This is a genomic window from Bradyrhizobium sp. MOS001 (assembly GCF_004634465.1).
Classification (GTDB): domain Bacteria; phylum Pseudomonadota; class Alphaproteobacteria; order Rhizobiales; family Xanthobacteraceae; genus Bradyrhizobium; species Bradyrhizobium barranii.
On the sequence record NZ_SPVJ01000043.1, the window covers coordinates 1 to 57,671 of the forward strand.

The following is a 57,671-nucleotide window of genomic DNA, read 5'->3' on the forward strand; positions in this document are numbered from 1 at the left end:
GCGCCGCAATCGGCCACGCACTCGATGCCTTCACCCCCGAGGAATGCGCCAATTACCTGAAAAATTCAGGCTATCGAACTTAATGCCATCACGCTTTAGATCACGGTCTCGCGCATCACGCGGCGACAATCCATCTCGTATTCGAGATCGACCACTGGCGGACGGGCAAAATGCCAGGTCAGGCCGGAGCGCAACGCGCCGCGGCGGACCAGTTCGTCGACCAGCGCGTGGTGGAAATCGTGCACGGAATAGGCCTGCACGCCGGTGGTGTCCTTCCAGCCGAAGCCGAAGGCCGTCATCCGGTTTTCCATCTGCGACGTGGTGGTGAAGCGCACCTTTTCGCGCAGCCCCTCCGGACTGAGGTCGCGGTAGCGCACGGTGCGCTCGACATAGGTCCCGCCGCCCTCGCGCGTCTCGGCGCCACCGGCGATCACGAAACTTGGCGCCTTCGATGTCGTCGGACGCGTGAAGGAGAAGGCATAGAACGACGGCTCGGACGGCGGATCGATCTCCGGACAGACATTGCTGCGCGCCACCGGATTGGTGGTGCCGTCGAAGATGCCCCATTCGGACAGCGTCTTCACATAGTGCAGGTTGAATGCGCGAAAGCCGTCCTCGCTGAAGGCCGCCGGTGAGCGCAACTCGCAGGCACAGAACGCCGTCAGCGGCCGGCCTGCTTCCTGGATATACTTCGCCGCGAGCGCAAATCCCTCGGCCAGCGGCACCAGGCGGTCGAACCGAACCCGCTCGATCTCGTAGCCGTCGTCAGCGGCGGCACCCGCCGAATACTGGAACACGGACGGAATGAAACGATAGTTGCCGGCGGAGAAATCACCAATCATGTCGAACTCCTATTCCAGTTTCATGCGGACACCCTTGGCGCCGTTGAGCAGGCGCTTCAGGTGAAAGCCGGCCAGGGAATCGTCGGCGTGGATCCCGACCAGCGCGGCAAAGGCCGGCATCGCCGCGACGTCGCCGGCTTCCATCTTGGCAAAAGCCTCGGAATATTGCGCCGTCCTTGGCGCTTCGAATTTTTCCTGCAGCAACGGTTCGAACGCGCGCAGCGGTTCGCTGCGTCCGCGCAGCATCAGATCACCCACGGGACGGCCTTGAAAATGCTCGGCCGCCTTGGCGACGCTGGCACTGGCGCAGATGCGTGTTCCCAGATGCTTGTTGGCGGCCTCCAGTCGCGCCGCGATGTTGATGGTGTCTCCATACGCGGTGTAGTCGAAGAAGCGGTTGCCTCCGAAATTGCCGACCAGAGCCGGCCCGGCGTGAATGCCGATGCGGGTGGTGCCGAAGTTCACGCCCACGGCCCTCTGGCGCGCGCAGAAATCCTGCGCCCAGGCATCGAGGTCATGGGCGCAGGCGACCGCACGCGTCGCATAGTCCGGCTGATCGCCGGGCGCATTGAAGAGCACCTGGATCGCATCGCCGATGATTTTTGCGACCGTCCCCTCATGCGCGAAGATGGTTTCGGTCATCCCGCCAACATATTCGTTGAGGAGCGCGCCCAGCGTCTCGGGCGGCGCGCTCTCGACCAGGGAGGTGAACCCGGTGATATCGGTGAAGATGGTGGCGACATCGCGCCACTGCACCTCGATCCCCTCACCCTCGCCGCCAGCCACCAGACGCTTGGCGAGCTCGGGCGAGAAATGGCGCGATAGCGCGGCATGGGCCCGCTCCGCCTCCATCTGACGGCGCCGTACCTCGCGCAGCATCTCGATATGGCGAATGGTCTTCTCGATCGTGGCTTCCAGGTCGGCGAAGTCGATCGGTTTGGTGAGGAAGTCGAACGCGCCGCGGTTCATGGCGGTGCGGATGTTGCTCATGTCGCCATAGGCCGAGACGATGATGGTCGACTTCTTGTCCTCGGCCTCCTGGAGCTTCGCCAGCAGCGACAGCCCATCCATCCGCGGCATGTTGATGTCGGAGACCACCATGTCGACATGCGGGTTCTGCTCGAGGGATTCCAGCGCCTCGACGCCGTCGCGTGCAAACATGATGTCGACGAGCCCGTCGCGGATCTGCCTGCGAAACTTTTGCAGGATCAGCGCCTCGAGGTCTGGCTCGTCATCGACGAAGAGGATGGTCGAAGTCATGCGGCTTGCTCGAGCCTCGTGTCGATCTCCTGCCGCAGCAGCGCAAAATCGATCGGCTTGGTGAGGAGCCCGATGGCGCCACGCTCGATCGCCTTCCGGCGCGTCTCGGCGTCACCATAGGCCGTGATCATGATGACGGGAACGTCCGGATGCTCGGCGCGCACCTTGGGCAGCATGTCGAGCCCGCTCATGCCGGGCATGTTGATGTCGGACAGGATCAGGATCAACGAGGGGTCGCGCACCTCGGAGGCGAGCCTGAGCGCATCGGACGCGGACGGCGCGAATTCCATCTGGAAGCGTCCGGCGCGCAGGTCACGCCGGAACTGCTGCCGGAACAGCGCCTCGACGTCGGGCTCGTCATCGACGACCAGGATGTAAACGTTCAATTCTTGCCTCCGGGAGTATCGTCCGCCGCCATCTGGCGCGGCAACGTGATGATGAATTCGGTGAATACACCGGGTGTGGTGTTCACGTCGATCGTGCCGCCGTGCTGTTTCACGACGATGTCATGACTCATGGACAGGCCAAGCCCGGTGCCCTCGCCGGCCGGCTTGGTGGTGAAGAACGGATTGAACAGTTTCGCCTTCACCTCGGGCGGAATCCCTGTGCCGTTGTCGCGGATCCGGATCTCGACCTTGTCGCCGAGGTTTTTGGTGGCCGCGTTCAAGGTGGGCTCGAAGCCGTCCGTCGCGCTCTCCTTGCGCTTGGCCGCAGCATAGAAGCCGTTCGAGATCAAATTGAGCAAGACGCGCGCGATCTCCTGCGGATAGACATCGACCATCCCGGCCCCGGGATCGAACTCGCGCTCGAGCGTGACGTTGAAGGCGGGCCGTTCCGCGCGCGCGCCGTGATAGGCGAGATTGAGGCTTTCCTCGACGATGGCATTGATATCGCTGGGACGATGCTCGCCGGAACCCGCGCGCGAATGCAGCAGCATGTTCCTGACGATGGAATCGGCGCGCTTGCCGTGCTGCACCACCTTCTCGAGATTGCTCTTGAGCATGCCGGTCAGCTCGTCGACCTCCTCCTTCGTCTTGCCGTCGAGCGAAGCCGATTGCAGGGCCTGGTTGAGTTCATCGATCAGCTCGGTCGAGACCGAGGAGAAATTGTTGACGAAATTGAGCGGGTTCTTGATCTCGTGGGCGATCCCCGCCGTGAGCTGGCCGAGGGAGGCGAGCTTCTCGGTCTGTATCAGGCGATCCTGCGCGGTACGCAGATTGTCGAGCGACTGCGACAGCTCCGTGGTACGCTCACGAAGCTGCTTGAGCAGTCGAGCGTTCTCGATCGCAATCACAGCCTGTTTGGTGAAATTCTCAACCAGTGCGATCTGCTTGTCGGCGAACGGACGGACCTCCTTGCGATAGACCGCGATCGTGCCAATCAGCTCGTTCTCCTTCAGCATCGGCACGATGACGATCGTACGGGCGCCGGCGACGTCTGAGATCGCGCGAACGGCAGGCCCACCAGCAAGATAGGCAGGTGTGTTTCGCACATCGTGAACGTGGACGACCTCACGTGTCCTGACGACCTCGGCGAGCGCGCTGTTCGGACGAGGTCGGATTTCCACATCTTTTCGCGAAGCAGCGAACGCAGCCGGCACATTGTAATCCGCCGCAATCGTGAAGCTTTCACCGTCCCAGAGATTCATGACGCCGAAACTTGCGCCACAGACCCGCGTCGCATTTTCGAGCATTTTGTAGAACACGGGAGCGAGTTCGCCCGGAGAGGAACTGATGACCTCCAGCACCTCAGAAGTCGCCGTCTGTTGCTCGAGCGTTTCGGACAATTCAGCCGTCCGCCGCTCGACCTTGTTTTCCAAATCCGCATAGGATTCCTGCAATCGCGCGCCCATGTCGTTGAACTGGTCGGCGAGGCCTTCGAGCTCGTCGCCGGTCTTGATCGAGATGCGCTGCGAGAAATCGCCGCCGCCGATCCGCTCGGCGCCGCTGCGCAGGGCCTGGATCGGTCCGACCATGCGGCGTGCGAGAAAAATCCCGGCGAGCACCGCGAAGATCGACGCTGCGAGCAACACGATCGCCAGCCGCTGCAGCGAAGCATAGAGCGCCGCATAGGCCTCCTCGACCGGCAGCTCGACGAGCATGGTCCAATGCAGCGGCTCGATCGGGGCCGATGTGGTCAGCACCTTCTGCCCCTGGATATTGCGCGCTTCGGGGAGCGCGTCGGACAGGGTGCCGCCTCCAGCCTGCGCGGCGCGCACCTGCGCGAGGCCCGACATGTCGGTGTTGCGCAGCACCAGGCTGATGTCGGGATGCGCGATCAGGCGTCCCTCCGGGCCGACCACATAGGCGTGCCCGTGTTCGCCGACCTTGATCTGGGACACGACGTCCCAGATCAGCTTGAGATTGACCTCCGCGATGCTGACGCCGGCATCCTTGCGCGCGCCGGCCAGCGCGAGCGTCATGTAGGGCTCGGACTCCCTGCGGAAATAGACCGGGCCGTAATAGACCTTGTGCGCGACCGCCTCGGTGAACTTCGGGTCGGCCGACAGGTCGATCCCGCTGTCGATCGCGTCCATGGCCAGCCGCGAGACCCGCAAGCGCTCCTTGCCGGTCGCATCCACCTGGGCGAGCTCTGTGACCGCGGGCACCTGGCGCAGCAGCCGTTGTGCGTCGAACCGGCGCTGCTCGATCGAGCCCGCCGACCAGGGCAGCTGCGTGGTCCAGCCTAGCTGGCTCTCGATCTCCTTGACGAACTGGCCGATCTTGGCCGCCGCCGCCTCCGCCTGCTCATGCTGGACCCGGATCAGCGCGGCCTTGTGCTCGCGATAATAGAAGAAGACCTCGAACAGCCCGTTGGCCAGCAGCGCAATGGCGACGACGGCCACGAAGAGCGCGACATATTTGGTGAAAAGCCGGGTCCTGATCCCGCGCCCCGCCGCCTCGCCGGGCACGACGCCAGCCGCGGCCGCGCTCGCCGCCGTCCTGGCTTGCGGGGTGTCGGGGTGGAGGGAGATGCTCATCCCGGCGAATCTAGCAAGAAGGCCGGAACTTGTCTCTCGCCAACGCGGAAAGGGCTCCCCCTAAGCCTGACGGCGTCCGCAGGCTGCGGGGCAAATGAAAAGGGCGGCAACGGATGCCGCTGCCGCCCTCTGGTTCGCTGACCTGCGGCTCAGGTCGGTCGCAGCGCCTTGGAATTGAGGTCGAGATCGTTGACCTCCTTGTTCCGCTCGGACTCGGCCGCCGCGCGGTGGTCGGTTGCCAGCACGACGTAGACTGCGGGCAGCACGAACAGCGTGAACAGCGTACCGATCGACATGCCGGCGACCACCACGAGGCCGATCGAAAAGCGGCTGGCCGCGCCCGCGCCGGACGCAGTCAGGAGCGGGATCAGGCCGGTCACCATCGCGGCCGTGGTCATCAGGATCGGCCGCAGACGAATGCGGGCCGACATCTCGATGGCCGAGCGGCGGTCGAGCCGCTCGTTGACCTGGAGCTCGTTGGCGAACTCCACCATCAGGATGCCGTGCTTGGTGATCAGGCCGACCAGGGTCAGCAGACCGACCTGGGTGTAGATGTTCATGGTCGCCATGCCAAAGAACAGCGGGATCAGCGCACCCACGATCGCCATCGGCACCGAGATCATGATCACGAACGGGTCACGCAGGCTCTCGAACTGCGCCGCCAGCACCAGGAAGATGATGATCAGCGCAAAACCGAAGGTGATCGCAAGCTGGTTGCCCTCCTGCACGTATTGCCTGGAGTCCGCGAGATAATCGTGGCTGAAGCCGGCCGGCAGCTTCTTGGCCTCGCCTTCGAGGAAGTCGACCGCCGATCCGACCGTCACGCCGGGCATCGGCACAGCCGAGAACGTCGCCGAATTGAGCTGATTGTAATGCGTCAGCGAATTCGGATCAGTCTTGGTCCTGACCGAGACCACGGTCGACAGCGGGAGCTGCTGGCCCGTGTTGGTCGTCACATAATAGCCGCCGAGCGATTCCGGCGAGAGCCGGCTGCTGCGCGGCACCTGTGGGATCACCTGGTAGGACCGGCCCTCCAGATTGAAGCGGTTGATGTAGTTGCCACCGAGCAGCACCGCGAGCGTAGAGCCGAGGTTCTGCATGTTAACGCCGAGATCCTGCGCCTTGGTGCGGTCGATCGTGACCTCCACGTTCGGCTGGTTGTAGGCGAGGTCGCTGTCGGAGACGATGAACATGCCGCTCTTGCGCGCGGCGTCCTTCAGCTTCTCCATCTGCTCATAGACCGTCTGGAAGCCCGCGGTGGAATTGATCACCATCTGAACCGGCAGACCGCCGGGGCCACCCGGCAACGGCGGCAGGTTGAACGCGAAAGCCTGCACGCCCTCGATCTTGGAAAGCTCGGCCTGCACCAGCGGCTTCAACTGGATCGACGAGCGCTTGCGCTCGTCCCACGACTTCAGCAGCATGCCGGCGATGCCGCCCTGCGGGCCGTTGATGCCGTTCAGCACGAAGCGCAGATCGGTTTCGGGGAACTTCTGGAATTTCTCGTCGAGCTTCTCGCCGTAGAAATCGACATAGTCGATGTTGGCGTATTTCGGCGCCTTGGTCACCGCGAACACGATGCCCTGGTCCTCCTCAGGCGCCAGCTCTTTCGAGGTGTGCATGTAGAGGAAGCCGACCAGCCCGAGGATCGTCACCGCGAACAGACCGGTGATCGCCTTGTAATCGAGCGAGCGGTCGAGCCTGCGCCCATACCAGCGCGTCAAAGCGCCGAACACCTTGTTGACCAGCTTGGCGAAGCGGCCCTCTTCGGTATTCTTGAGCAGAATAGAGCACATCATCGGCGACAGCGTCAGCGCGATCACACCTGACACGATCACCGAGCCCGCGAGCGTAAAGGCGAATTCGCGGAACAGCGAACCGGTCAGGCCGCCGAGGAAGCCGATCGGCGCGTACACCGCCGCGAGCGTGATGGTCATGGAGATGACCGGCCCAACGATTTCGCGCGCGCCTTCCAGCGCCGACTGAACCGGCGTCTTCCCCTCCTCCAGATGGCGATGGATGTTCTCCACCACGACAATGGCGTCGTCGACCACGAGGCCGATCGCGAGCACCATCGCGAGCAGGGTCAGAAGGTTGAAGCTGAAACCCAACGCCAGCATCAAGGTGCAGACGCCGATCATCGACAGCGGAATGGTGACGACGGGAATGATGACCGAACGGAGCGAGGCCAGGAACAGGAAGATGACCACGATCACGATGATCACGGCTTCACCCAGCGTCTTCTCCACCTCGTCGATCGAAGACTGGATGAACTTGGTCGAGTCGTAGGCGACCTTCATCTTCATCGACGGCGGAAGATTGCGCTCGAGTTCGGGGAACAGTGCGCGCACGCCCTTGACCAGCGTCAGCGGGTTGCCCTGCGGCGTCGCGTTCACGCCAATGAAGATCGCATGCTCGCCATTGAAGGCGACGCTGGCATCCGTGCTTTGGGCGGCGAGTTCGACTGTGGCGATGTCCTCCATCCGCACAAAGCCGCCGTCCTTGGCCTTGACGATCATCTTCCTGAACTGGTTGACGTCAGTCAGGCTGGTGTTCGTCGAGATGTTGGAAACGATCAGATAGCCCTTGGTCTGCCCCGCTGCGGACTGGAAGTTGTTGGCGGCGATCGCGGCGGCGACATCGGCCGGCGACACGTTGCGGCCGGCCATCTTCATGGGATCGAGCCACAGCCGCATCGCAAAGGTCTGGCCGCCCAGAATGTCGGCCGAGGCCACGCCGTCGACCGTCGACAGCACCGGCTGCACCACACGCGTCAGATAGTCTGATATCGCCGAGCCCGACAGCTCTTCGGAGGAGAAGCCGAGATACATCACGGCCGTGGTCTGGCCGGTGGTCTTGGTGACGATCGGGTCGTTGGATTCCTTTGGAATCAGGTACTTGACCGAGTTGGTCTTGGCGAGCACCTCGGTGAGCGCCTGGTTCGGATCGAAGTTCAGCTTGATGTAGACCTGGATCGTCGAGGTGCCGAGCACCGAGGACGAGGTCATGTAGTCGACGCCTTCGGCCGAGGCGACCGCCTGCTCGATCGGCGTCGTGATGAAGCCCTGGATCAGGTCTGCGGACGCGCCGGGATAGACGGTCGTGATGTTGATGACCGTGTTCGACAGCTTCGGATATTGCCGGATCGGCAGCACCATCGCCGCGCGCAGGCCGATCAGCAGGATCAGCAGACTGACGACGACCGACAGGACCGGTCGCTTGATGAAAATATCGGTAAAGCGCATCGCGGCGATCTCGATTTCTTTGTCTCAAGAAAAGTGACCCGGCGAGGCCGGATCACCTGGATGTATTGGATCAGTAGCGCGGCGGCTGCGCCGGGATCTGCGGCGCCGGATCGGTCGAGATCGCAACTGGGGCGCCCGATTGCAGCTTGAGCTGGCCGACAGCGACGACCTTGTCGCCCACCTTCACGCCCTTGATGATTTCGACGCGACCGTCGACCCGGCTGCCGGTCTGCACGAACGTGCGCACTGCGGAGAGGCTGGTCTTGCCGTCCTCTTCCTTCTTCTCGGTGATCACGAACACGGAGTCGCCGTACAGCGTGTAATCGACCGCCGTTTCCGGCACGGTGATCACGGCCGGCTTCGCCGGCAGCACCACCGTCGTGGTCACGAACATGCCCGGCTTCAGGATCTTCTCCGGATTGGCGACCGTCGCCTGCACGCGGATGTTGCGGGTGTCGGCCGCGACCTGCGGCTCGATCGTGGTGATCTTGGCATCGAAGGTGCGGCCGGGGTAGGCGTCGACCTTGAGCCGGACCGGCTGGCCGACCTTGAGGTTGCCCGAGTCCTTTTCGGTCACCGTGAAGTTGGCCCACAGCTCCGACAGATCGGTCAGCGAGACGATCGCCGTGCCGGCCGTCAGGTACTGGCCGACTTCGACCTTGCGGACGCCGAGATCGCCGGAGAACGGCGCACGCACCAGCTTCTGCGAGATCACCGCCTCGGTCTTGGCGATGCCGGCCAGCGCCTGATCGTAGGCGGCCTGCGCGTTATCGACGGTCGCCTGCGGGCCGAACTGGCGCGATGCCAGCTGCTTGGCGCGGTCGAGCGAGAGCTGTGCGACGGTTGCCTGCGCCTTGTAGTTGGCGAGGTCGCCCTGCTCCGGCATGTCGAAGAACTGCACCAGTGGCGTGCCGGAATCGACATGCGTACCCGGCTCGAACTTGATCTCGGTGACGCGGCCGTTGACGTCGGCGCTGACGTCGACCTGGTGCACGGCGGCAAGGCCACCGACTGCGGTGAGCAGGTTCGGCACCACCTCGGACTTCGCCTCGGCCGCGCTGACCGCGGTCGGCGGCGGCTTGTTGTTGGCGAAGAACTGCTTGATCATCTGGCCGCGGAAGTAATTGAACCAGACGAGGCCGCCAACGAGCACGCCCAGGAGCGTGCCGACGATGATGAACCACAGCACCGGCCTGACCGGACGCTTGGGAGCCTTGGTGTCGATCGGTTCGCCCGAAATCTTGTGTTCGGTTACGATGTTCATGTCATGCGCTTTCTGCAATCGCCGTCTTGCCCGCATCCGCGGCCTGATCGCGGCCCAAATGCGAAGCAATTGCGGCGTCGTTAAGTCCGATACCCCTCAGGAGAAACTCACAGAGCTGCCGCTCCAGATCGTTCGCCTTGCCGTAGACGAGGCAGGGCGTGGCCGGCAGCCTGGTCAGCGCAGCCATCATCACCGAATGATGCGCGAACCAGAACAGGTTGAGCGGATCGCCGCTGAACGGCCGCGCGTCACCGCTGGCAACCGCGCGCTCGAGCGAGGCGAGGAAGACCGCCCCGATCAGCTTCTCGATCTTGGCATATAGCAGACGGGCGAATTCGCCGTCATCCAGATGGCTGGTGGCCATCAGTCGCAGGCGCTGCGCCTCCTCCTGATCGGGCCCGTCGGCGATGTGGAGGAAATGCTGGACCATGCCGCGGATCAACTCGACCAGCGTGGCCGTCGAGGGCTCCCGCTCGAGCAGGTCCGTCAGTGCCGGATCGGCTTCGCACTCGTCGCTGAGGATCTCGGCGTAGAGCGCCGCCTTGGACGGAAAATGCTTGAACAGCAGCGCCTCGGAAATGGCAGCGGCGGCCGCCACGCTCTTGGTCGTGGTGCCGGTATAGCCGTGTCGGGCAAAGCAGCGTTTTGCGGCACCGAGGATCAATTGACGCCTCAGGTCGCTCGTCATTCGCAGTGAGCTCATGTTAGTGAGTAAGCACTCACCCACGCAAAAGTCAAGCAGAATGCTGCGACGCAACCTACGTGGGTGCAAACTTGTTGGAAAATGGTCACACTTCCCCGCCCGGAGGGCCCGGAACGTTGCTCAGGACGGAGCCAAGCAGGGCTAGATCGGCTGGAAGCCGAGATCGCCACGGATCCGGTTGACGATGTAAGTCCCGTCCCGGACTGGGAGAATCCGGTCCAGGCTGGCGCTATCGATCTTCACATTGGCAAATCGCGGCCCCGCCGAGACGTTGTGGACGGCTTTGGCGAAGGCCTCGACCTCGGCCATGGTCGAGATCGCGCGGGCGTCCCCGATGCCGCAGGCCCTGGCGACGCCGACGAGGTCGGCAGCTGCGGAGGTGTGGCTGGTCTGGCCACCGGTCTCGCCATAGGCCTCGTTGTCGAGCACCACGATCGAGAGGTTGGACGGCTTCTGCAGGCCGATGGTGGCAAGGCTCCCCATCCCCATCAGCATCTCGCCGTCGCCGGTGATGACCAGCACCGGCAGTTTTGGTTGCGCCAGCGCCAGACCAAGCCCGATCATCGCCGCGCCGCCCATGCCGCCCCAGAGGTAGAAGTTGCGCGCGTGGTCGCCAGCGGCACACATGTCGTTGGTGGAGGCCCCGAGGCCGCCGATTGCGACGACGTTCTTGCGGTTCGCAAGCAGGGTAGACACCACCTGGCGGCGGTCGAGGAGATTGGCCTTGCTCATTTGGTGAAAACCTTGGCGCCGATCAGGCGCTGCGACAGCAGGACGGCGGTGGGCGTGAGCGCGTTGTAGGCCTGCGCTGCGGCCGCCTCCAGCACGGCCGGCACCTCGGCCGCATTGGACGCGCGCAGCACCTGGACGCCAGAGAGCTCGAACACGCAATGCGTGGTCGATCCCATCGGCACCTGCCATGGATTGAACTCGCCCCACTCGCCGCGCATGGTCACGAGCGTCAGGAACGGAAAGCGCAGGATCGGGATCAGCGACAGCATGTTGATGCAATTGCCGACCCCGCTCGACTGCATCAGAAGCACGCCGCGCTGTCCGCCGGTCCAGGCCCCGGCCAGGAGCGCGACGCCCTCCTCCTCCGTCGTCAGCGGAATGCCGCGCATCGTGGTTGAGGCCAGCACGCGCTGAATCAACTTCGAATGGCCGGCGTCGGGCACGTAAGGCGCCTGCCGGACGTCGAAGCGTTGCAATGTCGCGAAAATATCGTCGGGCCAATTCGGGGCCGTGTCGGCAGCGTCAGCGCGGGCGTGCATTTTCCTGTCCGGTCGGCTTGCAAATCACGACACGACTGTAGACGGTGAGCCGAGCCGCTCGAAAGAGCGAAAACAGCATATCGGTCTCAACCGGCGAGTATGGCGGCGATGAACGCAAGTGCGAAAGAACTGGCGGCCAATTTCGATCTGGAGAAGCTGACACCCGAATTCTACGACGATCCCTACCCGACTTATCGTGCACTGCGGGAAAACGAGCCGGTCAAGCGCCTCCCCAACGGCACTGTGTTCCTGACCCGCTATGACGATCTCGTCACCACCTACAAGAACACAAAGTCGTTCAGTTCGGACAAGAAGCGCGAGTTCGCGCCGAAATACGGCGACACCCCGCTTTACGAGCACCACACCACGAGCCTCGTCTTCAACGACCCGCCCGCCCACACCCGCGTGCGCCGCCTGATCATGGGCGCGCTGTCGCCGCGCGCGATCGCGGGGATGGAGCCCGATATCGTCAAGCTGGTCGACGGCCTGCTCGATGCCATCGCCGCCAAGGGGGCTTGCGAGCTGATCGACGACTTCGCCGCGTCGATCCCCATCGAAGTGATCGGCAATCTGCTCGACGTTCCCCACGACGAACGCGAGCCGCTGCGCGACTGGTCGCTGGCGATCCTCGGTGCACTCGAGCCGGTGGTGTCGCCCGAAGTGGCTGCGCGCGGCAACAAGGCGGTAAAGGACTTCCTCGCCTATCTCGAAACCCTGGTCGCGCGCAGGCGCCAAAAGCCCGGCAATCCCGAGCGTGACGTGCTGACGCGCCTGATCCAGGGAGAAGGCAACGGCGAGGAAAACGGCGAGCGGCTGACGGAGAAGGAGCTGCTGCACAACTGCATCTTCCTGCTCAACGCCGGGCACGAGACCACCACCAATCTGATCGGCAACGGCCTCGTCGCGCTGCACCGGAATCCGGACCAGAAGCAGCGGCTGATCGAAAACTCCGACATGATCAAGACTGCCGTCGAGGAGATGCTGCGCTACGAGAGCTCGAACCAGCTCGGCAACCGCATGACGACAGAGAAGATCGAGCTCGGCGGCGTCATGCTCGACGCCGGCACGTCGGTGACGCTGTGCATCGGGGCGGCCAACCGCGATCCCGCCCAGTTTCCGGAGCCCGAACGCTTTGACATCGCGCGCACGCCGAACCGGCATCTCGCCTTCGCCACCGGCGCGCATCAATGCGCCGGCATGGCGCTGGCGCGACTCGAAGGCGCGATTGCGATCTCGCGCTTCCTGGCGCGCTTCCCGAACTATGCCGTAAGCGGCCATCCGGTGCGGGGCGGACGGGTGCGGTTCCGCGGCTTCCTGAGCGTGCCCTGCTCTATAGGTTGAGGCCCGCGGGCATCGTTTCGAACGAGCGACGCATTATCTGTTAGAATGCGTAAGACACGTGAGCTGGAGTGACGAATGAGTAGTCCGCCAGTCGCTGATTTCATCTCGAGGGAGGCGCGCTTCGGCGCCCGCAATTACGAGCCGCTTGGCGTTGTCCTGTCGCGCGGCGAAGGCGTTTTCGTTTGGGACACCCAGGGCAACCGATATCTGGATTGCCTCTCCGCCTATTCGGCGGTCAACCAGGGCCATTGCCACCCGAAAATCCTGGCCGCCATGGTCGAGCAGGCCGGCCGATTGACCCTGACCTCGCGTGCATTCCACAACGACCAGCTCGCTCCCTTCTACGAGGAGATCGCGGAACTCACCGGCTCTCACAAGGTGCTGCCGATGAACAGCGGAGCCGAAGCCGTTGAGAGCGCGATCAAGTCCGTGCGCAAATGGGGCTATGAGGTGAAGGGGGTGCCCGACGGGCAAGCCGAGATCATCGTCTGCGCCAACAATTTCCATGGACGCACCCTCGGCATCGTCGGCTTCTCGACCGACGCGGCCACGCGCGAACATTTCGGCCCCTTTGCGCCGGGCTTCAAAATCATTCCGTTCGGCGATCTCGCCGCGCTGGAAGACGCAATCACGCCGAACACCGTCGCCTTCCTGGTCGAACCCATCCAGGGCGAAGCCGGAGTCATCATTCCACCGGCAGGCTATTTCACGGGGGTGCGCGAGCTCTGCACGGCGCACGACGTGATGCTGATCCTCGACGAGATCCAGACTGGACTCGGCCGCACCGGCAAGCTGCTTGCGGAACAGCACGAGGGCATCGAGGCGGATGTGACGCTGCTCGGCAAAGCTTTGTCCGGCGGTTTCTATCCCGTCTCGGCCGTGCTTTCCAACAACGAGGTCCTCGGCACGCTGAAACCAGGTCAGCATGGCTCAACATTCGGTGGCAATCCGCTCGCCTGCGCGGTGGCGCGGGCGGCGCTCCGCGTTCTCGTCGAGGAAGGGATGATCGAGAACGCTGCGGTGCAAGGTGAGCGCTTCCTGAAAGGCCTCAGAAGCATCCGCGCCAACACGGTGCGCGACGTGCGCGGACGCGGGCTGATGCTGGCGGTCGAGCTCAACCCTGAAGCCGGCCGTGCGCGCCGCTACTGTGAGGCTCTGCAGACCGAAGGCATCCTCGCCAAGGATACCCACGAGCACACGATCCGCTTCGCCCCGCCGCTGGTGATTACCAGTGACCAGGTTGATTGGGCCTTGGAGAGAATCGCTGCCACCCTGACGCAGGATTTCGCCTGAGCTCTGCCTGCGTCGGAAGACCGCAAGGCCGCGGGCAGTCAACAACGAACGATTTCGCCACCTGCGCGTTGAACGGTTCCGGGCGACTGGGACGAGCGTGGAGTTGCGATCATGCTTCCGCGTGCCGTGTGCCTTTCGGCGTTTTTGGTCGGTGTGTCGATGCTCACGGCGAGCGTCGGTGCGTCCGCCCAGGACCATCATGGTCGGGGTGGGCCGCCGGGAGCGGCTGCCCGACCGGCAGCGCCGCCTGCGATGGCCCGACCGGCGGCGCCACCTGCGATGGCGCGTCCCGCTGCGCCGGCATTTCATCCTCCGGCCATGCCGCAGCGACCGGCCATGGCGCCGAGTCCGGCGCCTCGCATGGCCTCACCGCCACCGCGCCCGGCCCCGCACTTCGCGGCACCACCGCAGCGAGCTGCCCCGCACGTGGCGGCACCGCGACCTGAATTCCATCGCGCGCCGGCAGCTCCGCAACGTCCGGCGATGGCACCGCCGCCGACGCCGCATATTGCCGCCCCCTCACACCCCAGCGCGCCGCCGGCCGTGAGCGAGCGGCCGGAACGGCCGCGCGAGACGCTGTCGCGCCAAGCCTCGGAACGCCAGGGCCGCATCGACCGCTTGCAACAGCGTGTGCAGACATTGCAGTCGCAAAAGCCGGAAGGCGCGGGAGCGCAACGCGAGCAGCAGCGATTGCTGCAGTCGCAGAATAGGCTGCTGGAGCGCGAGCAGCGCGTACAACAGCGTGAGCAGCACGTCGAGCAGGGACAGCGCGAGATGCTGTCGCGCCAGACCGCGGAGCGCCAGACCCGCATCGATCGCCTCCAGCAGCGTGTGCAGACGTTGCAGTCGCAAAAGCCGGACGGCGCACGCGCGCAACGCGCACAAGAACGCGCGCTGCAGGCGCAGAACCGTCTGCTGCAGCACGAGCAACGGGCGCAGCAAATCGATCTGGCGCGCCAGCAGAGGCTGGGGCTGCAGGCCCCCGCTGCATCAGTTGCAGCGGCGGCCGCCGCGCGCGGGCGGTTTGCCGCGCACTTCCGCGAGCGGGCGGCCGGACAAACCCAGGCGGCCCTCGTCGCCCGCCACAGCGGCTGGGCTCCCCGGCAGGCCTGGCGACACCGCCATCCCGCGGTGTTCGTGGCATGGCTTGGGCCCGTGTTCTGGCCTTACGCCTATTCCGACATTTTTGACTACACGTTCTGGTCCTATGCCTACGAGCCCGGCTATTGGGCGTACGCGTATGACGACTTCGTCGACACCATGTTCTGGGGCGATGACAGCCCCTATTCCGCCTATGCCAGCACCAACCCGAATGACTATCCGCAAGCCGGCGGCGGCACCCGCGCGCGCCAGCGCGCCAGCGTGAGCCCGCAAACGCTGCAGCAATTGTGCGGCACACCGGACAAGGGCGTCACCGCTTGGCCGCTTGACGATATCACGCGGGCAGTGCGGCCGACGGCGGAGCAACGCGCGCTGCTCGACGCGTTGAAGACCGCGGCGGCCAACGCCGCCGGTGTTTTCAAGGACTCCTGCGCAGAGACATATGCACTGACGCCGCCTGGCCGCTTGCGGGCGATGATGAACCGCGTCAGCGCGACACTGGATGCTGTCAAGATCGTGCGACCGGCACTGGAGACTTTTTACAACTCGCTCAGTGACGAGCAGCAGGCCCGCTTCAACGCGCTCGGCCCCAAAATCGGCGACCGCTCGCCTCGGCAGCAGGAAGCCAATGCCCAGGAAGCCAGTGCCGAAGGCTGCGGCGATCCGAAGTCCGGCCTGACCCAGTTGCCGATCCAGAGGATCGAGGCTGTCCTCCACCCCGCGGGCAAGCAGAAGGAAGCGCTCGACCGCCTCGGCGAGGCGACGGCGAAGGGCGTTGAGGGCCTACAGGCGGCCTGTCCGAACGATGTACCGCTGACGCCGGTCGGACGACTAGAGGCGATGCAGCACCGGCTCGAGGCCATGCTTCAGGCCGCCAAGCTGGTCGAGCCCGCCCTGGACGAGTTCTATGCCACGCTGAGCAGCGAGCAGAAGGCGCGCTTCAACACGCTGCAACAGCTCGCAGGCCCGTGACGGCAGCAGCGTCGCATTCCCTCGTTGCAATGTGCGCAGCGGCCGAGCGACGCGGGGTGCCATCATCGCCCTGCTCCACAGTTCGGCCAGAACATACGTGTCCGGGCCGCTTCTCTCTGTGAGAAATGCGGTGGCACGGAATGCAAACAACCGCCTCGCCTTGACCTCACGCGACGGAAATCGTCTTCGGTCCAGCGTCAGTCGCGGTTGGGATCGCTTGAGGCCGCTCTTTCTCATCCGAGCTGATGGCGCTGCATTGCTGGGAGTGAGCAGACAACTCAAGATCGGCCAGGTGGTCCCAGTATTCTGCTTCTGCGAGCAGCTTCCATTTGTTCATGCTGTTGTACGCGGCCTGTTGGCGGCACAGCGAACTCATCGCACGCAAGCGCTGCACTCTCTCCACTGCCTCCACTGCGAACCTCCCTTCGCGCCAGCTTGTTTACAAGCGCACTTATGTTGTCACAATTTCGCAGATTGAATTGACGAGTGATAGTCCGGTGTTTGACGGTCAATCGATGATAGCGCAATCGTCTGACTTTTCACCGACGTGAGCAGCTCCAGCCTGAGAGCTAGTCGAAGTTCTCAGCGCCGTAGCCCCTTCGGCCAGCGCTGTACGCAGGCACGCAACAAGACTCGCGTCGGACGACGGGTTCCCAAGTCGCTGGTGCATTCCATTTCAGGACTGAAATCTTAATTGTCAGCGGCCTTCCCGGGATAGTGGTTAGCTGGCGATTAGACCGGGCCGGACAAGGTTTGATCCCGAAACTATTTTGGCCCGGCACATTGGACTGCAAGACCGCCTTCGGGCGGTCTTTCCTTATTGCCGCAATAGAACGGGCCTGGGGCTGGAACACGCCGGGGCCTCCGGCAAAAGTCGCTAGCCTTGCCCCGCCGATCACAACAATGGCCCCGACGATTGCGCGCCGGGGCCATTCAAGATCATCAGGCGTGGGTACATCCGCCGTGCCTGCCGATCGTTGATGCCACTGATTACCGCATCCGATCTGGCGCAGACCGTGGCGAGGCTGCGGCATCGGGATGATATCATTCTGCCTGAAAGCTGACGGCTGTCCACCTCTCGTTGGTGGTACTCCAACCGGCTCGCTGAGCGAGCCCGCCGCTTCGGTGCCGTGAAGGGGAAGGCGCGCTTCAACACGCGGCAACAAGTCGCAAGCCCGTGAGGACAGCGCGCGTGGGAGCTAGACCACCGTCCTGTGCCGCGTAATGCACGTGCGCAGCACCTCGTCCATCGGCTTGCTCCACCAGTCGTTGGAGAAGATCTCGATCTCCGAATAACCGGCATAGCCTTGCGCTTCGACAGCGGCGCGCGCCGATTTGATGTCGATCACGCCGTCGCCCATCATGCCGCGGTCGTTGAGGATGTCCCTGGTCGGCACCAGCCAGTCGCAGACATGGAAGGCCAGCAGGCGATCCTTGCCGGCACGCGCGATCTGGGCCATCAGCTCCGGATCCCACCAGATGTGATAGACGTCGAGCGCGACGCCAAGCATGCCGCTGCGGCCCGGGTCGAGCCGATCGCAGATGTCGAGCGCCTGTTTCGTCGTGTTCACGCAGGCGCGGTCGGCAGCGTAGGCCGGATGCAAGGGCTCGATCGCCAGCGGCAGCTTTGCCTGTCTGGCATAGTCGAGCATCTCGGCGAGAGCCTCCTCGACCTGACCGCGCGCTGCGACGATGTCCTTGGACGCCTCGCTGCCCGGCCGCGAATATTGCGGCAGACCGCCGACGACGAGAACGATGCAGGGCGCGCCCAGCGCCTTGGCTTCGTCGACGCAGCGGCGGTTGTCGTCGCGCACTTCGCCGCGACGCGATGCGTCCGAGGTGAACATGCCGCCGCGGCAATAGCCCGACAGCTCGAGGCCGGCGTCGCGCACCGCGCGTGCGGCGCGGTCGAGACCGACGGCAGCGACCTGATCGCGCCAGGGGTCGATGGCGCGGATGCCATGCTTCGCACAGGCGTCGATGATCTCGACGAGGTCACCCTGCTTGCGGACCGTCGCCGTGTTGAGCGACAGCCAGCGATGGTCGGACGAAAAATCGCGCATCAGGAGTCCAGCCCGTGAGAGGCCAGCACTGTTTTCATGCGACGGGTCGCCAGTTCGGGGTTGGCCAGCAGCCCGGCCTGATCGGCGAGGCGGAACAGCTCGGCCAGATGCAGCATCGAGCGCGCGCTCTCCTGTCCCCCGACCATGGTGAAATGATCCTGGTGGCCGTTGAGATAGGCCATGAACACCACGCCGGTCTTGTAGAAGCGCGTCGGCGCCTTGAAGATATGACGCGACAGCGGCACGGTCGGCCCCAGCACGTCGTGGAAGCCGGCCTCGTCGCCTGCCGCGAGGCGTGACAACGCATAAGAGGCAGCCGGCGCGATGGCATCGAAGATGCCGAGCAGTGCGTGCGAAAAGCCCTGGTCGTCGCCGGCGATTAGCTCCGCGTAGTTGAAATCGTCGCCGGTGTACATCTTGATGCGCTTGTCCAGGCGCCTGCGCATGTCGATCTCGCGCTGCTTGTCGAGTAGCGAAACCTTGACGCCGTCAACCTTGGCCGCGTTGTTGTTGATGATGGCCACCGCAACGTCCATCGCCTTGTCCAGGTCCTTGGTGCCCCAATATCCGGTCAGAGCGGGATCGAACATATCGCCGAGCCAGTGGATGATCACGGGCTCGCGGACCTGCGACAGCACGCGGTTGTAGACCTTGGCGTAATCGTCGGCGCTGCGGCCGAGTTTTGCGAGAGCACGCGACGCCATCAGGATGATGCGGCCGCCGACCTTCTCGACGGCCGAGAGCTGCTCCTCATAGGCGCGAATGACGTCGTCGAGGCTCTTGGCATCCTCGACCGCAAGATGATCCGTACCTGCGCCGGAGAACACCAGCGCATTGCGCCGCTTGGCGGCACCGACCGAACGTGTGATCAGCTCCAGCGAGGTCGGCCAGTCCAGCCCCATCCCACGCTGCGCGGTGTCCATGGCTTCGGCGACGCCGAGGCCGAGGTCCCAGACATGCTCGCGGAAGGCGATGGTCTTGTCCCAGTCGATGGCAGCCGAGAGCCAGGGATCGTTGTCCGCAAAGGGATCGACAACCGTGTGCACGGCCGAGAACGCGATGCGGTTCAAAGGTCCTTCGAGCTTCGCGGGGAACGTTCGCGACGCCGCGAGCCGGTAGGTCTCGATCGAACGATCCGCTTTCGGGAGCTTGAGCGACAATGACGACATTGGTTGGACGGGTTTGTTCATGATTTCAGACCTCTCCCCGTCATTGCGAGGAGCGAAGCGACGAAGCAATCCAGACCGTCGCCGCGGAGGGACTCTGGATTGCTTCGCTTCGCTCGCAATGACGGCTTGGTAAACATCGCGGCTTATCCAACTGACCTCAGGCCTCGATCGGGGCGACGTCGATCCAGCGCCGCTCCTTCCAGCTCTTCAGCGCGCATTCGGCGAGTTGCACGCCCTTGACGCCTTCGAGCAGCGTGAACTTGTAGGGCGCGTCCTCGTAGACGTGGCGGATGAACATCTCCCACTGCTCCTTGAAGCCGTTGTCGTAGGTGACGTTGTCAGGCAGCTTCTGCCAGTCGCCGTAGAAGTCGTGCAGCCGCTTCTCGTCGGGATTCCACACCGGCCGGGGCGTTGCCTGCCGCGCCTGGATCATGCAATCCGACAGGCCCGCGACCGCCGAGCCGTGTGTGCCGTCGACCTGGAAGGTGACGAGGTCGTCGCGATAGACGCGCGTCACCCAGGACATGTTGATGTGCGCGATGACGCCGCCCTCGAGCTGGAAGGTCGCGTAGGCGGAATCATCCGCGGTCGCCTTGTACTTCTTGCCCTGCTCGTCAAAACGCTCGGGGATGTCGGTGTTGCCGATGCAGACCACGCTCTGGACGTTGCCGAACAGGTTGTCGAGCACGTAGCGCCAGTGGCAGACCATGTCGAGGATGATGCCGCCGCCGTCCTCGTCGCGGTAGTTCCAGGACGGCCGCTGCGCCTCCTGCCAGCCGCCTTCGAACACCCAATAGCCGAATTCGCCGCGCACCGAGAGGATGCGGCCGAAGAAGCCGGAGTCGCGCAGGAAGGCGATCTTCTTCAGGCCCGGCAGGAACAGCTTGTCCTGCACCGTGCCATGCTTGACGCCCTTTGCGTTGGCGAGCTTGACGACCTCGAGCGCCTCCTCGAAATTCGTCGCGATCGGCTTCTCGCAATAGACGTGCTTGCCGGCGTTGATGGCCTGGGTCAGCAGACCGGGCCGCGCCTGCGTGGTCGCGGCGTCGAAGAACATGGTGTCGTTCTTGTCCGCGAGCGCAGCATCGAGATCGGTGGTCCAGCGCGTGATGTTGTAGCGCTTGGCGAGGGCTTCGACCTTGTCGGCGCTGCGGCCGACCAGGATCGGATCGGGCATCACGCGGTCGCCGTTCTTCAGCCGGACGCCGCCCTGCTCGCGAATCGCGACGATCGAGCGGATCAGATGCTGGTTGAGACCCATGCGGCCGGTAACGCCGTTCATGATGAGGCCGAGGCGTTGGGTGGTCATGCCAATTACTCCCAAGGTGATTTTGGCTGTTCGAGCGGGCGGAGCGCCGACCAGTCCGGATGGACCGACGTCGCAAAGCCCGTTGCATGGAGCGATCCCGTCAGGAGATCGCCGTTTTGAATGGAGAGGCGGATGCCCTGCCCGGCATCGGCGTAGAGATCGGGATGGGCGAGCGCGAAAGCCTGCGCTTCAGCGGTCGGCGTCTCGCCAAATCCGTCGACATAGTGATGGCCGTTGCGCTCCGCATGGGTGACGCCGATGAAGGCGCCGAGCGCGAGATCCTGCTGCACGGCAAGGCCGGCCTGGCAGGTCAGGTCCTCGCCCGTCACGAAGAACCGCGCGCCGCCCGCGCTCCATTTCGACGCGCGCGTCGCGTTGACGATGGATTTGTAGAGGCCCTTGCAGGACTTCGAGGAAATGCCGCAATAGCCGCGCGCACGCGCCGCCGGGAAGGCATCGTAGGAATCGTCGGCCTCGTCGATGATGAAGCCGTGCGCGGCGAGCGAGCCGAGCGGGCATTGCCGGGTGATGTCTCGCGGCATCGGCTGTTCGACATAGAGCAAGCGCGAGGCGATCGGGCGCAGCGCGGAATCACGATCAAGCCGATCCATCAGTGCCTGTAGTGCGGCAAGATCGGCGTACTGCTCGTTCGCGTCGAGCGTCACCTTGTAGTCGCGCCCGAGCGTGTCGAGTTCCTTGCCGATCCGCGCCAGCCGTCCTGCATCGGCAGCGGGATCGCCCGACAGTTTCAGCTTGAAGTAATACGCACCGGCGTTCTCGCGTGCATCGGCAACACCGCCCTCACCTTCGACGGTATCGTCGAGGCCCACGGTGTGCCTGATGGCAACGCGCGGCAGCGGCTTCCGGCCGGCGAGAAACGCCGTGAGGTCCGCTTCCTTGAGGTCCGGCGAAAGCCGTGCATCGATGCCGGCAATGTTGCCGGCCATCCCGTCGAAAAAGTTGGTCTCGCCTGCGCGGAGCAGTGCGTCGAGGATCGCCTTGTCGATCTCCGCCGGGCCATAAGCCGCCGCAAGCGCTGGAATATTCTTCTTTGCACAAGTCGCGACCTGGGCACCGATGCACGAGGCATGCAGATCGAACGCCGTCAAGAATCCAGTCCGCGCAAGATAAAGGCCCCGCGCAATTTCCAGCGAACGCCGCAGGCCGTCGACCGTCTGCGCCGGCGACAGCTCCGGCCGCTTGTCGAACCATTTTGGCACCAGCAGCTCGGCACTGGCGCCGACCGCATTCCCGCTGCCCTCGACCTCGATCTCGACCCGCACGAACAGCTGCGGCGTTGCATTGATGGTGATCGCGCCAAAGCGGAACGGCCGCGCAAAATGCACGGGACGTTCAAAGAACGCGATGTCTCGCAGCTTCAGGCGCGGCGCCATGACTTTAATCCAGCGAACCTTGCGAGAAAAAATGCCTGCGGATGCGTTGCACGAGCTCGGTGAAGACAGGATCGGCCATTACATCGAGCGAGCGCGGGCGCGGCAGCGGCACGTCGTAGATCGCCGCGATCGCGCCGGGCCGCTCGGTCATGACCAGCACGCGGTCGGCGAGGAACACGGCCTCGGGAATCGAATGCGTGATCAGGAGCACCGTCTTCCTAGTCTCGCGCTGGATCCGCATCAGCTCGACATTCATGCGCTCGCGCGTCAACGCGTCGAGTGCGCCGAACGGCTCGTCCATCAGCATGATCTTGGGATCGTGCACCAACGCGCGACAGATCGAGGCGCGCTGCTGCATGCCGCCCGAGAGCTGCCAGGGCAGCTTCTTCTCGAAACCTTCGAGGCCGACCAGCTTCAACAGCGCCTTGGCGCGATCGAGATAGTGTTGTCGCGGCAGCCGCTTCATGTCGATCGGCAGCATCACGTTCGCGAGGATGTTGCGCCAGGGCAGCAGCAGCGCGTTCTGGAAGACGATGCCGACATTGCCGTGCGGCTTCGTCACCTTCTCACCCTCGACCAGGACCTCGCCTGATGTCGGCGGCAGCAACCCCGAGATCAGCTTGAGTAGCGTGGACTTGCCGCAGCCGCTTGGGCCGACCACGACGAAGAACTCGCCGTCATTGATGTGGAAGTCGAGCGGACGCAGCGACGGCACGTCGCCGTCGCGCGTCCGGTAGGTTTTCGACACGCCGGACAGTTTGATGCCCGACGCATCGCCGGCAGCCCGGTCGCTCACCAGTCTCAGATGCGCGGCGTGCTGCACGATTTCGCTCACGACTGCGGCTTGCTTCACGATCCGCTCTTCGGCAGATAATCGTTGGTGTAGAAGGCCTTCGGGTTCTCCTTGGCCTTGGCATCCAGTCCGCCATATTCGACCATCAGATTGACGGAGTCCGTCATGTTCTGGTCGGTGACCTGGAACGGCCGCTTGCTCTTGGTCTCCGCGGTCCGGTAGAGCGGAATGGTCAGCTCAAAGCCCTGCGTCAGGGTGTCGATCTTGCCGCCCTTGGGGTTGGCATCGAGGATCGATTGCGCAGCCGCTTTCGGCTCCTTCTCGGCGGCTTCGACCGCCTTGGTCGTCGCCGACATGAAACGGCGGACGAGATCGGCATTGGCCTTCACATAGTCGGCGTTGGCGATGATGCCCGAGGAGACCATGTTGATGCCGTAGTCAGCGAACTTGATCGGATAGACGTCCTTGCCGGTGGCGTCCTTGATCTTCATCGACTGGTCCATGACGTAGCCGAGCAACAGATCGGCCTGGCCGTTGATGACGGCGTTGAGCTTGGTCTGGCCGTCGCCGGCAACGGTCTGGAAGTCGCTTTCCTTCAGGCCGGTCTTCTTCAGGAACAGCGGCCAGATCTGGGTCATGGAATCGGCCGGCGTGATCGCCACCGTCTTGCCCTTGATGTCCTCCGGCTTCTTGATGTTCTTGTCGGCAAAGCCCATGGCGGACATCGGGCTGGTCTGGAGCAGCACGCCGGTCGCGACGACAGGTGCGCCCTTGATCGCGGCGCGCATCATGGTGGGGACGTCGACATAGCCGAAATCGGCGGTCTTGGCGGCCACGGCCTGCGTGGTCGCAGCCGAGCCGCGGCCTTCCTGGATTTCGAGGTCGATGCCTTCGGCCGCGTAAATGCCCTTGGCTTTGCCGTAATAGAACGGCGCGTGCTCGCCATAGACGTACCAGTTCAGCATCAGCACGACCTTGTCGGCGGCCTGCGCGGGCATCGCCGCAAACACCATCAGCGCAGCCGAGACAGCTCCTATCCACCGCTTCATCGTTTCTCTCCCTTGCCCTTGTTGCGTCGGCCGTTGATGGCCGTTCGTTGCCTTAGTTTTTGTTACGAGGCGAAAATCACGTCTTCACGCTGGCTGACATGCCAGGGAATGACCAGCTTCTCGATCCGGTCCACGATCCAGAACAGGATCACGCCGAGCAGCGCCAGGATCACCAGCGCCGCGAACATCGTCGGCAGATCGAACGTGCCGATCGAGCGCTGCATCACGTAGCCGATGCCGGAATTGGAGCCGACGAACTCGCCGACGACGGCGCCGACCACGGCAAGCGTCACCGACACTTTGAGGCCTGAGAAGATCGCCGGCAGCGCATGCGGCAGGTTCACCGCGAGGAAAACCCGGAACCGGCTGCCCTGCATGGCGCGGGCGAGATCGACCATATCAGGATCGACCGATTTGAAGCCCTGCACGGCGGAGACCACCACCGGGAAGAAACCGAGCAGGAAGGCTGAAATCACTTTGGGAATGATGCCGAAGCCAAACCAGACCACGAACAGCGGCGCGATCGCGATCTTCGGCACGGATTGCGAGAACACCAGCAGCGGATAGACATAGCTCTCCACCGTCTTCGAGCCCGCGATCAGCATCGCGACGGGAATGCCGAACAGCGCCGACAGCAGGAAGCCGCAGACGGTGGCATAGGTGGTCGGCCAGGACTGGCGCAGCAGTTCCGGCCATTCGGTGCGCAGCACCGCGACGACGTCGGCCGGCGCCGGGATCTGATAGGCGGGAATTTTGAACAGCCGGATTGCGAGGTCCCAGGCGACGACGATGAAAACCAGGAACAAAAACGGCCGGACCCAGGCCGCATTCAGCATCTTGGATACCGCACCTTGCGGCTTCAACTCAGCCACGTCTCACTCCCGGCATTCTTCTTCGTTCGGGGGAGAAATTAACTCGTTGGATAAATACTGTCCAGAGCTTTCCCTGTGACGTTTTGTGCCGGTTCCTGGCCTCCTCTCGTGTCCCAGACGTGCTGCTGCGCTACGTCCGGGGCACGAGACCGCCTCACCCTCGGTGTCATTCCCCGCGAAGGCGGGGAATCCAGTACGCCGCGGCTTCTCGGTTCAATCTCAACCGTCTCTGGAATACTGGATTGCCCGCCTTCGCGGGCAATGACGGCGGAGATTGAGGAAACGACGGACGATTGGTCCGCCAACGCGCGGACTAGGCCGCTAAACCGTCTGCGCGACCGCGCTGCGCGACTTCGGCGCCTTGGCGATCTCGAACAGCGCGGTCGATCGGCCCGTCAGCGCGGCCAGCACGAGGCCGACCATGTGCGAAAGCCGTTCGTCCTTGGCTTTCTTGTCCAGCAGGTCGCGGCCGAAGATCACGCTCAACGTGGCCGAATTGGAGAGATAGAAGAAGCAGAGCCCCGCGATCGAGATGTAGAGCTGCACCGGATCGACCGCGACCTGGAAGTCGCCGCTGTCGACGCCGCGCAGCACCACGGTGCGGATCATCTCGACGAAGGGCGAGTGCATCGACTTGACCTTGGTCGAGCGCTTGAGGTGCTTTGCGCGCGCGAGGTTCTCGGTCTGGAGCAGCGACAGGAATTCCGGGTTGCGCAGGAAGTAGTTCCAGGTGAACTCGATCAGGCGCCGGATCGCTTCGGGCGGATCGAGATGCTCGAGATCCAGCCCCCGCTCCTCGCTGCGGATCTTGTCATAGGCGCCTTCGAGCACCGCGAGATAGAGCTCGTCCTTGTTGCCGACGTGATAGTAGAGCATGCGCTTGTTGGCGCCGGCCTTCGCCGCGATGCGGTCGACACGCGCGCCCGCGAGCCCGTGGGTGGAGAATTCCTGCTTGGCAGCCTCGAGAATGCGCAGCCGCATCCCCTCGGGGTCGCGCTGCCATTTCAGAGTTCGCTTTGCCGTTGCTTTCGCCAAACCGGGTGCCCGCTGGGTGATCGTCCAGATCGCATTTATCATGCGCGAGGCCCGCCGCATAGTTTCGTCATTGCGAGCGCAGCGAAGCAATCCAGACTGCCACCGCGAAGACAGCCTGGATTGCTTCGTCGCAAGAGCTCCTCGCAATGACGAACGGGAGGCCGCCCCCTCAATCCGCCGGCTTCGGCGAGCGCTCCAGCAGCACCGTCTGGATCCCGCAGGTCCCATTCCGCACCGTCATGATCCGCGTGCCCGGCTTGCGGCCGTTGCGCACCTCGGTGACGTCGAGGCCGGCGGCGAGCAGGCGGGCGCGCGTGGCGTCGATGTCGGCGACCCGCCAGCTCAGGCCCCAGAGACGGTCATGCACGGAATCCCCGCCCGCCACGGGGCGGCGCACCACTTCGACGATGAGGTCGCCGCAGCGGAAGAACATCAGCTGGCCCCAATCCTGGTGCGAGCGGTCCAGTGCGAGATCAAGGCCGAGCCGCGCGCCATAGAGCGCAGCGGCGCGGTCGGAATCCTCGGTGGTGACCACGACGTGGTCGAGCCCATCGATCGGCGCGATGTCGGTCGCAGTCGACAGCGGCCGCTCCTCGGCGAGCTCGAGGAAGAACATGCGCACGCCGCGCGTCAATTCGGTCGCGGCACGCGTGCGTTTCCAGTGCAGGACTGCGCCGCTCGCGACGTCGCTGCTTTCGACCTCGGCGACCGGATCAGGCCTCAAGGCCACCCGCTCCAGCCGCCGGTGCATCTTGCCCATGTCTGCGACACGAAAGCACAGGCTGGCGAGCACGCCCTCGCGGTCGTCGAGCAGCGCGCGGATCCGGTCCGCCGCAACGTTAAAGCCGCTCGGCGCCATCAGCTCGATCGTCACGTTCGCAAGCGTGAACAGCACGCGATCGGCGCCCTCGCCGGAATTCTGCCAGGCCGGCGCGCGCCCGAGCAGCGTCTGATACGCCGCCTTGGCCGCACCGATATCGCTCACCAGGGCAACGATGTGATCGAGGCCGGTGATCATCATTCCCCCCTTTGATCGACCTGGAACCATATTCCGAAGGACGGCGTTTGTCCGGGCTTGGCATGGACCGGTGATGGTCGTATTCCGGCCCCATGCCGACCTCAAGCGCTCGGGCGGCAGATTTGCGAATAATTTCAGCGTCCCCAGAGCGGAACCGGTGTTAGAGTAAGCCCGCCGGCCGGGACCACCCAGCGCATCACGGACAACCAATGCAGGCTCTCTTTATCGGTCAGACCTATATCGACGTCGTCTTCATCACCGACCACATGCCGACCGGCGACGAAAAGCACGTGGCAACCGACTACGCGGTCTCCTTCGGCGGCAACGCGGTCACGGCGGCGTTCTGCTGCGCCAAGCTCGGCATCGTGCCCGATCTCATCGCCACGGCGGCCAATGACTGGCTGGGGCGGATGTTCCAGGACATGTGCGCGAAATACGCGATCTCGCTGCACGGGCGGAAGGTGAACCAGTCCTCGCTGTCCTTCATCATGCCCAAGGACGGCAAGCGCGCCATCGTCCGCTGCCGCGACGACGAGCACATCCATCCGTTCCCCATGCTCAATCTCGGCGGCTGCCGCGCCCTGCACATCGACGGCCATCAGCCCGATGCCGCGATCCACTATGCAAAAGTCTGCCGCGAGGCCGGCATCCTGACCTCGCTCGACGGCGGCGGCCTGCGCACCAACACGCATGAGCTGCTCGCATTCATCGACGTCGCCATCGTCGCCGAACGCCTATGCGAGCAGATGGACCTGACGCCCGAGAAGATGCTCGACTACCTCAAGAGCCGCGGCTGCAAGATCGGCGGCGTCACCATGGGTGAGAAGGGTCTGCTCTGGTACAATGAAACGGGTGCGGTCGAGGTCATGCCGGCGATGCCGATCCCGCGCGAGCGCGTGATCGACACCAACGGCGCCGGCGACGTCTTCCACGGCGCCTATGTCTATTCCTACCTCGCCCATCCCGGCAAAAGCTGGCGCGAGCATTTTGATTTTGCCCGCGCCGCCTCGACCTTCAAGATCCAGCGCCTCGGCAACGAGGCCGGGCTGCCGACCCTTGTGGACATCGCCAAAGTCAGGCACGAGTTCGAAGTCAGGGTCTAGGGTTTTGTAAGGGCATATCATGGGGCGCGTCTTTATCGCCGGCAGCATCAACATGGATGTGGTGGCGACCGCCGATCGCCACCCCAAAGTCGGCGAGACCGTCGCCGGCCGGCAGGTGCTGTATTTTCCTGGCGGCAAAGGTGCAAACCAGGCCGTCGCGGCGTCGCGACTCGGCGTGAAGACCACGCTGATCGGCCGGCTTGGCAAGGATTCATTTGGCGCTGAGTTGCGGATGTTCCTCGGTGCGCAGGGCATCGAGCTCGGCTCTGTTCGGGACGCCGACACGCATAGCGGCACCGCGATCATCACGGTGGCGGCCTCCGACAACACCATCGTCGTCATCCCCGGCAGTAATGCGCTGGTCAGCGCCGACGATGTCGCGAACGTTCCGCTGGCGAAGGGCGATGTGGCCGTCAGCCAGTTCGAGATTCCGCTGCCGACGATTGCCGCCTTCTTCCAGCGCGCCCGTAGCGCCGGCGCCACGACGCTGCTCAACCCGGCACCGGCGCAAAAGATGTCCGCCGAGCTGCTGGCGCTCGTCGACATCCTCGTGCTGAACGAGACCGAGCTCGGCTTCCTCGCGGGCGTGGAGCTCTCCGACGGCGACGAGGCCGCAACAATCATCGACGTCGCGCGACAACTTCAGGCACGCGAGGACCAGATCATCTGCGTGACGCTCGGCAAGCGGGGCGTGCTCGCGCTCGCCGGCCGCGAGGAATTCGCGGTGCCCGGCCGCGTGGTGAAAGCGGTCGACACCACCGGCGCCGGCGATTGCTTCGTCGGCGCGCTCGCGGCGCAGCTGGCGAAGGGCGTGTCCTTGCGTGCCGCGCTCGCCTTCGCCAACGCGGCCGCCTCGATCAGCGTGCAGCGGATGGGCGCCGGGCCGTCGATGCCGACGGCCGCGGAAGTCGCCGCGGTCGTCAAGGCCAGCTGATCAGGCCAGCGCGCTCTTCAGGTCGAAGCCTTCGTCCGCGGCCTGCTCCGGCGTGATCGAGCGCTCCAGTCCGAACAGGCGTCGGCCGAACATGTGGTCGCCGGCACGGTTGACCGACTCGATGCCGAGCAGTCTGTCGCCCTTGTAGCAGAACGCCGAGAACGCTTTCTTCTCGGGATCGCCACGCAGCACGACGCGGTCGTAGCCGGTGGTCAGCCCCGCCATCTGGAGCTTGTCGTCGCCCTGGTCGCTCCAGAACCAGGGATGACTGTCGTAGGCCTTGCGGTCGCCGGTCAGCCGCGCCGCGAGGCAGCGGGCGTGATCGGTGGCGTTCTGCACCGATTCCAGCCGCTGCGATCCGCCGAAGCGCGGACTGGCGAACAGCGCGCAGTCGCCGATCGCGGAGATGCCAGGATCGGACGTCGAGAGATATTCGTCGACGATGATGCCGGCGGCGACGGCAAGCCCCGCCTCCGCCGCAAGCTCGATGTTCGGCAGCACGCCGACACCGACCACGACGAGGTCGGCCGGCAGATGCCTTCCATCGCTCAAGGAAACGCCGGTGACCTTGCCGCCCTCAGCCTCGATCGAGGTTGCCTGCACACCGAGGTGAATGCGGATGCCGGCCTCGCGATGCCGCGCCTGAAAATACTCCGAGACCTCCGCCGTCACCGCGCGCGCCATCACGCGCGGGGCGAGTTCGAGCACGTCGACCTCGAGCCCCTTGATCCGCGCGGTGGCCGCGAATTCCAGGCCGATGAAGCCGGCGCCGATGATCACCGCGCGCTTCTTCGACGGCATGATCTTCCGCAGCGCCTCGCTGTCGTCGAGGATGCGTAAGTATTTCACGTCGGGCAAATTCGCATTCGGCAAATCAAGCAGCCGGTTGCGCGCGCCCGTGGCCAGCACGAGGTGGCCGTAAGGCAGCGTCTCGCCGGATGCGAGATGCACCTTGTGGCCGGCGCGATCGATCGACACTGCGCGGCCTGCGATCAGCTCGATCTTCTGATCCTGGTAGAATTTCTCCGGCCGGAACATCAGGCTCTCCGGCCCGGCCGAGCCCTTGATATAGGCCTTGGACAGCGGCGGCCGCTGATAGGGCAGATGCGCCTCGTCGTTGATCAGGCAGACGCGGTCGGAAAAGCCCGCCTGGCGCAGGGATGCCGCGACCTGGTAGCCGCCATGGCCGGCTCCGACAATGATCACCGGACCACCCGTCATTGGAACAGCCCATTTCCGGAGACACGAGCGTCACCCATGTCGTCTCCTCTCTCGCTGATATTGGCTTGGCTTGCCCAGGAGGAGCCGGCGCTCGTGTCCGTTCCTAAACGAAGGCGGCCCATTTGAGCCCATCATTCCGTCCTGCGCAAGAGCGGCATGCGGGGATTGTCACCCCCGACCTTCTGCGATTTAGTTGCAGCAACGACCTCATGCCGGGGATATTCCAGATGCCAGCTCCCGTCTCCAAACCCGACGATCCCGCCCTGCTGCGGATCGACGGCCCGATCGCAACCATCACGCTCAACCGCCCCGCCGCGTTCAACTCGGTCAACCTTGCAATCGCGCAGAAGCTCGAACAGCTCGCGGCCTATCTCGAAGGCGCCGACGACATCAGGGTCGTCGTGCTCGAAGGAGAAGGCCGCGCCTTCTCGGCCGGCGGCGATCTGCAGACGATCGGCGCTGCGGCCGAAACCGGCACGGTCACGCCGGTCGTTGGCGAGCTGCTGAAGCATTATCACGCCTTCATCGAGATCATCCGGCGCATGCCAAAGATCTCGCTGTCCAGCGTGCACGGCTCGGCGGCCGGCGCCGGCATGGGCCTCGCCTTCGTCACCGATCTCTGCATCGCCGCGGAGGATGCCAAGTTCACGCCGGCCTATGCCAAGATCGGGGTATCGCCGGACGGCGGCTCGACGGTCGGGATCGTCGGTACGGTCGGATCGAGACGTGCGCTCCAGATCTTCCTGTCGGAGGACAATTTTACCGCGCAGCAGGCCTATGAATGGGGCCTGGTTGCGAAGGTCGTCCCCGCCGCGGAGTTGAAGGCGGCCACGCGAAAACTCGCCGAGCGCCTGGCGCAGAATCCGCCGGCGGCGATCGCCGGCACCAAGTCGCTGGTCTACCAGGCCGCGACCACGCCGGTGAAGCAGCAGCTCGATGCCGAGGAGCACAAGATCATCATGGCGATGAATACGGAGGATTTCCGCGCCGCCGTGAAGAAATTCACGAGCAAGGGCAAGTGAGCGTGCCGGCACCGGCGCGCTCGTTCTGCGGCCTGCGCCACGGCGCGACCGACTGGAATAGGCAGGGGCTGTTTCAGGGACGAACCGACAACCCGCTGAACGCGGACGGCCTTGCGCAGGCGCACGAGGCCGCGGACATGTTGCGCGGGATCGGCATCAGCCGAATCGTCGCGAGCCCGCTGGTGCGCGCGGCACGAACGGCCGAGATCATCGCAGACGCCATCTCGGTGCCGCTCTCGATCGATGACGGCATCATCGAGTTCGATTTCGGAAGCTTTGAGGGCCTCCCCGTCCGCGACCTCATGATCAAGCACGGCGTCAACTCGGCGACGGGCCTCGTCTCGATCCTCCCCGCCGACGGCGAAAACTGGGACGCCATGACGGAACGGTCGCTGGCTTGCGTCTCCGCATGGCTCGACCGTCATCCTGACGACGATTTCCTGTTCGTCTGCCACGACGCGGTGATGCAGGGAATTGCGAAGTCACTGTGCGGCAGCTATTTCAAGAACAGCCACGGCACGCCGTTTCGCTACCTCCGTGAAGGCGGGCAATGGCGCGTCGAGTAGCTCGTCACTTAGGACAGATGTAGCCTGTCCCCGCCAGCGACTTGAAGCAGCCGACCGATTCCGGCAGCACTTTCTGCGGCAGCCACAGCACCACGCTCGGGAAATAGATCGCGAACGCGATCGTGGCCAGGAACACCACATAGATCGGCAAGGCGGCGCGTAAGGCCTTGGCAAAACTGATGCCGACGAATTTCGAGGCCATCAGCAGCACCAGGCCGTATGGCGGCGTGATCAGGCCAAAGGCGAGCGTGGCGATCAGCACCACGCCCATGTGCACGGCGTTGATGTCGCCGGCCTCGGTCAGCGCGTTGACCAGCGGCATGAAGATGATGATGGTCGGCACCGGCTCGATGAAGTCACCGACCACAGTGAAGAGCAGCACCATCAGCAGCATGATCAGATGCGGATCGTTGCCGGCAATCGAGGTGATCATGTCGGCGATGTAACTCGCACCGCGTAAGTAAGCGAGCATCCAGCCGAAGGCATTGGCAGCGCCGATCGTGATCAGCGGCAGCGAGAAGATCAAGCCTGCAAGGCAGAAATCATATGGGATCTTTTTGATATGCCCGCGGTTCAGCGCGGGGATCACGACGACGACAATCCAGACCACCGCAACGACGCCGGCTTCCGTCGGCGTGAACCAGCCGGTGAGGATGCCGCCGAGCAAAATGACAGGGATCATCAGCGGCAGGGCGGCGTCACCCGCGGCGAACACCACCTGCCGCAGCGGCGCGCGCGGCTTGCGCAGGCCGGAAGGGCCGAAGAAGTAGCAATAGATCATCAACCCGAAGCCGATCATCAGCCCGGGCACCACCCCCGCCATGAACAGGCCGGCGATCGAGACGTTGCCGACCGCGCCATAGACCACCGCCGTAATGCTCGGCGGCACCAGTGCAGCGATGGTCGAAGCGGACGCGATGATCGCCGCAATGAAGGCGGGCTCGTAGCCCTCGCGTTTCATCGGGCCGCCCAGCGCACGGCTCATCACGGCGACGTCGGCAGTGGTCGAGCCCGACATTTCCGAGAAGAACATGCTGAAGACAACGACGACCTGCGACAGCCCGCCCCTGATGTGTCCGACCAGCGATACTGACAGGTTGGCTATTCGTACCACCACGTTGGCCGAGCTCATGAGCTCGCCGACCAGCAGGAAGAACGGGATTGCCAGCAACGCCTCGGAGTCCACGCCATCAAATATCTTCTGGATGATCGCGGCCAGCGAGACATCGGAGAGGAGCGCACCAATGAACACGCCGGCCATCAGCGAGAACGGCACGGGCACGCCGAGATAGCCGAACGACAGGAAGCAGATCGACATCAACGCCAGGACAACGGGTGCGCTCACGGCTGCGCCCTCATCTGCACGTCCGTGATGACGGGCGCTCCGTCCTCTTCGGGCGGCTCGTGATGGTCAAAGCCGTTGCGCAAGCCGTTGACGAGCTGCTCGATGGTGAACAGGCCGATCAGCACGCCGGACAGCGGGATGATCGCATAGAGCGAGGCGATCGGAGTGCCCGACGGCAAGCGAAAGCTGCCGAAGCCGCGAAGATAGTTCTGATAGCCGTACCAGATCAGGCAGAAGGCGACGCCGAGCACGACGAGACGAATGATCACTTCGACGATCAGCCGCGCCGTGCCGTGCATCGCTTCGGAGATCGCGGTGAGATAGAGGTGATCGTTGCGCCGGGTCGCGACCGCGGTCCCGACGAAGATCGCATAGATGAACAGCGTCGAGGTGACTTCCTGGAGCCACAGCCAGGGGTGGCCGATGGTGCGTGTGACGATGTCGGCGGTGACCGACAGCGAGAAGCCGAAGCAGAGCACGCCGCAGAGGACCATCAGCGCAAGCTCGAGCCAGTCGAGCCAGCGCCATTTCAGGTGGCGTTGCCGTTGCACCAGCAGTTTGTCGGCGATGGACATTGTTGCTCCCGGCTGCAGCTTTCCGTCATGGCCGGGCTTGTCCCGGTCATCCACGCACTTGGTGCGGGCTCGAAGGAAGAACGTGGATGCCCGGGACATTTGGCGCGAAGGCGCGCTTCGCGCTTCTGCCCGGGCATGACGACTTTGCTGTAACTAGTTCACCGACCGGATCAAATTCTTGATCTTCTCGGCATGCGGGCCGAGCTCCTTGGCGAGCTTGTCGAGATAGGGGTCGGCGATCACCGTGAAGCTCTTCTTGTCGACGTTGTCGACGATCTTCACGCCCATCTTCTTCAGCTTGTCGGCCGCGGTGCGCTCGAGGTCGAACGCCTTCTGCGGCTCTTTCGTGCTGACCTCGTTGGCCGCCGCCTGCACCCACCCCTTCTGCTCCGCCGATAGGCTCTGCCAGAGCTTGTCGGAGACGAACACCAGCGCGTTGTTGGCCTCGTGCTCGGTGATGTTGAGGACCGGGGCGACCTCGTAGTGCTTGTTGACGAGGTAGACATTGATGCTGTTCTCGGCGACGTCGACGACGCCGGTTTGCAAGCTGGTGTAGACGCTGCCGAACGGCATGTGCACGGTCTGGGCGCCGTAGGCCGGGAACATCATGTCCTCGGTCGCGGTCGCCTGGACGCGGATCTTCAGCCCCTTGATGTCGCCGACATTGTGGATCTCCTTCTTGGAGTACATGTGGCGCACACCTTGCGAACCGGTCGCAATCACGTGCAGGCCCTGCGTGGTCTCGTCGATCATGGTCTTGAGCGCTTCGAACACGCGGGGATCGGCCAGCCCCTTGACCACGTGGTTCTCGTCGCGGAACAGGAAGTGCAGCGACATCACGCCGGCCTGCGGCGAAATCGTCGCGGTGTTGGCCGAGGAGATGATGGCGAATTCGATGTCGCCGGCCTTCACGAGCTGGAGCACCTGCGGCTCCTGCCCGAGCTGCGCGCCCGGATACTGGTCGATGATCATGGTGCCCTTGCTCAATTCCTTGAGCTTGTCGGCAAAGAGGTCGCCCGCGATGGAATAGCCGGTGTTGCGCGGCTGATCGTAGGCAAAGCGATAATGCTTCACCTCCTGTGCCCCGGCCCCGGTGACGAAAAGTACGGCGGCCATGGCCACCAACCCACGCATGGATCGTGCAATCATCGTTTCCCCCTGTTTTATCGCCCGCCGCTTGTGCGGTCTGAGCGCTCGTTCGGGTGGTTCGTCACCCCTTCTCAGTCTGCTTCCCAGTCCTTTGCATGAAATCGAAGTCGCAGCCCTCGTCGGCCTGCATGATGGTCTCGTTGAACAGCCAGGCGTAGCCGCGCCGCGCCTCATCGGGTGCTGCCGCCGGCTTCAATGCGGTGCGCCGACGCTCCAGCTCGGCGGCATCGACCAGCAGCTCGATGCTGCGCTTGGCAACATCCAGCCGGATCATGTCGCCGTTCTTCACCAGCGCGAGCGGTCCGCCGACGGCGGATTCCGGCGTGATGTGAAGCACGATGGTGCCGAACGCGGTGCCGCTCATGCGCGCATCCGAAATGCGCACCATATCCTTGGTGCCGCCGCGCGCGAGCTTCTTCGGGATCGGCAGATAACCCGCCTCCGGCATGCCCGGCGCGCCCTTGGGGCCGGCATTGCGCAGCACCAGCACGTCGTCGGAGTTCACGTCGAGATCGGGATGGTCGACCCGCAAGGTCATGTCCTCGACGGATTCGAACACCACCGCGCGCCCGGTGTGCTGCAACAGCTTGGGGCTCGCGGCCGACTGCTTGATGACGGCACCGCGCGGGGCGAGATTGCCGTGCAGGACGGCAAGGCCCCCTTCCTTCTTGATTGGATTGTCGCGCGGACGGATCGCATCCTGGCCAGGCACGTCCTCCGCATTCGCGACGACATCGCGCAGCGTCTGGCCGCTGATGGTCTTCGCGTCGAGATCGACGAGATCGCCGAGCTGCGCCAGCAATTTCGGCACGCCACCGGCGTGGTGGAAATGCTCCATGTAGTGTTCGCCCGACGGCTTGAGGTCGACCAGCACCGGCACTTCGCGGCCAATCCGGTCGAACACCTCGAGATCGAGGCGGTGGGGCGAGCGGTGCGCCATCGCCGTCAAATGGATCAGGCCGTTGGTCGAGCCGCCGATCGCCTGGAGCACGACCTGCGCATTCTTGAAAGACGCCGGCGTCAGCAATTCGCTCGGCTTCGGCCCCTTGGTCTTGGCCATCTCGGCGGCAACCCTGCCGCTCGCTTCGGCAAGGCGAAAGCGTTCGGCATGCGGCGCGGGAATCGTCGCGCTCATCGGCAGCGACAGACCCATGGCTTCGATCATGCAGGCCATGGTCGAGGCCGTGCCCATCACCATGCAGGTGCCGACCGACGGCGCGAGGCGGCCATTGACCTCCTCGATCTCGGCATCATCCATTTCGCCGGCGCGATACTTGCCCCAGAGACGGCGGCAATCGGTGCAGGCACCGAGCACCTCGCCCTTGTGATGGCCGACCACCATGGGACCGACGGGAATGACGACGGTCGGCAAATCAGCACTGATCGCGGCCATAACCTGCGCAGGAAGGGTCTTGTCGCAGCCGCCGATCACGATCACCGAATCCATCGGCTGGGCCCGGATCATCTCCTCGGTGTCCATCGCCATCAGATTGCGCAGATACATCGAGGTCGGATGCGCAAAGCTCTCGGCGATCGAAATGGTCGGAAACACGAACGGCATCGCGCCCGACAGCATCACGCCGCGCTTGGCGGCCTCGATGATCTGGGGGACGTTGCCGTGGCAGGGATTGTAGTCGCTATAGGTGTTGGTGATGCCGACGATCGGGCGCTCCAGCGCGTCGTCGGAATAGCCCATGGCCTTGATGAACGCCTTGCGCAGGAACAGCGAGAAGCCGGCATCGCCATAGCTCGTCAGACCCTTGCGCAAACCACTCGTCATCATACCGCTCCTTCTCGCTTGCCATTGTGCTACAGCCTGCCCCCTGATTGTCAATAAGATTGGGCCAGATCGTCGCGCTTTCTGCCCCAGACACCGCCTTCCGACACAAATTATTGACAATCCGGGTTCTCCCTGCTCCACAAGGCGGACCGGCATGAGCCGGAGGCTGAGGGCATGTCCGACATCCGCACCGCAGACGCCATGCCGGTCCGGCGCGACGATCCGGACGATGTCGTCGCGCGGCTGGAAGAGGACATCATCTTCGGCCGCCTGCCGCCGGGCGCGCGCCTCACCGAAGACGCGCTGATGTCGCGCTACGGCACCTCCCGGCACTTCGTGCGGCAGGCCTTGGTCGATGCCGAGCGCCGCGGCATCGTCCGCCGCGAGAAGAACGTCGGCGCCACCGTGCGGTTCTACTCGGCCGAGGAAGTCCGGCAGATCTACGAGGTCCGCGAGATGCTGACCCGGCAGGCCGCGCTGATGATCCCCCTGCCCGCACCGCAAGGCCTGATCGACGAGCTGACCGCACTGCAACGGCAATATTGCGCGAAGGCCGATGTGCAGGATCTGCGCGGCATCCACGAGGCCAACGACGCCTTTCACCTCGCGCTGTTCTCGGCCTGCGGCAATCCCTATCTGGTGCGGTCGCTCCAGGACTACATGAGCCTGACGCTGCCGATGCGCGCCAAGAACCTCGCCGACCGCGAGGGACTTGCGCAATCGCGGCGCCAACACGAGCTGATGATCGAGCTGTTGAAGGGCCGCGACAGCTGGGCGTTGGCGCAGCTGTGTGTGGATCACATGCAGTTCAGCAAGTCGGATTATCTGACGAGGATTGCGGGTGAGGAGAGCTGACGCTAGACCAAGGCAACGCTACAGGTCTTACAATGCCGCATGATGTGAGCACGCCACCCCTGCTTGTTGACGTCGCCATCGAAGCGAAGTCCAGGGCCGATCATGAGAAGCTCGTTGCTGCGCTCTTGAAGCTCACCGCCAAGGACGGAGCGCTCGCCGTGTCGGTCGATCAAGACTCTGCTCAGATCATCCTGAAGGGAACGAGCGAAACCCGCATCGAGAGCGCGATCGACGCCCTCAACCGGACCTCTGGAATAGCCGTCAATATTGGTGCCCTGCAGGTGGCATTTCTCGAGCATCCGACCAAACGTGCGGAGGCGGAATACACTCACAAAAAGATCTACGGGCCCAAGGGGGAGTTTGCCGCCGTCAAGCTTGCCATCGAGCCGAATGAGCCTGGCACGGGATACCAGCTTGAACGCAAGACTGGTGTGGATGCGCTACCGAACAAATATATGCCCGGGATCGAGAAAGGGCTCGAAAGCGTACTGGCCTGCGGCGTGATTGCGGGCTTTCCGGTGGTGAACGTCAGGGTCCAGCTGATCGACGGCAAGTATCACGACGTCGATTCTTCACCGCTCGCCTTCGAGATCGCGGCTAATGCCGCGTTCCGCAGGGCGCTGCAAACGGCAGAATCGGTCTTGCTTGAGCCGATCATGAAGGTCGAAGTGGTGACACCGACGCCGTTCGCACAATCGATCGTTGACGACCTGACATCACGGCGTGGGACCGCCCACTCCAGGGTCGTCGACGATGACACGGTCGCGATCGATGCGACGGTACCGCTCATAGCGATGTTCGGCTATGCGAACAGCCTGCGCGTGTTGAGCCAGGGGCTCGCCAGCCACACAATGCGCTTCGACCGCTATGCCGCCGCACCGCAGCCCTGGGACGGCCCGCCATTTCGTCCGGCGATCGGGATGCGTGCCTGACACTCATCGCGATAGAAGAGGCCGCCAACGCAGGCGGCCTCCCAAAATTCTGAACTGACCCGCGCTCTTATTTGAGGTCGAGAGCCCGGCAGTAGTAGCCGCTCTCAACGCCCGTCCAGCCTCGCTCCATGCGGTTACTGCGGCACTCGTAGTAGGACTTGAAGTTGAGGACGTTCTTGCAATTCGCAACCGCGCCGCCGGAGAGCGAGCATCCCGGACCTTGGTTTGGGTTCAGGTGAGCCGCGGGACCGATCGGTGCGGCGCTCACCGGCGCGATCGACAAGGTAGCAAGGATCAACGCTGACATCGCTAACGTCTTCATAGCCATCCTCCCTGTTCTTGTTGCCTGGGACGGCAATGCACGTCCCGGAACAGACGATAGCATGACGCGAGTGACAGGTCCTTCTCAATCAGAGCTTGTTCGCGTTCAGTACCGCCTCAGCAAACCGCGGTCCACGCTGGCATCGCCGTAGTCAGCGCAGCCCCTTGTCGGGTTCTTGATCAAGTCCGTCCGGACGCGCCTGAACGTTTTGCCGGCCGCCTCACGCACCTCGGGGCGGAATTTACCGGGATCGTAGGTCTCGCCGTCGCGGGCCTTGATGGCTGCAGCATAGGCGTCGATCATGGCCATCGCCGCCTCAGGGCTGCCGAGAAGCCGGGCGCCGAGTTGAACGCCGCCGGCGCCGTCGACCTCGTAACCGTCGCATCGCTGCTCCAGCACCACCGATGCGGTGACGAGCTGGTCAAGGAACGTCGCCTCGGCATCGCTGAGGGCTGCGGCTCGCGCCGATCCTGACATGACTCCCGGTACGATCGTCGCGAGCATCGCGACGACTGACAATTTGATTTTCATGCGCAGCAAGATCATTCGGGTCGATCAGGCGCGGCCCTGACGACCCATAACAAGCCCGTACAGGAAGAGGAGAATGATGGCGCCGACCACGCTGCCGATGAAGCCGGCGCCCTCCCCGAACTTATACCATCCCACGGCCTGACCGAGCCACGTCGCGACGAACGCACCGACGATCCCCAAAACCGTCGTCAGGATGAACCCCGTGGGCTCGGATTTGTCGCCGGGCATGATGAATTTCGCGACCACGCCGACGATAAATCCAATGATGATCGTCCAAAGGATACCCATGTCCATCGCTCCATTCGGTCGGTTTGCACATCAACGTCTGAAGGAATGCGTGATCGCTTGATGGGCCAGACGATCCCGGGAACGACGTTGATCTAGATCAATGGGCAGCAGCGGCCGAGCCGAAAGCTGGTCCCTGCTCTTTCTTGTGCGGAAGGTGCTCAACGAGCCCCGCAATGCGAAGCGGATCGATGCATGGCGATCATAGGCGAGATCACGCACACCACGACCTACCGCTATGCAAAGCCGGTGAGGTTCGGCACGCACCGGGCGATGTTCCTGCCGCGGCGCGGCGCCTCGACCCGGCTGCTTCGCTGGTCCGCTGCTACCAGCCTGCCATCAAAGGTGCATTGGGTAACCGACTCCCGCTCCAATGCCGTCACGGTGATGGACTTCAGCGAACCCGGCAGCGAGCTGACATTCACGTTCAGGGTTCGTGGCGTCTATTTTGGCATCAAGGGTCTGGAGACATTTCCGCTGGACCTCCGGGCCGAGGAGGTCCCCGTGCAGTACACCCCGGACGAATGGACCGACCTTGCCGGTTACCTGCGCCCGCATGCCGACGATGCAGACGGCAGCCATGCGGCGTGGACCAAGAGCTTCGTTGCCGGCGATCAGGATCGGACCGCCGACGTGCTGCGCCGAATGCTCGGCAAGTTTCGCAGCGACTTCAGCTATTGCGGCAGAGATGCCGAAGGCACACAGTCACCCGGCGAAACGCTGCGCACGAAATCGGGCACCTGCCGGGACTTCGCCTGGCTGATGATCGAGACGTTGCGCCGGCTCGGCTTTGCCGCGCGCTTCGTCAGCGGTTATCTCTATGATGCGGCGCTCGATGGCGGCGCCGTGGGCATGACCGGCTCCGGCGCGACCCACGCATGGGTGCAGGTATTCCTGCCCGGCGCCGGCTGGCTGGATTACGATCCAACCAACAGTTTGAGCGCTGGCTTCGACCTCATTCCGGTGGCCATTGCGCGGCATCCGGGCCAGGCCGTGCCGCTGACTGGCTCGTGGTTCGGCGAACCCGGCGATTACCTGGGCATGTCGATCAATGTCGCCGTCAACAAGATCGGCGAAATGCTCGATCCTTCGGAAGCATAGGCTACCGAGATGCGCGGCGGTCGCTGACCATGGCATTTTATCGCAACAGTACGAAGGGACATGGGCCGCTCGACGCCGTCGCCGTCCCATTCGAGGCCCTGAAGGGCAGGATCCGGCAACTTTACGAAGGCGACACGTTCGGCTGCATAAAATTCCGATACGCCCTGCTCGCGCTGGACATCGTCACGGTTCTGTTCATCATCGCGACCTCGTTCCTGCCTCGCAACAGGGCCATCGAGTCGCTCGATGTCGTGTTCGGCGTGCTGATCCTTGCGGATTTCGCCGCACGGATGATCATCAGCCGTCAACCGCTGCATGACCTGGCGCGACTTTCGACCTGGACTGACATCGTCGTCATCATCTCGTTCCTTGCGCCGCTCGCCGGAGAGGCCGGCGGCTTCCTGCGCGCATTTCGAACATTGCGGCTGCTGCGCGACTACCAGATGGTGGCGCGGCTCCGGGTCGACAGCCCCTTCTTCCGGCGAAACGAGGAAGTCGTCTTTGCCGTCGTGAACCTCGGCGTGTTCATTTTCGTGATGACCGGGATCGTCTACGAGACGCAGAAGTCTCACAATCATCAGATCGCCAACTATGCCGACGCGCTCTACTTCACGGTCACCGCACTGACCACGACCGGCTTCGGCGACATCACCTTGCCAGGGACCGTCGGCCGCCTGATCACCGTCGTCATCATGATCTTTGGCGTGACCCTTTTCCTGAATCTCGCCAAGGCACTGCTCGCGCCCTCCAAGGTACGCTTCCCCTGTCCGGTTTGCGCCCTGCAGCGCCACGATGTCGACGCGGTGCATTGCAAAGCGTGTGGCACCGTCTTGAACATTCCCGATGAAGGCATGGACTAGGCTGCATGCCGGCACGAGTGCCGCGGAGAGGCCCCCTCACCTCATAACTGTGGAGAGGGGGTATGGCATTTCAGCGCTTATTCCAATCAATGATCCGGCTCGTGTCGCCGTCGAACTCGTTGCTGCAGAACGCGCCGCCCTGGTAGTGGTCGCCGACCGGATCCGGCTTCAGCTTGGTCTGCTCGGCCATCGCGTGCTCGCGGAAATCCTCGGCGCGCCCCGTCGGGCGATAGCCGAATTCGTAGGCGCGGTGGTTGTCCCACCAGGCGCGCTCGTTGAGGGAGGCGCCGTAGAAGACCTCGAAATGGATGTCGGGATGTTCGAGCCCGATGCGGCAGAGCTGCACGAGGTCGTCGGGTTTCAGCCAGATCGAGAGCCGGCGCTGGTCGAGCGGCATGTCGCCGAAATTGCCGATGCGCAGGCAGGTCACCTTCAGGCCGTGCTTGTCGGCGTAGAGCGCACCGACGGCCTCGCCGAACACCTTGCTGACGCCATAACGCCCGTCGGGGCGCGGGGTGACGTCGGTCCCGATCTTGTGATGGCGGGGGTAGAAGCCGACCGCGTGGTTGGACGAGGCGAACACCACGCGCTTGACGCCCTTGCGGTACGCGGCCTCGAACAAATTGTAGCCGCCGATGATGTTGGCCTGGAGGATTTGGTCCCAGGTGCCTTCGACCGAATAGCCGCCGAAATGGATGATGCCGTCGACGCCATCGCAGATCGCCTCGCACTGCGCGAGATCGGCGAGATCCGCCGCTTTGAATTGTTCGTTCGCGCCGAGATCGGCGGGCGGCTTGATGTCGGAGAGCAGGAGATCCGGATAGATCGGCGGCAGCAGCTTTCGCAGGCTCGTGCCGATTCCGCCCGAAGCTCCCGTCATCAAAATACGCGGCATGTCTTCCCTCGCCTGTGGTGACCGATTTGCGGCCGTAGATAACTGATGCTAGCAGACTTGGACAGAGGGAACGCAACAAAGAGACCTGCACATGAACGATGCATCGCCCCACACTCAAGGCTGGCGGCCGGCGACCTATTACCCCGATCCGGCGATAAAAGCACTGGACCCCCGCTTCGAAAAATACTGGCTAAAGCTGTCGGCAGTGGAGCGGCTGGCGACCGGCCTGCGCTGGGCCGAGGGTCCGGTGTGGTTCGGCGACGGACGCTATCTCCTGTGCAGCGACATCCCGAACCAGCGCATCATCAAATGGGAGGAGGAGACCGGAACCGTTTCGGTCTTCCGAAAGCCCTCGAATTTCGCCAACGGCAACACCAGGGATCGTCAGGGCCGGCTCGTCACCTGCGAGCATGGCGGCCGCCGCGTGGTGCGCACCGAATATGACGGCAGCATCACCGTGCTGATGGATTCGTTCGGCGGCAAGCGGCTGAACTCGCCGAACGACGTGGTGGTGAAGTCCGACGGCTCGATCTGGTTCACCGATCCGACCTTCGGCCTGCTTGGCAATTACGAGGGCTACAAGGCGGAGCCCGAGATCGAGCCGAACGTCTATCGGCTCGATCCTGCAACGGGCAAGGCGACCATCGTCGCCGAAGGCGTGCTCGGTCCGAACGGGCTGTGCTTCTCGCCCGACGAGAAGATTCTGTATGTCGTGGAATCGCGCGGCGTGCCGAACCGAAAAATCCTCGCCTATGACGTCTCGCCCGACGGCACCACGATCTCCAACAAGCGCGTCCACATCGATGCCGGCCCGGGCACGCCCGACGGCATGCGCTGCGACATCGACGGCAATCTCTGGTGCGGCTGGGGTATGGGCGATCCCGAGCTCGACGGCGTCGTCGTATTCGCGCCCGACGGCGTCATGATCGGCCGCATCGCGCTGCCCGAGCGCTGCGCCAATCTCTGCTTCGGCGGCGTCAAGCGCAACCGCCTGTTCATGGCGGCAAGCCAGTCGATCTACGCGCTGTATGTGAACACGCAAGGCGCGGTCGGGGGATAGGCGTTCCGCAGAGACGGTCTCGTAGGGTGGGCAAAGCGAAAGCGTGCCCACCGCTTCTTGTTCGTCGCGGAATGGTGGGCACGTCGCTACGCTCCTTTGCCCACCCAACGAGGTCCCTCCTCCGTCATTGCGAGCGAAGCGAAGCAATCCAGACTGTTTTCGCGGAGACAGCCTGGATTGCTTCGTCGCTGCGCTCCTCGCAATGACGACGGAGCAAAACGAAAAACGCCGGAGCGGTTTCCCGCTCCGGCGTCATGCTTGTTCAGGCGAAAAAACTTACGCCGCGTTGAAGCCCGCAACGGCCTTCACTTCGAGGAAGTCCTCGAGGCCGTACTTGCCCCACTCGCGGCCGTTGCCCGACTGCTTGTAGCCGCCGAACGGCGCGGTGCGGTCGTTGGGCACGCCCTGGAGATTGACGTTGCCGGCGCGGATCTGGCGACCCACGCGCTTGGCGTCCTCAACCGAAGCGCCCGAGACGTAACCCGCGAGACCATAGGGCGTGTCGTTGGCGATGTGCACGGCCTCGGCTTCGTCCTTGGCGCCGATGATGGTGAGCACCGGTCCGAAGATCTCTTCACGGGCGATCGTCATGTCGGGGGTGACGTCGGCGAAGATGGTTGGACGGACGTAGAAGCCCTTGTTGACGCCTTCGGGCAGGCCCGGGCCGCCGGCAACGAGCGTTGCGCCCTCGTCGATGCCCTTCTTGATCAGGCCCTGGATCTTGTCCCACTGGCCGCGGTTGACGACCGGACCAATGGTAGTGCCTTCAGCGCGGGGATCACCGGCCTTGGTCTTATCGGCGACAGCCTTCGCGATCGCGGCGACTTCCTTCATCTTCGACAGCGGCACGATCATGCGCGAGGGTGCGTTGCAGGACTGGCCGGAGTTGTTGAACATGTGCATCACGCCGCCGGTCACCGCCTTGGTCAGGTCGGCGCCTTCGAGGATGACGTTCGGCGACTTGCCGCCGAGCTCCTGGCTGACGCGCTTCACGGTCGGCGCGGCGCGCTTGGCCACATCGATGCCGGCGCGGGTCGAGCCGGTGAACGAGATCATGTCGATGTCAGGATGCTCGCTCATAGCGGCGCCGACCTCGGGGCCGAGGCCGTTGACGAGGTTGAACACGCCCTTCGGCACGCCGGCTTCATGGAGGATTTCCGCGAAGATCAACGCCGAGGTTGGGGTGAACTCCGACGGCTTCAGGATCATAGTGCAGCCGGCGGCGAGCGCAGGCGCAACCTTGCAGGCGATCTGGTTCAGCGGCCAGTTCCAGGGCGTGATCATGCCGACCACGCCGACCGGCTCGCGCAGCACCATGGCGGTGCCGACCGGTTCCTCGAAATGATAGTTCTTGAGCACGTCGAGCGTGGTCATGAGGTGGCCGAGGCCGGCGCCGGCCTGGAGCTTCTCCGCCATCGGCAGCGGCGCGCCCATCTCGTCGGAGACGGCGGCGCCGATCTCCTTGAGGCGGCCCTTGTAGATCTCGATGACTTTCGTGAGCAGCGCGACGCGCTCCTCGCGGCTGGTCTGGGAGAAGGTTGCAAAGGCGCGCTTGGCAGCAGTGACGGCCTTGTCGACGTCAGCCTTGGAGCCCAGCGCAACCTCGTACATCGCCTCTTCCGTCGCGGGATTGACCACGGCGGTGGACTTCTTGACGGCGGGATCGACCCAGGCGCCGTCGATGTAGAATTGCATGCGATTGACCATCGTTAACCTCTTCTTGGGGGCTTGGAGGGGGCGTTTCGGCAGGCATCCTTGCACGAAAGCGCCGGCAATTGAACCCGCCATATGCGGGGCCAGCGTTGCTGCGGACGGAGGATATATGAGCCGATGGCGGGAACGAGGCAAGGCTCCCTCAGGTGTCATTCCGGGACGCGCTACTTGGCGCGGGCCCGGAATCCATAACCACGATCGGGAGTATGGATTCCGGGCTCGACGCTACGCGTCGCCCCGGAATGACAGGGCAGTTACCTCAACTACACCGCCATCTTCCGGTGCAGCACCGGTGCGCCGGTGGTGAGGCTTTCGGCCGCATCGATGATGGCGTTCGCATCGATGCCGTAATGGCGGTAGAGGTCCGCGATGGTGCCGGTCTGGCCGAACTGCTCGACGCCGAGTGCCTCGACGCGATGACCGCGGACGCTGCCGAGCCAGCCGAGCGCGGAGGGATGGCCGTCGATCACGGTCACGATGCCGCAGTCGCGCGGCAGCGGCGCGAGCAGCTTTTCGATGTGGCTGAGATGCTGCACACCCCGCCGATCGCGCCGCAATTTCCGCGCAGCGGTCCAACCCGCATGCAGGCGATCCGCCGAGGTGATCGCGAGCAGACCGATGTCACGGCGGCTCTCGCCGATGAAGCCGGTCGCCTCGATCGCTTCGGGCGCGACCGCGCCGGTATAGGCGATCACGAGTTCGGCATTGGGCCCCGGCTTGCGCAGCCAATAGGCGCCGTCGGTGATGCCCTGCGCAAGCTCCGGCGTCATGATCCGCTGCGCCTGCTCGATGCTGCGCGTCGAGAGCCGCAAATAGACCGAGCCGCCCTCGCCCGGATCGCGCTGCATGTGATTGAAGCCCCACGCCATGATCACGGCGAGCTCGTCGACGAAAGCCGGCTCGAACGAGGCGAGCCCGTCCTGCGCCATGCCGATCAACGGCGTCGCGATCGACTGGTGCGCACCGCCTTCAGGCGCCAGCGTGATGCCCGAGGGCGTCGCGGCCACCATGAAGCGCGCATCCTGGTAGCAGGCGTAGTTCAATGCATCGAGGCCGCGCTCGATGAAGGGATCGTAGAGCGTGCCGACCGGCAAAAGCCGCTCGCCGTTGATCTGGTGCGACAGACCGAGCGCCGAGAGCATGATGAACAGGTTCATCTCGGCGATGCCGAGCTCGAGATGCTGCCCCTTGGGCGAGAAGTCCCAATTGAACGTGGAGGGAATTTTCTCGCTGCGGAATAAATCCGCCTTCTCGCCGCGCGCGAACAGGCCGCGCCGGTTCACCCACGGACCGAGATTGGTCGAGACCGTGACGTCGGGCGAGGTCGTGACGATGCGCCTCGCCAGCTCGCTGTCGTCGCGCGCGATCTCGTTCAGCACGAGGCCAAAGCCCTGCTGGGTCGACATCTGCGGCGACGGCTTGAACGCGAGTTGCTGGGGCACCCCGACCACGGGCGCGGTCAGCCGGCGGCCGTCCTGGTTGAACGGCACGCGCGCGAGGAAGGCGTCGAGCTCGGCGGCGTCCTGCGCGAGGCCCTCGTACTTGTCCCATTCATGGCCCGCACGAATGTTCTGGCTCTCGCGATATTTCTCCATCTGCGTGACCGTCATCAGGCCGGCGTGGTTGTCCTTGTGGCCCTGGAACGGCAGGCCGACGCCCTTGATGGTGTAGGCGATGAAGCAGACCGGGCGATCGTGATCGATCGACTCGAACGCCTCCAGCATGCTCGCCATGTCGTGGCCGCCGAGGTTCGACATCAGCGCCAGCAGCTCCTCGTCGCTGCGCCTGTCGATCAGCTTGGTGATCGGGCCCTGGTCGCCGATCTCGTCGTGCAGATGCTTGCGGAAGGCGGCGCCGCCCTGGAAGCACAGAGCCGCGTAGAGCGCGTTCGGGCAATTGTCGATCCAAGCTTTAAGCGCCTCGCCGCCGGGCTCGGCGAAGGCCTCGCGCATCAGGCGGCCATATTTCACGATCACCACGTCCCAGCCGAAATTGCGGAACATGGTCTCAAACTTTTCCCAGAGCCCCTCGCGCACAACGGCGTCGAGCGACTGCCTGTTATAGTCGACCACCCACCAGGTGTTGCGCAGGCCGTGCTTCCAGCCTTCGGCGAGCGCTTCGAAAATGTTGCCCTCGTCCATCTCGGCATCGCCGACGAGGGCAATCATCCGCCCTTCGCGGCGATCCTTCATCCAGCCATGCGCCTTGACGTAGTCCTGCACCAGCGATGCGAACAGCGTCTGCGCGACGCCGAGGCCGACCGACCCAGTCGAGAAATCGACGTCGTCGACATCCTTGGTGCGCGAGGGATAGGACTGCGCGCCCTTGAAGCCGCGAAAGTTCTCCAGCTTCTCGCGAGTCTGCCGGCCGAACAGATACTGGATGGCGTGGAACACCGGGCTCGCATGCGGCTTCACCGCAACGCGATCCTCAGGGCGCAACACGCTGAAATACAGCGCCGACATGATGGTCGCGAGCGAGGCAGACGAGGCTTGGTGTCCCCCGACCTTGAGCCCGTCCGCGTTGGCGCGGATGTGGTTGGCGTGATGGATGGTCCATGACGACAGCCACAGCGCCTTGCGGGCCAGCGCGGTCAATGTGTCCAGACGGGCGGTATCAACGGGCATCGCAATGGCTCCCGGAAACAGGTTGGACGATGATACGCCCGCGGGCGGCGCCAAACTTCTCAATTTTTCGCGCCATACCTCCAAATATTGGGATACTTTACCAATGGATCAGCACTTCAGACAGGTTTCATCCCAATGCCAGACCTCGACGCCATCGACCGGAAAATCCTCGCTTTGCTCCAGAACGACAGCCGGCTGACAATGCAGGAACTCGCCGACAAGGTCGGGCTCTCGGTGTCGCCCTGCCATCGCCGGGTCAAGCTGCTGGAGGAGCGCGGCGTCATCAGCCGCTACATCGCGACCGTCGACCAGAAGGCGCTGGGGCTGCATGTCAGCGTCTTCATCTCGATCAAGTTGGCGCGGCAGAAGGAGGAGGATCTGAATCGTTTCGCCCGCGCGATCTCGAAATGGGACGAGGTGCTGGAGTGCTATCTGATGACCGGCAACCGCGACTATCTCCTGCGCGTGGTGGCGGCCGACCTCGCCTCCTACGAGACCTTCCTGAAGACCAAGCTGACCCGGCTGGACGGCATTGCCTCGATCGAGTCGAGCTTCGCGCTCAGCCAGGTCAAATATTCGATCGCCCTGCCGGTCTGACGGCCCCGCCGGGCTATTTCGGAACCGGTGTCACATGGGCGCAATAAACCCCCGCCGATGGTCACGGGCGACAGGCACCCTGCCGAAAGAAGGACCCATGACCGCATCCGACCGCACCCCTGAAATGGCCAAACGCGAGCGCATCATCCGGGAAATGACCGACGATCTCGACGAAGAGCTGGAGATGGAGCTCGATGACAGCAGGCTCGACGAGCTGCTGGACGAGACCGACGCGCTCCGCCCGACGGTTGATCGCAGGCTCTATTTCCGGGAACTGCTGCGGCTCCAGGGCGAGCTGGTCAAGCTCCAGGACTGGGTGCAGAGCGAGAAGAAGAAGGTCGTGGTGCTGTTCGAGGGCCGCGACTCCGCCGGCAAGGGCGGCGTCATCAAGCGCATCACCCAGCGGCTCAATCCCCGCATCTGCCGTGTCGCGGCGCTTCCGGCACCAAGCGAGCGCGAACGCACGCAATGGTACTTCCAGCGCTACGTGTCGCATTTGCCGGCCGGCGGCGAGATCGTGCTGTTCGACCGCAGCTGGTACAACCGCGCCGGCGTCGAGCGCGTGATGGGCTTCTGCACCGAGGAGCAATACCAGGAGTTCTTCAAGACGGTGCCGGAGTTCGAGCGGATGCTGATCCGCTCCGGTATCACTCTCGTCAAATACTGGTTCTCGATCACCGACGACGAGCAGCAGTTCCGCTTCAGCATGCGCATCAGGGATCCGCTGAAGCAATGGAAGCTGAGCCCGATGGACGTCGAGGCGCGCAGCCGCTGGGAGGCGTACACCAAGGCCAAGGAGACGATGCTGGAGCACACGCATCTGCCGGATTCGCCGTGGTGGATCGTCGACGCCGTCGACAAGAAGCGCGCCCGCCTCAACTGCATCGCGCATCTGCTCAGCCAGATGCCGTACCAGGAGGTCGCCCGCGTGCCCGTGGTGCTGCCGCCGCGCGTCCGTAATCCCGACTATCACCGCGGCCCGATTCCGCCGGAGATGTACGTGCCTTCGAAATACTGACGGCACCCGCCGCGCCTGCCGTCGGGCGAGCTTGCCGATGAGGAAAGCGAGATGCCCGTGCCGAGCGATCTGAGCGTGAGGAGAGACGCGTCGTCTCGCCGCCGGAATCGCTTTGGCCCGTGGCTCGCGCTCGAAAGCGTGCTCTCGGTGCTCACCGTCGTTCTTGCCCTCGCCTATTGGCTCTGGCAGCCGGCGACGCTACGCATCGCGGTCGGGCCGGCCGGCAGTGACGACCAGGCGCTGATTGCGGCGGTGGCGAAGGCGTTCGACGCCAGGGGTGGCGCGGTGCGGCTCGTGCCGATCGAGACCGACGGCACACTGCAAAGCCTCAATCTGCTCGGCGCCGGCAAGGCCGACCTCGCGGTGGCTCGCGGCGACTTCGCCATGCCGGCCGACACCAATTCGGTGGCGATCCTGCGGCGGAATTTCGTGGTGTTGTGGGCGCCAGCGGCGCGCAAGGGCGCCGCCAGGCCGAAGATCATGGAGATCGCCCCCCTCACGGGGCGCCGCATCGGTGTCGTCGGCCTTGGCGATGCCAATCTCAATCTGCTTCGTGTCATCCTCGCCGAGTCAGGCGTCAACCCGCAGAAGGTCACGATCGCACAGTTCAGTATCGACCGCATCTCCGAGATGGCCCAGGACTCAACGCTCGACGCCTTCATGATGGTGGGCGCACTCGGCGACAAGGCGATCGCAAGCACGATCGCCACCACCGCACGCCTGCGCGGCGAGCCCAAGTTCCTGTCCGTCGACGTCTCCGACGCCATCGCCGAGCGGCACCCGCTCTACGAATCCGAGGAAATTCCCGCGAGCGCATTTTCCACGACGCCGCAGCGGCCGGACGACAAGATCGACACCATCGCCGTCAATCATCTGATCGTCGCGCCCGCTTCACTGTCCGAGGACACGGTCGCTGCCTTCACCCGCGAGCTGTTTACGGTCCGTCAGTCGCTCGTGAAGGACTTACCCGGCGCCAGTCACATCCAGAAGCCTGACACCGACAAGGACGCCGCGCTGCCGGCCCATCCAGGAGCTGCCGCCTTTATCGACGGCAACGAGCGCAGCTTCATGGACAAGTACAGCGACTACATCTGGGGCGCAGTGCTGCTGCTCTCGGGCTTCGGCTCGGTGGCCGCGTGGCTGCGGCACTATCTACGGCGCGAGGAGCGCAGCGAGAACGCGCTGCATCGCGACAGGTTGCTGACGGCGATCTCCAGCGTGCGGGAGGCGACGTCGCTCGACGATCTCGCCGCCATGCAGAGCGCAGCCGACGACATACTGCGCGAGACGCTGGCCTGTCACGAGGACGGCGCCATCGAAGACGGCGACCTCACCGCCTTCGGTCTCGTGCTGGCGCAATTCCATCAGGCGATCGTCGACCGCCGGGCCGTGATCGCCCAGATGAGCGATGCCGACGTCGCCGCGAAACCCGATGGCGGCGTGCTTCAGCCGTTCCCTATTTCCACGGCTGCACGATGATCTTGGTGTGCGCCTCAGGATTGGCGAGATCAGCGAACGCCTTTGCGACGCCGTCGAGGCCGACCTCGGCGGTGACCATCGCGGCCGCATCCACCTGCCCTTCTGCGATCAGGCGCAGTGACGCTGCGAACTCATCCGGCGTGTAGCCGAGCACATATTGGACATTGAGCTCCTTCATGATGCCGAGCATGGTGTCGCTCCTGTCGGTCTCCATGCAGACGCCGACCACCACGATGCGCGCATCACGCGGGGCGCCCTCGAACACCTGTTGCAACAGGCCGGGCACGCCGACACATTCGAAGATGATTGCGGGCTTCAGTGCCGGCAGCATGGCCTGCAACGGCGGGCGCGCCGCCTTCTCGGCCTCCGACATCTGCGCGTGCTCGGCCCAGGTCGCGTAGGGCTGCGTCACCCTGGGATCGACGACGATATCGGCCCCCAGCTTTGCGGCCAGTGCACGCCGCGCCGGCGAATAGTCGGCGGCGACGATCGGATGCAGGCCCTTGATCCTCAGCGCTGCGATCACCGCGAGCCCGACCGGGCCGCAGCCGATCACGAGCGGTACCTCGCCGCCCCGGATGTTGGCTTTCGCCACGGCGTGGACACCGACGGCGAGCGGCTCGGTCAGCGCCGCATGTTCGGACGCGAGACCGTTGGGCACCTCAAGCAGCAGGGGCTCGCTGAGCAGCATCGCCTCGGCATAGCCGCCGATATTGTCGTTGGAATAGCCGATGCCCTCGATGCCTTGCGGCGTCACGAGCGCTGGGAGCGAACAGACGCGGGTGCCGGGCTTGAGCTTGCGCGCGGTTCCGGGACCGTAATCGACGATCTCACAGCAGAACTCATGGCCGAACACGACGTCGCGGGCGAGGTCCATCGGCTTGCGGCCGGTCTTCTTCGCCATCTCCACCATGCGGGGGGCATGCTGGCGGGCATGAAGGTCGGAGCCGCAGATGCCGCAGGCAAGCGTCCTGACCAGCACCTGACCGTTACCTGGCTTTGGCTCGGCCATCCGGTCGACGACAATCTCACCGTTCCTGAAAATCGCAGCGCGCATCCGGCTCCTCCCGTGTTGTTGGAGCCGTTGATAGCACGAAGCGGGACGCGCGAACTTGCGTCAGGGGTTCGGGGAACGCTCTTCCAGCACCAGCAGCTGGGCGCGGCGGATGCGCTCGCGATGGGCGATGTAGAGACCGCTGGCGACGATGAAGGCAGCACCAGTGACGGTCCAGACGTCAGGCACTTCGCCGAACAGGAAGAAGCCCAGAATGCTGACCCACAGCAACTGCGTGTACGAGAACGGCGCCAGCACCGAGGCATCGCCGTAGCGATAGGCCAGCACGATGATCCACTGGCCCACGGTGGACGCGACGCCGATCACGATGCCGAGCCCGATCGCGGTCCAGCTCGGCGTCACCCAGACGAACGGCACCATCAGGCTGAGGATCGCAACGCCCGTGAGCGCCGAATAGGCCATGGTGGTGAGGACGGCTTCGCGCCCGCTCATCATGCGCGTCAGGATCAGCGCAGCAGCCCAGCAGAATGCCGAGATGATCGGGAAGAACGCGGCGGCGTGGAACGCATTGGAGCCCGGACGCAGGATGATCATCACGCCGATGAGACCGATCGCGGTCGCGATCCAGCGGCGCATGCCGACCGTCTCGCTCAGGAAGATGATCGACAGCGCGGTGACGAACAGCGGCGAGACGAAGCCGGTGGCCGAGGCTTCCGCGATGGGGAGGAAACGGAGACCGGTGATGAAGAACAGCGAGGAGCCGAGCAGCGCGACGCCGCGCATCAATTGCAGGCCGAGGCGATCGGTGCGCATCGCATGCAGCGGCGAGCCCGGCAGCATCACCGGCGTGAACATCAGCGCGAATGTGACGAAACGGATCCAGGTGATCTCGATCGACGGCAGGCTCGTCGACAGATACTTTGCGGTGACGTCGGAACAACCGAGGAATACCGTCGACAACAGCACCAGCGCGATGCCCTTGAAGGGATGATCGACGCGCGCAGGCGCGCGGCGAACCTCCTGCTTCTTCTCCGGCACGGGCATGGGAATACTGTCGAGCCTTGCGGCTACGGCGGGCGGCGGTGTCACGGCTGGAACCTGGGAAAACGACGATTCGGGAACGATCGTAAAAAACGACAAATGCGCCGCTTTCACAACTTCCGAAAACAGGATGCCGATATGCGCTGACGACCCCGCGCGTCAATACTCCATTAATAATAGGCGTTTGTGCACTACAACATGGGTAGGCTGCGCGGCTTCGGACCGCGCGGAAACGCCGCATCGAGCGCCGAAATCTCCTCTTTCGTCAGCACGAGATCGCCGGCCGCCGCATTCTCGCCGGCATGTTCCGCGGACGAGGCCTTCGGGATCGCGAACACCGTAGTCGCACGGGTAAGGAAGCTCAGCGCGACCTGCCGCGGTGTCATACGACGCGCCTCCGCGATACGTGCCAGCACCGCGCCTCCCTTGCTGTTGCTTGCGGGAAAATCGTCGTGGCCGAACGGAGAGTATGCGACGACAGCGACGCCACGCTTCTCGCACCACGGGATCACCGCATGCTCGATCGCGCGCTCCTTGAGATGATAGAGCACTTGATTGCACGCGATGCGGCCTTCGCCGGAGACGTCGAGAATTTCGTCGAGATCGTCGGCGTCGAAATTGGAGACGCCCCAGGATTTGATCTTGCCGGCCTTCACCAACTCTTCGAACGCGGCAACCGTGTCTTCGAGCGGATAGGAACCGCGCCAGTGCAGCAGATAGCAGTCGAGACGATCGGTCTTCAGCCGCTTCAGCGAGCGTTCGCACGCCGTGATGGTGCCGCCGCGCGAGGCGTTGCTCGGCAGCACCTTTGAAACCAGGAACACTTCATCGCGGCGGCCTGCGATCGCATCGGCGATGACGAGCTCGGCATCGCCGTACATCTCGGCGGTGTCGATGTGGGTCATGCCGAGATCGAGCCCGCGCTGAAGCGCCGCGATCGCGCGCTTGCGGTCGCCATGGTCGAGATACCAGGTGCCCTGCCCGATGACGGAGACGTTCGCGCCGGTCTTGCCGAAGGGTTTTGTGTTCATGTCAAAGCTCACAGTCCGCTGATATCCGCAACCAGCACGCTGCCGGTCCCTGACTCCGTGATATAGAGCCGATCTTTCTTGGCGCCACCGATGGCGACATTGGTGCAGCTCGGACCCGCGCACGACTTGATCCGCGCGATCAGCTCTCCGTTCGGCGCGAACACGAAGACGTGGCCGAGCGAAGCGTGGCCGACGAACAGGCGACCGGCCGCGTCCATGGTCATGCCATCAGGACCGCTGGTGCCGAACAGCGAGCAGAAGCGGCCGACCTTCGACACGCTGCCGTCCTTCATGAACGGCAACCGCCACACCGCATTGTCGCGGGTCATGGCGACGAACAGCACCGTTTCGCTGGGGTCGAGCACCAGGCCGTTCGGGCTGATGCCGGTGTCGAGCAGGCAATCGAGCCGGCCGCTCGGCGTCAGGCGATAGACACGGCCGCTTGCGTCGTGCAGGCCGGTCTGGCCCTGATCGGTGAACAAGATGTCGCCGTTGGAGGCGAGATGCAGATCGTTGCAGCCACGGAACGATTCCGAATTGCGCGCGGTCAGGATGGGCCTGATGCGCCCTGCCCCGGCGTCGAGTTCCATGATGCCGTGCATGTAGTCGGCCACGAGGATGCGGCCGTCGGCCGCGATCTTCAATCCGTTCGGCCAGCCCTCATATTCGATCACGAGCGACCACGCGCCATCAGGCGCGATGCGGAAGATGCGGCCGAAGGGAATGTCGACGATATGGAGGTTGCCGTCTTTGTCGAACGACGGCCCTTCGATGAAACTATCGGTCGGCACACCCGGCCGGTTGGCATCGGCCCAATCGGTCCGCACGCCCTTGCGGCGGAAATGGTCGGGCATGGCGGAGAAGATCTTGGTTTCGATCAGGCGCGGCGGCGTTTCCAGGTACATCATTGTTGTTTTTGTGCATGTGGAGGGGGATCGCGGCAACATAGGGCACAATCGTTGGCGCGTCGATTGGGCGAAGGACATGGCTGCGTCCACGTCACTCTCGTGTCCCGGACGCGCTGCAGCGTGAAACGCTGCTGCGCAGAGCCGGGACCCAGAAAGGCCAAACACTCTGCTGTGAGATGGGCCCCGGCTCTGCAGCGCATCACTTCGTGCTGCGCAGCGTCCGGGGCACGAGACAGTCTCCCAGTCTGGAGAGATCCCCTACCCCGCAGCCGCCGCGACCTTCGCCTGCTTCGCCGGCGCCACTTCCGTCGTCGCGATCAACTGCTTCAGCTCGGGGATACATGACCCGCAATTGGTGCCGGCCTTGAGCTTGGCGCCGATCTCGGCCGCCGTGCGCGCGCCGCTCGCGATGGTGTCGCAGATGGTGCCGCGGCCGACGCCGAAGCAGGCGCAGACGATGGGGCCGGTCGAGGCCGCGCCCTCCGTCGATTTGCCTGACAGCAGCATGCGGCGCTGCTCGTCGGTGACGTGATCGGCCACGAACAGGCTCTTCACCACCTCCCAGTCGCCGGCATCATGCGCGGGGCCGACGAATAGGCAGGTCTCGATGCGGTCGCCCGCGAACGAGGCCGCGCGATAAACGCCGCCGCCGAAGTCGCGATAGTCGGCGACATCCTCGCCGGCGACACCGTCGAGCCAGGCCGGCCAGCGCGACAGATCCGCATTGTCGGCGAAGAGATAGCCGAAGCCGCCCGAAACCGTGACACGGGTCCACATCAGGTTCGGCGGCAGATCGAGCTGCTTGCGCGACAGCGCAAAGCCGCGGAAGACGTATTCATAAGGCGAGATCGCCGCCGGCGTGGCTTTCGACTCCGGCTGGCCCGAGAACGGATCGGTGAAGGACTGCACGAGCGCCCCGACGCGGCCGTGCGAGGCGCTCATCGCACTCCAGTGGATCGGCGCGAACAGCGTGCCGCGCTGCTGACGGTCGCTGACGACGACCTTCAGGATGCACTGGCCGTAATCGGTGGTGATGCGGGCGTAGCCGTCATGCGCGATGCCGTGTTTGCTGGCATCATCCGGGTGGATCTCGACGAACGGCTCCGGCAGATGCGCGCCGAGACGCTGGCTGAGCCCCGTGCGCGTCATGGTGTGCCACTGGTCGCGGATACGTCCGGTGTTGAGCCGCAGCGGGCGCGACGGGCCGGTTTCGCCGCGCAGCGACGGCACCTCCGGCGCGACGAAGCGGCCTTTGCCGTCATTGGTGAAGAAGCCGCCGTTCGCGAAGAAGCGCTCGCCGGCCGCCTCGCCTTCGCGCGCCGGCCATTGCACCGGCTTCAAGGCGTCGAAGGCCTCGTCCGAGAGCGCGGTCAGCGCGCCGATGTCGAAATCGCGGCTGCCATCGTTCTCGAACGCCGAAAGCGCCGCGTGCTCGCGGAAAATATCAGCGGCGGATTTGTAGTTGAAGCTGTCGCCGAAGCCGAGCCGCTTTGCGGTCTCGCTCAGAATCCACCAGTCCGGCCGCGCCTCGCCCGGCGCCGGCAGGAACGAGCGCTGGCGCGAGATGCGGCGTTCGGAGTTGGTCACCGTGCCCGACTTCTCGCCCCAGGCCAGCGCCGGCAGCAGCACATGCGGGCCGGCCTCGACGGTGTCGTTGGAGAGCACGTTCTCGGACACCACGAACAGCTCGAGCTTCTTCAGCGCTTCACGTACGACGTCCGCGTCCGGCAATGACACCGCCGGGTTGGTGCCCATCACCCAGAGCGCCTTGACCTCGCCGCGGTTGATCGCCTCGAACAGCTGCACCGCCTTCAACCCTTCATGGGTGGCGATGCGCGGCGCCTTCCAGAACCGCCTGACACGGTCGATGTCGGGCGGCGTGAAGTTCATATGCGCGGCGAGCTGGTTGGCAAGGCCGCCGACCTCGCGGCCGCCCATCGCGTTGGGCTGGCCGGTGAGCGAGAACGGCGAGGCGCCCGGCTTGCCGATGCGTCCCGTGGCAAGATGGCAGTTCAGGATCGCGTTGACCTTGTCGGTGCCCTGCGCCGACTGGTTGACGCCCTGCGAATAGAGCGTGACGACTCGCTCGGTGTCGCGGAACATCTTGAAGAAGGTGGCGACGTCCTGTTCGGACAGACCCGTCGCCAGTGCGGTCGCGGAGACACTGCCGGCGATGTTGCGCGCGCGCGTCAGCGCGTCATCGAAGCCCGACGTGTTCTGCGCGATGTAATCCTGGTCCAGCGCGCCATTGTCGGCGAGATGGACGAACAGGCCGGAGAACAGCGCGGTGTCGGTGCCGGGCTTGAGGCCGAGGAACAGGTCGACGTCGCTGGCCGTGTCGGTCCGGCGCGGATCGATCACGATCATGCGCGCGCTGCGTTCCTGCCGGTTCTTCAGCATGCGCTGGAACAGCACGGGATGGCACCAGGCCGCGTTCGAGCCGACGAACACGAGCAAGTCAGCCTGGTCGAGATCCTCGTAGCAGCCGGGCACGGTGTCCGCACCGAAGGCGCGGCGATGGCCGGCGACCGAGGACGACATGCAGAGCCGCGAATTGGTGTCGACATTGGCCGTGCCGACAAAGCCCTTCATCAGCTTGTTGGCGACGTAATAGTCCTCGGTCAGGAGCTGGCCCGAGAGATAGAACGCGACCGCATCGGCGCCGTCGCGCGCCACGATGTGCTGCATGCGATGGGCGACGTGATCGAGCGCGTCGCTCCAGGCGACACGCT

General features: G+C 64.2%; 50 protein-coding genes (1 of these 50 running past the window's edge). 15 read left to right on the forward strand and 35 right to left on the reverse strand.

Annotation, left to right across the window (positions count from 1 at the left end):
• Window positions 1-95: 95 nt before the first annotated feature.
• The 9 genes from CT676_RS34100 to CT676_RS34140 form a co-directional block, all read right to left on the reverse strand.
• Window positions 96-842, reverse strand: coding sequence for a hypothetical protein (locus CT676_RS34100; RefSeq protein ID WP_085404395.1), 747 nt, complete (start codon window positions 840-842; stop codon window positions 96-98).
• Window positions 843-851: 9 nt separating this feature from the next.
• The gene (locus CT676_RS34105; RefSeq protein WP_085404396.1) at window positions 852-2,102 is read right to left on the reverse strand and encodes an adenylate/guanylate cyclase domain-containing protein; all 1,251 of its coding nucleotides are present in this window, start codon (window positions 2,100-2,102) and stop codon (window positions 852-854) included.
• Complete coding sequence (locus tag CT676_RS34110; RefSeq protein WP_014496960.1) at window positions 2,099-2,488, reverse strand: response regulator; 390 nt, start codon at window positions 2,486-2,488, stop codon at window positions 2,099-2,101. The genes CT676_RS34105 and CT676_RS34110 overlap by 4 nt, the downstream gene beginning before the upstream one ends.
• The gene (locus tag CT676_RS34115) at window positions 2,485-5,082 is read right to left on the reverse strand and encodes an ATP-binding protein (protein WP_135216295.1); all 2,598 of its coding nucleotides are present in this window, start codon (window positions 5,080-5,082) and stop codon (window positions 2,485-2,487) included. Before CT676_RS34115 ends, CT676_RS34110 begins: the two co-directional genes overlap by 4 nt.
• Before the next feature lie 149 nt (window positions 5,083-5,231).
• The gene (locus CT676_RS34120) at window positions 5,232-8,327 is read right to left on the reverse strand and encodes a MexW/MexI family multidrug efflux RND transporter permease subunit (protein WP_135216296.1); all 3,096 of its coding nucleotides are present in this window, start codon (window positions 8,325-8,327) and stop codon (window positions 5,232-5,234) included.
• Between the two features lie 70 nt (window positions 8,328-8,397).
• A complete protein-coding gene (locus CT676_RS34125; RefSeq protein ID WP_085404398.1) occupies window positions 8,398-9,591 on the reverse strand; it encodes an efflux RND transporter periplasmic adaptor subunit in 1,194 nt (397 codons plus the stop codon).
• Between the two features lies 1 nt (window position 9,592).
• Window positions 9,593-10,294 carry a TetR/AcrR family transcriptional regulator gene (locus CT676_RS34130; RefSeq protein ID WP_085404399.1) on the reverse strand — a complete coding sequence of 234 codons (702 nt, stop codon included), beginning with the start codon at window positions 10,292-10,294 and terminating at the stop codon, window positions 9,593-9,595.
• Window positions 10,295-10,435: 141 nt separating this feature from the next.
• A complete protein-coding gene (locus CT676_RS34135) occupies window positions 10,436-11,026 on the reverse strand; it encodes a thiamine pyrophosphate-dependent enzyme (RefSeq protein WP_085404400.1) in 591 nt (196 codons plus the stop codon).
• On the reverse strand, window positions 11,023-11,565 hold the full coding sequence (locus CT676_RS34140; protein WP_085404401.1) for a phosphonopyruvate decarboxylase: 543 nt from the start codon (window positions 11,563-11,565) through the stop codon (window positions 11,023-11,025). Before CT676_RS34140 ends, CT676_RS34135 begins: the two co-directional genes overlap by 4 nt.
• A gap of 108 nt (window positions 11,566-11,673) precedes the next feature.
• Between CT676_RS34140 and CT676_RS34145 the strand changes: the two genes are divergently transcribed.
• The 3 genes from CT676_RS34145 (at window position 11,674) to CT676_RS34155 (ending at window position 16,272) form a co-directional block, all read left to right on the forward strand.
• Entirely contained in the window at window positions 11,674-12,906 is a 1,233-nt protein-coding gene (locus CT676_RS34145) for a cytochrome P450 (protein WP_014496967.1), read from the forward strand.
• A 75-nt stretch (window positions 12,907-12,981) separates the two neighbouring features.
• Window positions 12,982-14,199 (forward strand): ornithine--oxo-acid transaminase, encoded by a 1,218-nt coding sequence (gene rocD / locus CT676_RS34150; RefSeq protein ID WP_085404402.1) that lies wholly within the window; start codon window positions 12,982-12,984, stop codon window positions 14,197-14,199.
• 543 nt (window positions 14,200-14,742) lie between these two features.
• Entirely contained in the window at window positions 14,743-16,272 is a 1,530-nt protein-coding gene (locus CT676_RS34155) for a Spy/CpxP family protein refolding chaperone (protein ID WP_244623357.1), read from the forward strand.
• Window positions 16,273-16,438: 166 nt separating this feature from the next.
• Here CT676_RS34155 and CT676_RS34160 read toward each other — a convergent pair whose 3' ends face one another.
• The 10 genes from CT676_RS34160 to CT676_RS34210 form a co-directional block, all read right to left on the reverse strand.
• On the reverse strand, window positions 16,439-16,684 hold the full coding sequence (locus CT676_RS34160; protein WP_343287559.1) for a hypothetical protein: 246 nt from the start codon (window positions 16,682-16,684) through the stop codon (window positions 16,439-16,441).
• A gap of 787 nt (window positions 16,685-17,471) precedes the next feature.
• Window positions 17,472-18,335: a sugar phosphate isomerase/epimerase family protein gene (locus CT676_RS34170; RefSeq protein WP_085404403.1), complete on the reverse strand. Its 864-nt coding sequence runs from the start codon at window positions 18,333-18,335 to the stop codon at window positions 17,472-17,474.
• A complete protein-coding gene (locus CT676_RS34175; protein WP_085404404.1) occupies window positions 18,335-19,525 on the reverse strand; it encodes a dihydrodipicolinate synthase family protein in 1,191 nt (396 codons plus the stop codon). The genes CT676_RS34170 and CT676_RS34175 overlap by 1 nt, the downstream gene beginning before the upstream one ends.
• A gap of 136 nt (window positions 19,526-19,661) precedes the next feature.
• Window positions 19,662-20,813 (reverse strand): Gfo/Idh/MocA family oxidoreductase, encoded by a 1,152-nt coding sequence (locus CT676_RS34180; RefSeq protein WP_085404405.1) that lies wholly within the window; start codon window positions 20,811-20,813, stop codon window positions 19,662-19,664.
• 5 nt (window positions 20,814-20,818) lie between these two features.
• Window positions 20,819-22,207 carry a hypothetical protein gene (locus CT676_RS34185; protein WP_085404406.1) on the reverse strand — a complete coding sequence of 463 codons (1,389 nt, stop codon included), beginning with the start codon at window positions 22,205-22,207 and terminating at the stop codon, window positions 20,819-20,821.
• Window positions 22,208-22,211: 4 nt separating this feature from the next.
• Window positions 22,212-23,060, reverse strand: coding sequence for an ABC transporter ATP-binding protein (locus tag CT676_RS34190; protein ID WP_085404407.1), 849 nt, complete (start codon window positions 23,058-23,060; stop codon window positions 22,212-22,214).
• The gene (locus CT676_RS34195) at window positions 23,057-24,049 is read right to left on the reverse strand and encodes an ABC transporter substrate-binding protein (protein ID WP_085404408.1); all 993 of its coding nucleotides are present in this window, start codon (window positions 24,047-24,049) and stop codon (window positions 23,057-23,059) included. Before CT676_RS34195 ends, CT676_RS34190 begins: the two co-directional genes overlap by 4 nt.
• A 62-nt stretch (window positions 24,050-24,111) precedes the next feature.
• The gene (locus tag CT676_RS34200) at window positions 24,112-24,921 is read right to left on the reverse strand and encodes an ABC transporter permease (RefSeq protein WP_071915912.1); all 810 of its coding nucleotides are present in this window, start codon (window positions 24,919-24,921) and stop codon (window positions 24,112-24,114) included.
• 321 nt (window positions 24,922-25,242) lie between these two features.
• Window positions 25,243-25,998 (reverse strand): TetR/AcrR family transcriptional regulator, encoded by a 756-nt coding sequence (locus CT676_RS34205; RefSeq protein ID WP_193560924.1) that lies wholly within the window; start codon window positions 25,996-25,998, stop codon window positions 25,243-25,245.
• A gap of 127 nt (window positions 25,999-26,125) precedes the next feature.
• Window positions 26,126-26,974 carry a VOC family protein gene (locus CT676_RS34210; RefSeq protein WP_135216305.1) on the reverse strand — a complete coding sequence of 283 codons (849 nt, stop codon included), beginning with the start codon at window positions 26,972-26,974 and terminating at the stop codon, window positions 26,126-26,128.
• Between the two features lie 209 nt (window positions 26,975-27,183).
• On the opposite strand from CT676_RS34210, the gene CT676_RS34215 reads away from it, so the two are divergent.
• Window positions 27,184-28,077: a sugar kinase gene (locus CT676_RS34215; protein WP_014496984.1), complete on the forward strand. Its 894-nt coding sequence runs from the start codon at window positions 27,184-27,186 to the stop codon at window positions 28,075-28,077.
• Between the two features lie 19 nt (window positions 28,078-28,096).
• Window positions 28,097-29,011, forward strand: coding sequence for a ribokinase (locus CT676_RS34220; RefSeq protein WP_135216297.1), 915 nt, complete (start codon window positions 28,097-28,099; stop codon window positions 29,009-29,011).
• Here the strand turns inward: CT676_RS34220 and CT676_RS34225 are convergent, their stop codons facing one another.
• On the reverse strand, window positions 29,012-30,232 hold the full coding sequence (locus tag CT676_RS34225; protein ID WP_085404410.1) for an FAD-dependent oxidoreductase: 1,221 nt from the start codon (window positions 30,230-30,232) through the stop codon (window positions 29,012-29,014). It abuts the gene before it with no gap.
• A 227-nt stretch (window positions 30,233-30,459) separates the two neighbouring features.
• Here CT676_RS34225 and CT676_RS34230 point away from each other — a divergent pair, with 227 nt between their 5' ends.
• Both CT676_RS34230 and CT676_RS34235 read left to right on the forward strand, forming a co-directional pair.
• Window positions 30,460-31,254 (forward strand): enoyl-CoA hydratase-related protein, encoded by a 795-nt coding sequence (locus CT676_RS34230; RefSeq protein WP_085404549.1) that lies wholly within the window; start codon window positions 30,460-30,462, stop codon window positions 31,252-31,254.
• Window positions 31,251-31,820, forward strand: a complete 570-nt coding sequence (locus CT676_RS34235; protein WP_085404411.1) for a histidine phosphatase family protein — start codon at window positions 31,251-31,253, stop codon at window positions 31,818-31,820. Before CT676_RS34230 ends, CT676_RS34235 begins: the two co-directional genes overlap by 4 nt.
• Before the next feature lie 4 nt (window positions 31,821-31,824).
• Here the strand turns inward: CT676_RS34235 and CT676_RS34240 are convergent, their stop codons facing one another.
• The 4 genes from CT676_RS34240 to CT676_RS34255 form a co-directional block, all read right to left on the reverse strand.
• Window positions 31,825-33,165: a TRAP transporter large permease gene (locus CT676_RS34240; RefSeq protein ID WP_085404412.1), complete on the reverse strand. Its 1,341-nt coding sequence runs from the start codon at window positions 33,163-33,165 to the stop codon at window positions 31,825-31,827.
• Window positions 33,162-33,740, reverse strand: a complete 579-nt coding sequence (locus CT676_RS34245) for a TRAP transporter small permease (protein WP_085404413.1) — start codon at window positions 33,738-33,740, stop codon at window positions 33,162-33,164. The genes CT676_RS34240 and CT676_RS34245 overlap by 4 nt, the downstream gene beginning before the upstream one ends.
• A 153-nt stretch (window positions 33,741-33,893) precedes the next feature.
• On the reverse strand, window positions 33,894-34,889 hold the full coding sequence (locus CT676_RS34250) for a TRAP transporter substrate-binding protein (RefSeq protein WP_063984777.1): 996 nt from the start codon (window positions 34,887-34,889) through the stop codon (window positions 33,894-33,896).
• Between the two features lie 61 nt (window positions 34,890-34,950).
• The gene (locus CT676_RS34255; protein WP_085404550.1) at window positions 34,951-36,669 is read right to left on the reverse strand and encodes an IlvD/Edd family dehydratase; all 1,719 of its coding nucleotides are present in this window, start codon (window positions 36,667-36,669) and stop codon (window positions 34,951-34,953) included.
• Window positions 36,670-36,843: 174 nt separating this feature from the next.
• Between CT676_RS34255 and CT676_RS34260 the strand changes: the two genes are divergently transcribed.
• Both CT676_RS34260 and CT676_RS34265 read left to right on the forward strand, forming a co-directional pair.
• Window positions 36,844-37,524: a GntR family transcriptional regulator gene (locus tag CT676_RS34260; protein WP_135216298.1), complete on the forward strand. Its 681-nt coding sequence runs from the start codon at window positions 36,844-36,846 to the stop codon at window positions 37,522-37,524.
• A gap of 32 nt (window positions 37,525-37,556) precedes the next feature.
• Window positions 37,557-38,456: a hypothetical protein gene (locus CT676_RS34265; protein WP_085404415.1), complete on the forward strand. Its 900-nt coding sequence runs from the start codon at window positions 37,557-37,559 to the stop codon at window positions 38,454-38,456.
• A 67-nt stretch (window positions 38,457-38,523) separates the two neighbouring features.
• Here CT676_RS34265 and CT676_RS34270 read toward each other — a convergent pair whose 3' ends face one another.
• The 3 genes from CT676_RS34270 to CT676_RS34280 form a co-directional block, all read right to left on the reverse strand.
• Complete coding sequence (locus tag CT676_RS34270) at window positions 38,524-38,778, reverse strand: hypothetical protein (RefSeq protein ID WP_135216299.1); 255 nt, start codon at window positions 38,776-38,778, stop codon at window positions 38,524-38,526.
• A gap of 105 nt (window positions 38,779-38,883) precedes the next feature.
• Window positions 38,884-39,309 (reverse strand): hypothetical protein, encoded by a 426-nt coding sequence (locus tag CT676_RS34275; RefSeq protein WP_085404551.1) that lies wholly within the window; start codon window positions 39,307-39,309, stop codon window positions 38,884-38,886.
• A 24-nt stretch (window positions 39,310-39,333) separates the two neighbouring features.
• Window positions 39,334-39,597 carry a GlsB/YeaQ/YmgE family stress response membrane protein gene (locus CT676_RS34280; RefSeq protein ID WP_028146794.1) on the reverse strand — a complete coding sequence of 88 codons (264 nt, stop codon included), beginning with the start codon at window positions 39,595-39,597 and terminating at the stop codon, window positions 39,334-39,336.
• 192 nt (window positions 39,598-39,789) lie between these two features.
• On the opposite strand from CT676_RS34280, the gene CT676_RS34285 reads away from it, so the two are divergent.
• Window positions 39,790-40,695, forward strand: a complete 906-nt coding sequence (locus tag CT676_RS34285; RefSeq protein WP_085404417.1) for a transglutaminase family protein — start codon at window positions 39,790-39,792, stop codon at window positions 40,693-40,695.
• Window positions 40,696-40,724: 29 nt separating this feature from the next.
• Window positions 40,725-41,555 (forward strand): potassium channel family protein, encoded by an 831-nt coding sequence (locus tag CT676_RS34290; protein ID WP_193560925.1) that lies wholly within the window; start codon window positions 40,725-40,727, stop codon window positions 41,553-41,555.
• Between the two features lie 70 nt (window positions 41,556-41,625).
• Here the strand turns inward: CT676_RS34290 and CT676_RS34295 are convergent, their stop codons facing one another.
• On the reverse strand, window positions 41,626-42,450 hold the full coding sequence (locus CT676_RS34295) for an NAD(P)-dependent oxidoreductase (protein WP_085404418.1): 825 nt from the start codon (window positions 42,448-42,450) through the stop codon (window positions 41,626-41,628).
• A 91-nt stretch (window positions 42,451-42,541) separates the two neighbouring features.
• Here CT676_RS34295 and CT676_RS34300 point away from each other — a divergent pair, with 91 nt between their 5' ends.
• Window positions 42,542-43,510: an SMP-30/gluconolactonase/LRE family protein gene (locus CT676_RS34300; RefSeq protein ID WP_085404419.1), complete on the forward strand. Its 969-nt coding sequence runs from the start codon at window positions 42,542-42,544 to the stop codon at window positions 43,508-43,510.
• 276 nt (window positions 43,511-43,786) lie between these two features.
• Here the strand turns inward: CT676_RS34300 and CT676_RS34305 are convergent, their stop codons facing one another.
• Together CT676_RS34305 and CT676_RS34310 are read right to left on the reverse strand one after the other, a co-directional pair.
• Window positions 43,787-45,217, reverse strand: coding sequence for an aldehyde dehydrogenase family protein (locus tag CT676_RS34305; RefSeq protein WP_085404420.1), 1,431 nt, complete (start codon window positions 45,215-45,217; stop codon window positions 43,787-43,789).
• A gap of 269 nt (window positions 45,218-45,486) precedes the next feature.
• The gene (locus CT676_RS34310; protein WP_135216300.1) at window positions 45,487-47,850 is read right to left on the reverse strand and encodes a transketolase; all 2,364 of its coding nucleotides are present in this window, start codon (window positions 47,848-47,850) and stop codon (window positions 45,487-45,489) included.
• Between the two features lie 135 nt (window positions 47,851-47,985).
• Between CT676_RS34310 and CT676_RS34315 the strand changes: the two genes are divergently transcribed.
• From CT676_RS34315 to CT676_RS34325, 3 genes are all read left to right on the forward strand, one after another.
• Window positions 47,986-48,447: an Lrp/AsnC family transcriptional regulator gene (locus CT676_RS34315; protein WP_014497003.1), complete on the forward strand. Its 462-nt coding sequence runs from the start codon at window positions 47,986-47,988 to the stop codon at window positions 48,445-48,447.
• A gap of 97 nt (window positions 48,448-48,544) precedes the next feature.
• Window positions 48,545-49,465 (forward strand): polyphosphate kinase 2, encoded by a 921-nt coding sequence (gene ppk2, locus CT676_RS34320; protein WP_085404422.1) that lies wholly within the window; start codon window positions 48,545-48,547, stop codon window positions 49,463-49,465.
• 51 nt (window positions 49,466-49,516) lie between these two features.
• Complete coding sequence (locus CT676_RS34325; RefSeq protein WP_085404423.1) at window positions 49,517-50,944, forward strand: TAXI family TRAP transporter solute-binding subunit; 1,428 nt, start codon at window positions 49,517-49,519, stop codon at window positions 50,942-50,944.
• Here the strand turns inward: CT676_RS34325 and CT676_RS34330 are convergent.
• The 5 genes from CT676_RS34330 to CT676_RS34350 form a co-directional block, all read right to left on the reverse strand.
• Entirely contained in the window at window positions 50,922-52,001 is a 1,080-nt protein-coding gene (locus CT676_RS34330; RefSeq protein ID WP_135216302.1) for a zinc-binding dehydrogenase, read from the reverse strand. The genes CT676_RS34325 and CT676_RS34330 overlap by 23 nt on opposite strands.
• A gap of 60 nt (window positions 52,002-52,061) precedes the next feature.
• Window positions 52,062-53,003 (reverse strand): DMT family transporter, encoded by a 942-nt coding sequence (locus tag CT676_RS34335; protein WP_085404425.1) that lies wholly within the window; start codon window positions 53,001-53,003, stop codon window positions 52,062-52,064.
• Window positions 53,004-53,191: 188 nt separating this feature from the next.
• On the reverse strand, window positions 53,192-54,031 hold the full coding sequence (locus CT676_RS34340; protein ID WP_085404426.1) for an aldo/keto reductase: 840 nt from the start codon (window positions 54,029-54,031) through the stop codon (window positions 53,192-53,194).
• An 8-nt stretch (window positions 54,032-54,039) separates the two neighbouring features.
• Window positions 54,040-54,936: an SMP-30/gluconolactonase/LRE family protein gene (locus tag CT676_RS34345; RefSeq protein ID WP_085404427.1), complete on the reverse strand. Its 897-nt coding sequence runs from the start codon at window positions 54,934-54,936 to the stop codon at window positions 54,040-54,042.
• Between the two features lie 261 nt (window positions 54,937-55,197).
• On the reverse strand, window positions 55,198-57,671 hold the 3' portion of the coding sequence (locus CT676_RS34350; protein ID WP_085404428.1) for a nitrate reductase. It continues 232 nt past the right edge of the window; the window shows 2,474 of its 2,706 coding nt (coding positions 233-2,706); its start codon lies off the right edge, out of view; it ends in the stop codon at window positions 55,198-55,200.

Coding starts and splice junctions, on each gene's coding strand:
- CT676_RS34135 (WP_085404400.1), bottom strand. CDS start 11,026: ATGAGCAAGGCCAATCTCCTCGACCGCCGCCAGGTGGTGTCTACCCTG.
- CT676_RS34180 (WP_085404405.1), bottom strand. CDS start 20,813: ATGACCACCCAACGCCTCGGCCTCATCATGAACGGCGTTACCGGCCGC.
- CT676_RS34245 (WP_085404413.1), bottom strand. CDS start 33,740: ATGTCCATCGCCGACAAACTGCTGGTGCAACGGCAACGCCACCTGAAA.
- CT676_RS34220 (WP_135216297.1), top strand. CDS start 28,097: ATGGGGCGCGTCTTTATCGCCGGCAGCATCAACATGGATGTGGTGGCG.
- CT676_RS34330 (WP_135216302.1), bottom strand. CDS start 52,001: ATGCGCGCTGCGATTTTCAGGAACGGTGAGATTGTCGTCGACCGGATG.
- CT676_RS34260 (WP_135216298.1), top strand. CDS start 36,844: ATGTCCGACATCCGCACCGCAGACGCCATGCCGGTCCGGCGCGACGAT.
- CT676_RS34185 (WP_085404406.1), bottom strand. CDS start 22,207: ATGGCGCCGCGCCTGAAGCTGCGAGACATCGCGTTCTTTGAACGTCCC.
- CT676_RS34120 (WP_135216296.1), bottom strand. CDS start 8,327: ATGCGCTTTACCGATATTTTCATCAAGCGACCGGTCCTGTCGGTCGTC.
- CT676_RS34285 (WP_085404417.1), top strand. CDS start 39,790: ATGGCGATCATAGGCGAGATCACGCACACCACGACCTACCGCTATGCA.
- CT676_RS34210 (WP_135216305.1), bottom strand. CDS start 26,974: ATGATCACCGGCCTCGATCACATCGTTGCCCTGGTGAGCGATATCGGT.
- CT676_RS34100 (WP_085404395.1), bottom strand. CDS start 842: ATGATTGGTGATTTCTCCGCCGGCAACTATCGTTTCATTCCGTCCGTG.
- CT676_RS34145 (WP_014496967.1), top strand. CDS start 11,674: ATGAACGCAAGTGCGAAAGAACTGGCGGCCAATTTCGATCTGGAGAAG.
- CT676_RS34290 (WP_193560925.1), top strand. CDS start 40,725: ATGGCATTTTATCGCAACAGTACGAAGGGACATGGGCCGCTCGACGCC.
- CT676_RS34140 (WP_085404401.1), bottom strand. CDS start 11,565: ATGCACGCCCGCGCTGACGCTGCCGACACGGCCCCGAATTGGCCCGAC.
- CT676_RS34250 (WP_063984777.1), bottom strand. CDS start 34,889: ATGATTGCACGATCCATGCGTGGGTTGGTGGCCATGGCCGCCGTACTT.
- CT676_RS34270 (WP_135216299.1), bottom strand. CDS start 38,778: ATGAAGACGTTAGCGATGTCAGCGTTGATCCTTGCTACCTTGTCGATC.
- CT676_RS34345 (WP_085404427.1), bottom strand. CDS start 54,936: ATGTACCTGGAAACGCCGCCGCGCCTGATCGAAACCAAGATCTTCTCC.
- rocD (WP_085404402.1), top strand. CDS start 12,982: ATGAGTAGTCCGCCAGTCGCTGATTTCATCTCGAGGGAGGCGCGCTTC.
- CT676_RS34305 (WP_085404420.1), bottom strand. CDS start 45,217: ATGGTCAATCGCATGCAATTCTACATCGACGGCGCCTGGGTCGATCCC.
- ppk2 (WP_085404422.1), top strand. CDS start 48,545: ATGACCGCATCCGACCGCACCCCTGAAATGGCCAAACGCGAGCGCATC.
- CT676_RS34215 (WP_014496984.1), top strand. CDS start 27,184: ATGCAGGCTCTCTTTATCGGTCAGACCTATATCGACGTCGTCTTCATC.
- CT676_RS34310 (WP_135216300.1), bottom strand. CDS start 47,850: ATGCCCGTTGATACCGCCCGTCTGGACACATTGACCGCGCTGGCCCGC.
- CT676_RS34255 (WP_085404550.1), bottom strand. CDS start 36,669: ATGACGAGTGGTTTGCGCAAGGGTCTGACGAGCTATGGCGATGCCGGC.
- CT676_RS34325 (WP_085404423.1), top strand. CDS start 49,517: ATGCCCGTGCCGAGCGATCTGAGCGTGAGGAGAGACGCGTCGTCTCGC.
- CT676_RS34195 (WP_085404408.1), bottom strand. CDS start 24,049: ATGAAGCGGTGGATAGGAGCTGTCTCGGCTGCGCTGATGGTGTTTGCG.
- CT676_RS34130 (WP_085404399.1), bottom strand. CDS start 10,294: ATGAGCTCACTGCGAATGACGAGCGACCTGAGGCGTCAATTGATCCTC.
- CT676_RS34105 (WP_085404396.1), bottom strand. CDS start 2,102: ATGACTTCGACCATCCTCTTCGTCGATGACGAGCCAGACCTCGAGGCG.
- CT676_RS34115 (WP_135216295.1), bottom strand. CDS start 5,082: ATGAGCATCTCCCTCCACCCCGACACCCCGCAAGCCAGGACGGCGGCG.
- CT676_RS34340 (WP_085404426.1), bottom strand. CDS start 54,031: ATGAACACAAAACCCTTCGGCAAGACCGGCGCGAACGTCTCCGTCATC.
- CT676_RS34275 (WP_085404551.1), bottom strand. CDS start 39,309: ATGAAAATCAAATTGTCAGTCGTCGCGATGCTCGCGACGATCGTACCG.
- CT676_RS34175 (WP_085404404.1), bottom strand. CDS start 19,525: ATGAACAAACCCGTCCAACCAATGTCGTCATTGTCGCTCAAGCTCCCG.
- CT676_RS34125 (WP_085404398.1), bottom strand. CDS start 9,591: ATGAACATCGTAACCGAACACAAGATTTCGGGCGAACCGATCGACACC.
- CT676_RS34300 (WP_085404419.1), top strand. CDS start 42,542: ATGAACGATGCATCGCCCCACACTCAAGGCTGGCGGCCGGCGACCTAT.
- CT676_RS34170 (WP_085404403.1), bottom strand. CDS start 18,335: ATGCGCGATTTTTCGTCCGACCATCGCTGGCTGTCGCTCAACACGGCG.
- CT676_RS34265 (WP_085404415.1), top strand. CDS start 37,557: ATGCCGCATGATGTGAGCACGCCACCCCTGCTTGTTGACGTCGCCATC.
- CT676_RS34335 (WP_085404425.1), bottom strand. CDS start 53,003: ATGCCCGTGCCGGAGAAGAAGCAGGAGGTTCGCCGCGCGCCTGCGCGC.
- CT676_RS34225 (WP_085404410.1), bottom strand. CDS start 30,232: ATGACGGGTGGTCCGGTGATCATTGTCGGAGCCGGCCATGGCGGCTAC.
- CT676_RS34295 (WP_085404418.1), bottom strand. CDS start 42,450: ATGCCGCGTATTTTGATGACGGGAGCTTCGGGCGGAATCGGCACGAGC.
- CT676_RS34205 (WP_193560924.1), bottom strand. CDS start 25,998: ATGATAAATGCGATCTGGACGATCACCCAGCGGGCACCCGGTTTGGCG.
- CT676_RS34230 (WP_085404549.1), top strand. CDS start 30,460: ATGCCAGCTCCCGTCTCCAAACCCGACGATCCCGCCCTGCTGCGGATC.
- CT676_RS34280 (WP_028146794.1), bottom strand. CDS start 39,597: ATGGGTATCCTTTGGACGATCATCATTGGATTTATCGTCGGCGTGGTC.
- CT676_RS34315 (WP_014497003.1), top strand. CDS start 47,986: ATGCCAGACCTCGACGCCATCGACCGGAAAATCCTCGCTTTGCTCCAG.